Source organism: uncultured Sphingomonas sp. (assembly GCF_964250165.1).
GTDB lineage: Bacteria > Pseudomonadota > Alphaproteobacteria > Sphingomonadales > Sphingomonadaceae > Sphingomonas.
The window spans coordinates 1-51868 of record NZ_CAXUEK010000015.1 but is presented as its reverse complement, the minus strand read 5'-3'; the positions used below and the strand labels follow the sequence as shown (position 1 = coordinate 51868).

Here is a 51868-nt window from a genome sequence, read left to right as displayed (position 1 = left end):
CGCTGCCCTATGCCGCTAATCTGGAGAAGCAGGCGCTGATCACCGCCGACAAGGTGGCCGCGGCGGTGAAGCAGGTGTGCTACCGGGGCTGAGGATGACGGCTGCCGAGGGCGCAAGCGTGGGCAAGCGGCGGCCCGGCTCGCCGCGGCTCACGCCGCGTAAAGGTCGCAGGTCGACTTGTTCGCCGTCGTCACTGCAGGCGTCGGATTGAACAGCTGCGAGAAGTCGCGGCGGTCGCGGACGATGAACGAGGCGATGTAGTGGATGCGCGCGGGGCTCATGAAGAACGAGCCGAACAACGGCTGGGTCTGGTAGTTGATCTCCACGAACATCAGGGCCGAGCCGCTCGGCGCTGTAACCGCGGCCGCGCCCGTTCCGTCGGTCATCCCGCCGGGCAGGTCGTAACCCTTGTCGGCCGAGTTGGCCGTGCTACCGTCGGTCGCCGATACATTGGCCTTGTAATAGGAATCGTAGGCGGACCCGCTCTTGAGGCCGATGCAGCGCTGCCAGTGGATGCGCTGCACGGGTGCGGCATCGCTCGTCCCGTCAGGGTAGCTGCGCTGGACGTTCTCCAGGCTCGACAGCGTCACCCGGCCGCGCGTGGTGAGCTGCATGCTCTGCCCCTGGATGCGGATCGCCTGAAGCACGTCGTTGACGTCCACTTCGCGCAACTGCTGGATCGACAGCGAGCCCTGGATGCCGACGCGCGAGGCGTTGTCGGCCAGCGCCAGCGCGATCTGGCTGACCCGCAGGTTCATGTACGCGAGCCACGCCACCTCGGTGCCATAGGCGCCCAGGCCCAGCACGATCGGCAGCGTGAAGGCGAACTCCAGCAGCGCCAAGCCGCCGATGTCGCGTCGCAGCCGCCGGGCGCAGCGGCCGATCGAGCCGATCAGGTACATATCGTCTGATTCCCGATGACGTTCTGGGTGGCGTAGGGCTGGTTCTTGAGCAGGGTGGTCGCGGAGATGGTCTGGCGGGTTGACCAGCCGAGCAGCCCTGCGACCGGAAACAGGCGCGGATAGGTGACCCGGATGGTGTAAAGCGTGACCGCGCTCGCGCCGCCCTGGCCCGTGGTACCCGGATCGGCGTCCCACGTCCCGTTGCCGTTGACGTCGGTGAAGCACTCGCCGGGATCGCGGATGCCGTTGTTGTTGGTGTCGACGAACGGTTCCGGCTTTACCTCCGAGAAGGTGTCGTAGCTCTTGCGCGTCGAGCACCACACCACCCCGGTGGTCGTCCCGGTGCCGCAGTCGTTGTTGAAGTTGCGCATGAGCGGCGTCAGCCGCGCGACTACCTTCGCATCGAACGTGGCGGCGTTGGCGGCGCCGCCCTCAATGCCGGAGTCGCGGGCGGCCTTTTGCAGTTCACCGCTCAGGATCGACTGAGCGTAGACCTGGTAGAGGATGTCACCCAGACCCATGATCATCAGGAGCATGACCGGCGCGACGATGGCGAACTCGACCAGCGCCGCGCCACGGCGGTCGCGCCCAAGCCGCCCGATCATTGCGAGAGCCTCAGCATCGCGAGTTTCTGCGCGATGGACGCAAAGATCGTGCCCAGGCCGCTGCCGTCGGTCGTGTTGAGCGCCTGCGAGGCGTTGGTGGCGCAGGCTTGCAGCGGCGCCGACACGCTGGTGTCGATGGAGACCGTCCAGATGTCGATATTGTGCGCCTTGGCGGTGGCGCACGCCGCCAGGAAGCGGTTGTTGTGCAGCCCTATGTATTTGTAGCAGTTGGCGCTCGTGTTGGTGCACGTGCCGTCCGGATTCTTGCCGCCGCTGGGATCGCCGGTGCCGAAGGTCGTGCCGCTGACGCGTCGGTCATATCCTTCCTCCCCGTACATGCTGTAGGAGCTGGAGCTCGGCGCCATGTCACCGTCGGTGAGGAAGATGATGACCCGGTTGGGCGCATTGCGGCCGGCCCAGGCGGCGGTGTCGGTGGCCCAAGGGCCGGTCGGCGACAGCAGGCGCGCGCCCCAGATCATGCCGGTGTCGTGATAAGTGCCGCCGATCGGCACGAAGTCGGTCGCGTAGACCCAGTTGACGACGTCCGACCGCGACATCACGCCGAGCCGCTTGACCGGCTTGCCGCAGGCCATCGCGCCGGCCTTCTGGAGGTAATCCGCGTCGGAGGAGACGCGGTTGCCGGAGCCATCCACCGCCGTCGCGAACGGGTCCGACCCGTACATCAGCGACACGTAGCGGGAACCGTTCCAATACCCCTCGTCGCCGTTGGTATAGTCCGTCGCGCCGTTGTAGCCGCTGACGTTGCGTTCATATACCAGATCCTGCATCTGCGGAATCCAGCGCGTGGACCCGGTCGGCGTCACGTCGGGATCGATCTCGCTGGGCGGAGAGGTGGCGGAGAAGCTGGTCTGGCCGGGCGTATCGACCAGGGTTTCGATACAGCCCAGCCACCGCATCGTCTGCCCATGCACCTTCGTCGGATTGATGACCGTGTTGCCGTTGACCAGGGCGGTCACGTCGAAGGGCAGCTGCTTGTATTCCCACTGCGGCATCAGCGTCTTGGTGCGCGTGTAGCACTTGCTGTTGCTCCAGATGTTGGAGACCTCGGTCGCCGTTCCGGAGGAGCTGTTATAGGTCAGCGCGGTCGATGGCGTGCGCGTGGTGACGAAAGCCGTGCATTGCGTATTCGTCTTGCCGTTGGCGGAATCGCTATAGGTGCTCGTGTAGTCGGCGTAGACGTGCCTGGATTCATAGTTCGGCATGTCGCTCGTGGAGGAGCCGGACATCATCGCGTTCGGAATCACGTCCATCACCGCCTTGCCGGCGTTCACCGACGAGGTGTAGGTGACAAAGCCATAACGGACGTGCGTCGACGGATCGGCTGCGCTCGCAAAGGCGTCGTAGAAGCTCAGCACCGCCTTGCGCAGCGCCTCGATGCGCGATCCCGACTTCTCCGGAACGGAAAAGGCCGTGGTGCCCGCGTACCCGGCCAGGCTGTCGCTGCTGCTCGGACGGCTGTAGGAGCTCGTCCCCGCCGAGTTCACATAGCTGGTGCAGGTCGCGTCGCTGTCCTGCGGCAGGCACGACATGGAGCCGGTCGTGTCGAGCACGAAGATCACGTCGGTGTCGGCGACGTCGAAGCGCGCTTGGCAGGTGACGTTGAGCGGCACCGGCTGCGCGCCGAACATCTTCATGATCGTCATCGGCACGGTCGTCACCGCGGTGCCGGAAACCTGGCTGTCGCTGGTCTTGGCCGGCGTGAAGGCCGTGTTCGACGTGCTGAGCCAACCGGTCGCGAAATTATTGGTGAAGAAGGCGTTGGCCTGGGTCGTCGCGGTCGGGTCCAGGGTCGTGCCGGTGCCGGTCATGAACTTGCGGCCGGCGAGCACGCCGGCGTCGCAGGCCTGCTGCAGGCGCGCCTTGACCAGATACAGCCGCGACACGTCGATCGCCGAGCCGGCCAACGCCGCCATCGGCACCATCATCGCCGCCATGATGGCGATCGTGTTGCCACGCCGATCGCGCGCGAGCCGGCCGAGCCAGGTGGAAGGAAAGTCTGAACCCATGGTACGCAGCCGCCCCAAATGATCCGCCCACGCGAAACCGTTGCAGTCTGCATCGCTGCCCCCGACGAGGATAAGGACGGTTCAAGCGACATGGTTAAGATGGCGGAAACCACTGGCGATCCCGAGCGCGACCTGGCGCTGCACTATGCGCCGGCAGCGGCGCGCGCCGGACTGGCGGCGCTGTTCGCGCTCGACGCGCGGCTGGGCGCGATCGTGCGGACCACGACCGACGTCATGGTGGGACAGCTGCGGCTGACCTGGTGGTTCGAGGCGCTGGAGCGGCTGGACAGTGCCCCGCCGCCGGCCGAGCCGGTGCTGACCGCGCTCGCCGCCCACGTGCTGCCGGCCGGGGCGAGCGGGGCGGCGCTCGCCGGGATGGTGGCGGGATGGGAGGCGTTGCTGGACGGCGAGCGGCTGGATGAGCACGCGCTGGCGACGTTCGGGCGCGAGCGCGGCGGGCGGCTGTTCACGGCGGCGGCCGCGGTGCTGGGCGGCGATGATCCGCGCGTGGCGGGATTGGGCGAAGGCTGGGCGCTGGCCGATCTGGCGGCGCATTGGCGGGAGGGCGAGACACGCGCGACGGCGAGCCGACTGGCGCGGACGCGGCTGGCGGAGAGCTTCGGGCGCCCTTGGGCCGGGGAGCTGCGCGCACTGGGCGCGCTGGGGCTGCTCGCGAGGTCCGATCTGGCCGGCGGCCGCGCGGCGGCTCCGGGGCGGGTCGGGCGATTGCTGATGCATCGGCTGACCGGGCGCTGACGGTTGCGCGCGCGGGAAGGGGCGTTACCCTCCGTCTAAACCAAGGGAGCGCGGGGCGATGTGGCGGTATCTGGTGGGCGCGGCGGCGGCGTTGGCGCTGGCGGGCGCGGGGGTGGTGCTGTTCAGCGGCCATGCGACGCCGCGGGCATTGCTGCCCGCGGCCGCGATCGGAGCGGGCGGCGCCGCACCGGACGCGGCGCAGGCGCTGCCCGACGACGTGCCCGCCGCCTCCGCCAAGACGCGCGAGGAGCGCCGGTTCGGGCGCTACGACAAGGACCGGGACGGCAAGATCACGCGCGACGAGTATCTCGTCGCCCGGCACAAGGCGTTCGCCAAGCTGGACATCAACGGCGACGGGCGGCTCTCGTTCGAGGAATGGTCGGCCAAGGCGATCGGCAAGTTTGCGGGCGCCGACGCCGACAAGTCGGGCACGCTGACGGCGACGGAGTTCGCGACCACGGCGGTCAAGCGCAAGGCGAAAGCGAAGTGCCCACCGGCGCAGGCGCAGCCGGCCGGCAAGGACGACGATCAGGAGGGTTGACGCCGGCCCCGCTCAGGCGACCGCCGCGTGCGTCGTCTCGGCCTCCCGCGCCATCCAAGCCGCGAGGCCGGCGCGGGCGCGATCGGTGTAGAGCTGCTTGCGATCGGCCTTCTTCGTGCGGCCCTCGATCGGTGGGAACAGGCCGAAATTGACGTTCATCGGCTGATAGGTCGCCGCGACCGCCGCGCCGGTGAGGTGCCCGAGCAGCGCGCCGAGCGCGGTCTCGGGTGGCGGCGGCGCGAGCGGGCGTCCGGCCAGCTCGGCGGCGGCGAACCGGCCGGCGAGCAGTCCGATCGCGGCGCTCTCGACATAGCCCTCGCAGCCCGTGATCTGACCGGCGAAGCGGACACTCGGCCTTGTCTTCAATCTAAGTTCAGGGTCGAGCAGCTCGGGCGAGCGCAGGAAGGTGTTGCGGTGCAGTCCACCGAGCCGGGCGAACTCCGCCTGCTCCAGCCCGGGGATGGTGCGGAACACGCGCACCTGTTCGGCGTGCTTCAGCTTGGTCTGGAAGCCGACCATGTTCCAGAGCGTGCCGCTGGCGTTGTCCTGGCGGAGCTGGACGCAGGCATAAGGCCAGCGCCCGGTCTTCGGGTCGTCGAGCCCGACGCCCTTCATCGGCCCGAACCGCAGCGTCTCGACGCCGCGCTCGGCCATCACCTCGACCGGCATGCAGCCCTCGAAATAGGGGACGTTCTCCCATTCGCGATACTCCGTCTTCTCGCCCGCGAGCAGCGCGGCGTGGAAGGCGACATACTGCTCCTTCGTCATCGGACAGTTGATGTAATCGTCGCCGCCCTTGCCCCAGCGCGCGGCACGCCATGCCACCGTCATGTCGATCGATTCGTGATGGACGATGGGGGCGATGGCGTCGAAGAAGGCGAGCGAGTCGCGCCCGGTCTCCGCGCCGATCGCCTCGGCGAGCGCGGGCGCGGTGAGCGGGCCGGTGGCGATGATCGCCGGGCCTTCGGGCAGCGCGTCGATCCGTTCGCGCACGATGACGATATTGGGATGCGCGGCGAGCCTCTCCGTGACGCCGGCGGCGAAGCCGTCGCGATCGACCGCGAGCGCCGAGCCGGCGGGGACGCGGGCGCGATCGCCTTCGCGCAGGATCAGCGAGCCGAGCGCGCGCATCTCCTGGTGGAGCAGGCCGACGGCGTTGCTGTTCGCGTCGTCGGAGCGGAAGCTGTTGGAGCAGACGAGCTCGGCAAGACTCTCGGTCTGATGCGCGGGCGTGGTCTCGCCGGCGCCGCGCATCTCGGAGAGGCGCACGCGCCAGCCGGCCTCGGCGAGCTGCCAGGCAGCCTCCGAGCCGGCGAGGCCGCCGCCGATGACGTGGATGTCGTGGCGCTCAAGGGTCAAAATGGTCCGGTCCTCTCCTGCGCGCCGAGTATCGCAGTCGGCGTTTCGGCTCAGCCGGCGACGGGCAGCTTCACGTCGCCGTCCTCGTCGCGCTCCAGCGGCGAATAGGCGACGACCGCGTCCAGCGGCAGCGGGCCGTAGAGGTGCGGGAAATCCTCGCCGCCGCGCGACGGTTCCCAGCGGATCGCGTCGCCCAGAGCTTCGAGATCCACCTCGGCGACCTGCAATCCGTCCCGGCCGGCGAAGTGCCTGTCCACCGTCGCGGTCAATTGCGCGGCGGTCGAGAGATGGATGAAGCCGTCGCGCCGGTCGTCCGTCGAGCCGGCGAAGCTGCCGCCCTCCAGCTCGGCCAGCTCGGCGGCGGTGAGTATCTTGAAGGCGGCGAGGATCTTCGGGCTGGTGCTCATGCCTCGTCGCCCTCTTCGTCGACCTGCTCGTCCATGGTCTGCGGGCCGGTGCCGTCGTCGACGGTCAGCGCGTCGGCCGGCGGCGTGGCTTCGGCGATCGTGACCCCGGCGGCGTTTTCCGCTTCCTGCTCCTCGTCGATGCGCGCGGCGGAGACGACATGCTCGTCGTCCGCGACGTGGAACAGCCGCACGCCGGCCGAGCCGCGCCCGATCACGCGCGTGTCGCCCACCGACAGGCGGATCAGCTTGGCCTGATCGGTGACCAGCATGAGCTGCTCGCCGCTATGCGCGGGGAAGCTCGCCACCACCGGGCCGTTGCGATCTAGGTTGGAGATGTTGGTGATCCCCTGGCCGCCGCGGCCGGTGCGGCGATATTCATAGGCCGAGGAACGCTTGCCGTAGCCGTTGGCGCATACCGTCAGGATGAACTCCTCCGCCGCGCGGAACTGCTCGAACCGGTCGTCCGCCATGACGCGCGGCGGCGGTGGCGTCGCGTCGGCGCTGCGCTCCCGCCACGGCGCGTGGCGCAGATAATCCTCCCGCTCCTCCGGCGAGGCCTCGAACCCCTTGAGGACCGACAGCGAGATGACCTCGTCGCCGTCATTCAGCCGCGCTCCGCGCACGCCCGCCGAGGTGCGGCTCTGGAACTCGCGCACGGCGGTGGCGGCGAAGCGGATCGCACGACCTTCGCGGGTGGCGAGCAGGACGTCGTCCCCTTCCGCCATCAGCGACACGCCGATCAGCCGATCGCCCGCTTCTTCCTCGCCCTCATCCGTGGCGAACCGCATCGCGATCTTGCCGGCGCGGGGGATGTTGGTGAACGCATCCATCGCGTTGCGCCGCACCAGCCCGCGCGCGGTGGCGAACATGACGTGGAGCTTGCCCCACTCGGTCTCGTCCTCCGGCAGGGGCAGGACGGTGGAGATGGTCTCGCCGGACTCCAGCGGCAGCAGGTTGACCATCGGCCGCCCGCGCGTCGCCGGGCCACCCTCGGGCAGCCGCCAGACCTTGAGGCGATAGGCCTTGCCGGCCGTCGAGAAGAACAGGACGGGCGTATGCGTGGAGGTGACGAACAAGGAGGTGATCGCATCCTCGTCCTTGGTCGTCATCCCGGCGCGGCCCTTGCCGCCGCGGCGCTGAGCACGGAAGGCGTCGAGCGGGGTGCGCTTGATGTAGCCGCCGACCGTGACGGTCACGACCATATCCTCGCGCTCGATCAGGTCCTCGTCCTCGATCCCGTCCGCGGCGGCGGCGATCTCGGTGCGGCGCGGCGTCGCGAACTCGGCGCGCACGGCGACCAGCTCCTCGCGCAGCACCTCGTACAGGCGGGCGCGGTCGACCAGGATGCGGAGCAGCTCGGCGATCGAATCCGCCAGCTTCTTCAGCTCGTCGCCGATCTCCTCGCGGCCGAGCGCGGTGAGACGGTTGAGGCGCAGCTCCAGGATCGCGCGGGTCTGCGTGTCGGAGAGGCGATAGACGACGGCGTCGGCCTGCGGCTCGATCGCCTCGACCAGCGCGATATAGGGCCGGATCTCTTCGATCGGCCATTCGCGCGCCATCAGCCTTTCGCGCGCCGCCGCCGGGGAGGCGGCGCCGCGGATGATGCGCACCACCTCGTCCAGATTGGTGACGGCGATGACGAGCCCGAGCAGGATGTGGGCGCGCTCGCGGGCGCGGGCGAGCTCGAACTTGGCGCGGCGCGTGATGACCTGCTCGCGGAACTGCACGAACGCCTGGATGATGTCGCGCAGGTTGAGCAGCTCGGGCCGGCCGCCGCGGATCGCGAGCATGTTGGCGGGGAAGGAGCCCTGTGCGGGCGTATGCCGCCACAGCTGGTTGAGCACCACCTCCACCGTCGCGTCGCGCTTGAGGTCCATGACGATGCGCACGCCCTCGCGGTTCGATTCGTCGCGCATCTCGGCGACGCCCTCTACCCGCTTGTCCTTGACCGCCTCCGCGATCTTCTCGACGAGCGCGATCTTGCCCTGCTGATAGGGGATCTCGGTCAGCACGATCGAGCGGCGCCCCTCGCCATTCCTCGCGCCGCGACCCTCCTCGACGATGTGGCGCGAGCGGACGATGATCGAACCGCGGCCGGTCTGGTAGGCGGCGCGCGTGCCGGCGCGGCCGAGCACGATCGCGCCGGTCGGGAAGTCCGGCCCCGGCACGATCTGCATCAGCTCTTCGGGGGTGATCGCGCCATTGTCGAGATAGGCCAGGCAGGCGTCGATCACCTCGCCCAGATTGTGCGGCGGGATGTTGGTCGCCATGCCGACCGCGATGCCGCCGGCGCCGTTGACGAGCAGGTTGGGGAAGCGCGCCGGCAGCACCTGCGGCTCGCGCTCCGACGTGTCGTAATTGGGCTGGAAGTCGACCGTGTCCTTGTCGAGGTCCGCCAGCAGCGCGCCGGCCGCGCGGGCGAGCCGCGCCTCGGTGTAGCGCATCGCCGCCGGCGCATCCGGGTCCATCGAGCCGAAATTGCCCTGGCCGTCGATCAGCGGCAGCCGCATCGACCAGTCCTGCGCCATCCGCGCGAGTGCGTCGTAGATCGAGCTGTCGCCGTGCGGGTGGTATTTGCCCATCACGTCGCCGACCAGGCGGGCGGACTTGCGATAAGGGCGGCCGGCGACGAACCCGCTCTCCTGCGCCGAGTAGAGGATGCGGCGGTGCACCGGCTTCAGCCCGTCGCGCACGTCGGGCAGCGCGCGCGCGACGATGACGGACATGGCGTAGTCGAGATAGCTCGACCGCATCTCGTCGACGATCGAGATGGCGGCGATGTCGGAGGGTTCGGCGAGCGTCGTCGCGTCGGCCAATGCGGTGGGCTCTCGGGCTGTTGCGTGAAGCCCGTGCGACTAGCCTACCCCACCCGCGATGGCCACCCCCGCGCACAGGCGCGCGCGAGGGCGGCGGCGCGTCATTTCCTGTTCTTGCAGGCGGTCTTGTTGGCGTTGCCCTTCTTGGAGCAGTCGTAGGTGATCGTCTTGCCCGTCTTGGTGGTGTGCTGCGCCATGTTGGCGCCCATCGGCTTGGTGGTGGCGGTCTTCGTCGTCGTCGTGGTCTTGCCGGCGGCGGGCTTGGCCACGGTCCTGGTCGACGTGTTGGTCGTCGCGGCCGGCTGCGTCTGGGCAAGTGCGGGGCCGGCGACAAGCGCGGCGGCGGCGAGGGCGAGGGTGGCGAGTGTCATGAGCATCCTCCTGAACGGGCTCGCCTGAACGGCGGCCTTGGCGAAGCTTCGCCGCCGCGGGCTGACGTCGACGTGACGATCGGATGACAAGCCTGTCACGCACGGCGCGGGGTTGAACGTCGCCAGCGATGCCGTTAGAGCCGCCAGCCTTGCCGCCGCGACGACCAGGGGCGGCAATCCCAAGGTCGGGGAATAGCTCAGCCTGGTAGAGCACTGCCTTCGGGAGGCAGGGGCCGGAGGTTCGAATCCTCTTTCCCCGACCATTTGGCTGCCGGCACGACGGCAGCGGAGCTGTCAGGCTAAGCCGGCGGTGAATGCTGGAAACAAGTTCGGCATGACGATGTAGGCGGCACCCGCGTCACCCCCGTGCGGCCAGCATAGCGTCGATGCTGGTGAACTTCTCCCGCGGTGCCCCGGCCCGCGCCGCCGCCACCTCCGCCTCCTCGATCCGCCGCCAGTCGCGGAAGGTGACCACGTCGACGCCGCGCAGCGCCAGGAGCCGGTCGAGGCCGGGGCGGCCCTCCCTGCCGCTGTCGCCCCGCGTGTCGGCGGCGATGTGGTCGGCGAGGAGGAAGCCGTCCGGGCGATTGGTGCCGATCGTGCCGGTCGGGCCGCGGCGCGCCCAGCCGACGGCGTAGAGCCCCGGCGCGATCCGCCCCTCCACGTTGGCGAACCGGCCAAGCGTCGCGTCATAGGGCACCCCCTCGATCGGCGGGGTGCGGTAGCCGATGCAGCTGACGACGAGGCCGGCGGGGATGGTGTAGGTCTCGCCCGTGCGGTGGGCCTGACCGGCGGCATCGAGCGCGGTGCGCTCGACCACGACGCGCTCGACGCGGCCGTCTCCCTCGATCGTGATCGGCATGGCGTAGAAGTCGAAGGCGAGCCTGATCGGCTTGTCCGCCGTCGCGGCGGCGAAGGCGCGCAGGTGGGCGACCGATTTGCGCAGGCCGGGCTCCAGCGCGGCGTCGGCTGCGTGCGGGGGCAGGTCGGCGGGATCGACCTCGGGCGCGGCGCGGACGAGGTGGGCCAGCTCGCCCAGCTCCTTCGGCGTCATCGCGATCTCGTGCGGGCCGCGCCGCGCCAGGATCGTCACCCGTTCGTGCGCGCCGCGTCCGAGATGGTCGAGCGCATGGCCGACGATGTCGGAGCCGGCGAACTCCTGCCCCGTCTTGGCCAGGATGCGCGCCACGTCGAGCGCGACGTTGCCCGCGCCCACCACCACCGCCGGCCCGTGCAGCGGCGGCGTGAGCGCGGCGAAATCGGGGTGGCCGTTATACCAGCCGACGAATGCCGCCGAGCCGATCACGCCGGGCAGGTCGTCGCCCGGCACGCTCAGCGGCCGGTCGGCGGGCGCGCCGGTGGCCAGCACCACGGCGTCGTAGAGCGCGAGCAGCTCGGGGATGGTCACGTCCGTCCCGACCGTCACGTTGCCGACGAACCGGACATTCTCGCTCAGCGCCGTCGCCTCGTAGCGGCGCGCCACCGCCTTGATCGACTGGTGGTCCGGCGCGACGCCGGTGCGGATCAGGCCGTACGGGACGGGCAGGCGATCGACGATGTCGACGCGCACGGCCTCGCCGAACAGCTTCTGGCACGCCTCCGCGGTGTAATAGCCCGCCGGGCCCGACCCGATCACCGCGACGTGGCGCATCCCTGCTCTCCCATGCGGGGCAGCCTAGCCGCTTGGCGGCGCCGGGCAAGCGCGGCTACACGGCGTCGCGATGTCGCCCGTCGAATGGATCGCCACCGCGCTGGGTGTGCTGTGCGTGGCGCTGGGCGCGCGGCGCAGCGTCTGGACGTTCCCGACCGCGATCGGCTCGGTCAGCCTGTTCGGCTGGGTGGTGTGGCGGCAGCGGCTGTACAGCGACGCGGCGTTGCAGGGCTTCTTCGTCGTCGCCAACCTCTATGGCTGGGTCAACTGGCGGCGCTCGCGCGCGGCGGCCGGCCAGGTGCTGGTCAGGCGCATGACGAAGGTGGAATGGATGCGCTGGGGCGGGGCGGCGGTCGTCGCGACGGCGCTATGGGGCGGAACGATGAGCCGCTGGACCGACGCCGCCTATCCGTGGTGGGATGCAGGCACCGCCGTCGTGAGCATGGTCGCGCAGGTACTGATGGCCGAGCGCAAGGTGGAGAACTGGTGGCTGTGGGTGGCGGTGGACGCGGCGCTGATCCCGCTCTACCTCGCCAAGGGCCTCGTCATGTTCGCCGCGCTCTACGTCCTTTACCTCGCGCTCTCCGTCGCCGGCCTGATCGGCTGGCGCCGCGCGCTGCGCGACGCCGGGCCGGCCGCGCTGTGATCCCGCGCTCGATCTGCCTCCATGGCCCGGAGAGCACCGGCAAATCCACGATGGCGCCGCGCCTCGCCCAGCATTTCCACACCCGCTGCATCGCCGAATTCGGGCGCACCTATTGCGAGCAGTTCGGCACCGACCTAAGAATGGCCGACCTGATCATGATCGCCCACGCCCATGACGCCAAGACGCGGGCGGCGGTGGCGAGCGGGCCGCATCCGGTGATCCTGGATACCGATCCGCTGATGAGCGCGGTGTGGGCGGACATGCTGTTCGGCCGGCGCGATCCCTGGTTCCACCGATGGGACAACTACGCCGACCTCTACCTCCTGTTCGACATCGACCTGCCCTGGGAGGAGGACGGCACGCGGATGTTCGGGACGGAGGCGGAGCGGCAGCGCTTCTTCGAGCTGTCGAAGCGCGAACTGGAGCGGCGCGGCGTGCGCTGGGCGATCGTGCGCGGCGAGGGATCGCGACGCTTCCTCAATGCCCTGGCCGCGATCGAGTCGGCGTCGCGCTGAGCATTCTACTGCGTCGGGGCGAGGCGGGAGTTGAGCACCCAGCCGACATTGTCGTTCTCGTCCGCCACTTCCCACCACATCCCTTCCTTCTTGCCGGTGGGATAGACCGTCGCGCCCGGCGGCAAGGTGCGGACCAGCCTTCCAGAGGCCATCGCCGTCGCCCGCATCGCGACGGGTCCCTGCGCGGTGAAGGTCTTGCTCGGTGCCGCCTGTGCCGTGCCGGCGTCGCCGGGCGTGATCCCGCCCAGGTCGTTGACCAGCTTGGCATAGGCCTGGATGAAGGACAGGGTAACGATCCGGCCGAGATCGGTGTTGTCGTAGCCGCCGCCGACTCCGCCCGCGACCGCGAAGAAGCCGCCGCCCGCGATCGACAGGTTGTTCTTGGCCGCGTAGCCGTCCTCCGTGGCGATCGTCTCCGTCGTGCGGACGTTGGTGATCGAGAGGATGGTGTTCGCCTCCATCTTCTTGCTGCTGATGCCGCCGAGCAGGCCACCCAGGCGATGATTGATGAGGCCGCCCACCGCCGCGGCGCCACCGCCGCCGCTGACGCTGGCGTTGGCGCCCTGGATCTCGGCAACGAGGACGTAGTCGGCGGCCTTGATCTGGCCGAGGCCGACGTTGGAGCGGCGCTGCAGCCCGAGCGAGCCGCCGATCTCGCGCTCGCGGCTGGCGGCGTTGAGGCCGGTGCCGCGATCGACGAGATTGAAACAGCCCGACCGCGCGACCAGCACCTTGAGCAGCTTGGACGGCGGCGCGAGGCTGGCCTGCGTCCAGCTGTTGGGATCGTCGCCGTCCTCGATCGAGACGGTGCCGAGCTTGCGCGGGCAGCGCGGTACGTCGTTGGCGGTCGCCTCCTGCAGGCGCTGCCCGGACGAGGGCTTGGCGAGGCGCTGCGCGCCCGCGGGTGCGGCGACGATCGCGGCGAGCGCCGCGGACGTGACGAAACGGTTCATGGCATTTCCCCCCCTTGTTCGACGTGCCGCCGCCCTTTGGGCTTGGCGGCAGGGCGCGACCCCCGAGTCCGTCGTGGTCTAGCACCGGCCCGGTGGCTGGGCTAGGCGCGCGGGGGACATGTCCGCCGCCCTCGACCGCATCCGCAACTTCTCGATCATCGCCCATATCGATCATGGCAAGTCGACGCTCGCCGACCGGCTGATCCAGGCCACCGGCGGCCTGACCGACCGCGAGATGAGCGAGCAGGTGCTCGACAACATGGACATCGAGCGCGAGCGGGGCATCACCATCAAGGCGCAGACCGTGCGGCTCGCCTACACCGCGCGCGACGGCAAGGCCTATGAGCTGAACCTGATGGACACGCCGGGCCATGTCGACTTCGCCTATGAGGTGAGCCGCAGCCTGGCGGCGTGCGAGGGCGCGCTGCTGGTGGTGGACGCCGCGCAGGGGGTGGAGGCGCAGACGCTCGCCAACGTCTACCAGTCGATCGAGCACGACCACGAGATCGTGCCCGTCATCAACAAGATCGACCTGCCTGCCGCCGAGCCCGAAAAGGTGCGCAAGGAAATCGAGGACGTGATCGGGCTCGACGCATCCGAAGCGGTGCTCGCCAGCGCCAAGGCCGGCATCGGCATCGCCGACATCCTGGAGGCGATCGTCCGCAAGATCCCGCCTCCCAGGGGCGACGCGGCCGCACCGCTGAAGGCGATGCTGGTCGACAGCTGGTACGACCCGTATCTGGGCGTGGTCATCCTGGTCCGCGTGATCGACGGCGCGATGCGCAAGGGCCAGCAGATCAAGTTCATGCAGGCGGGGACGACGCATCTGGTCGACCGCGTCGGCTGCTTCCGGCCCAAGATCGAGCAGCTCGACGAGCTCGGCCCGGGCGAGATCGGCTTCATCACCGCGCAGATCAAGGACGTGGCGCAGGCCCGCGTCGGCGACACGCTGACCGACGCCAGGCGGCCCACGGCCCAGGCCCTGCCGGGGTTCAAGGAGGTGCAGCCCGTCGTCTTCTGCGGGCTGTTTCCGGTCGACGCCAACGATTTCGAGAAGCTGCGCGAATCGATCAGCAGGCTGCGCCTGAACGACGCCTCCTTCTCGTTCGAGATGGAGACCTCGGCCGCGCTCGGCTTCGGCTATCGCTGCGGGTTCCTCGGCCTGCTCCACCTGGAGATCATCCAGGAGCGGCTGACGCGCGAATATGATCTCGACCTCATCACCACCGCGCCCAGCGTCGTCTACGAGATCGAGCTGACGCACGGCGCGGGCCATCTCGAGCTGCACAATCCCGCCGACATGCCCGACCCGAGCCGCATCGCGAGCATCGCCGAGCCATGGATCGAGGCGACGATCTACGTCCCCGACGAGTATCTCGGCTCGATCCTGAAGCTCTGCCAGGACCGGCGCGGCATCCAGAAGAACCTGACCTATGTCGGCGGGCGGGCGCAGGCGACCTATGAGCTGCCGCTCAACGAGGTGGTGTTCGACTTCTACGATCGGCTGAAGAGCATCAGCCGCGGCTATGCGAGCTTCGACTATCACCAGATCGGCTATCGCGAGGGCGACCTCGTCAAGATGAGCGTGCTGGTCAACAACGAGCCGGTCGATGCGCTCGGCATGATCGTCCATCGCGGCACCGCCGAGAGCCGGGGCAGAGGGATGTGCGAGCGGCTGAAGGATCTGATTCCGCGTCACCTGTTCAAGATCCCGATCCAGGCGGCGATCGGCGGCAAGGTGATCGCGCGCGAGACGATCGCGGCGATGCGCAAGGACGTGACCGCCAAATGCTATGGCGGCGACATCAGCCGCAAGAAGAAGCTGCTCGACAAGCAGAAGGAGGGCAAGAAGCGGATGCGGGAATATGGCAACGTCCAGATCCCGCAGGAGGCGTTCATCGCGGCGCTGCGGATGGGCGACGAAGGCTAACGCGACGTCGCCGCAACTTGCTGGATTATTTACCTTCGCTGTCGTTCGCGGGCCCCTCGGGGAGCTTGACAGGCGGGCGGCGGCCGATAGCGTGGCGGGCGGTCGCGGCAAGGGGGCGCCGGCGATCGTGTTCGTAGCGCAAGGTGTTGCCCGATGCCGCCCATCGCCCCGTCCGGCCTTTCTCTCGCCCTCGGTCTGATCCTCGCGCCCGTCGCTGCCCGCGCGGAACTCGGCGGGCCGATGGCCACCATCGAAGCGGACCGGGGCCGGATGGCCGCGCGGGTGTCGCGACAGGCGGAGGGTGCGTTCACCCGCCACATCCTGACGCGCGCGAACGGCGGCGTCGTGCATGAGCTGACCAACGCGCAGGGGAGGGTGTTCGCGGTGACCTGGGCAGGGCCGGGCAAGCCCGATCTGCGCAGCCTGCTCGGCCCGTATTTCGCCGCGATGCAGCCGACCGGCGGGATCGGCCGGGCGATGCACGGTTTCCGCCGGCCGGTGCAGGTCGCGCGCGCCGACCTGCAGATCAGGCAGGAGGGGCATATGGGCTGGTTCCATGGCGCGGCGCTGGTCCCGTCGCTCGCCCCCGCGGACTTCTCCGCCGCCAGCCTGGCGATCGGCGAATGAGCCGCTTCCGCTGGATCGCCACGCTGGCCGCGGCGCTGACGCTGGCGGCGTGCGGTGGCGACGCGTCGAGCCCCGCGACCACCGCGTCAACGCCGACCGTCGTGCCGACCCCGACGCCGAGCCCGACGCCGACGCCGACCACCGTCGCCAATACCACGACCGTGACGCTGGACGCCGGTCCCGCCGCGCTCAACGTCGGCAGCGGCGCCTATTCGGCATTCAACGAACCCTATGTCACCGTCACGATCTGCGCGCCGGGATCTACGACCAATTGCCAGACGATCGACCATGTCATCCTGGACACGGGCTCGGTCGGCCTGCGGATCATCCAGCCGGTGCTGCGGGCGGCGCTGCTCGCGGCGCTGCCGGCGGAGACCGACGCCGGCGGCAACGCGGTCGGCGAGTGCTACCAATATGTGAACTCCTACGCCTTCGGATCGGTGCGCAAGGCCGATTTCTCGATCGCCGGCGAGAAGGTGGCGAACATGCCGTTTCAGACCATCGGCGACACCGGCCTGTTCGCGGCCGTCCCGGCCAGCTGCTCGGCGGGCGGCGGCGCGGCGATCACGACGGTGCAGGATTTCGGCGCCAACGCGATCATCGGCGTCGGCACGACCACCACCGATTGCGGGGCGATCTGCACGGTCAGCGGCGGCCAGGCGGCGGCGATCTATTATGATTGCCCGACGAGCGGCTGCGCGTCGATCATCGGCCGCGCCGCCAGCGCCGTGGCGCCGTTCGAGCAGCTGCCCAATCCCGTCGCCGCCTTTCCGACCGACAATAACGGCGTGATCCTGACGCTGCCGTCCGTGCCGCGCGCGGGCCTTCCCGGCCTGACCGGCACCGTCACCTTCGGCATCGGCACCCAGGCGGACAACGCCCTCACCGCCGCCAACGTGCTGCCCGTGACAGATTCGAGCAGCCGCCGGGGGCCGGGCGTGCTGACCGTCACCTATAACGGCAAGCAGCTGACGCAGAGCTTCCTCGATAGCGGCAGCGACGACTATTATTTCATCGATACCACGCTGCCGCCGTGCACGGACGCCGACTTCATCGCCTTCTACTGCCCCGCCAGTCCGCTGCCGCTGACGCCGGTGCTGACGGCGACCAACGGCGTGACGGCGAGCGGCGCGTTCACGCTCTACAGTCCGTTCGGCGTGGCGGCCGACGCGGTCGTCGCGCCCGGGCTGGGGCTCAATCCGACGCTGATCACGCCGCCCTTGCCCTTTGCCAACAGCTTCGATTTCGGCGTCCCGTTCTTCTTCGGCCGCACCGTCTACACCGCCATCGAGGGCCGCAGCGCGGGCGGGGTGCAGGGGCCGTATTTCGCCTTCTGACGGCCGCGAGCGGTTCAGCCGGGCAGCACCTCCTTCGCCAGCTGGCGCGCGGTCTCCAGCAGCAGATGAGCGGTCCGCCGGTCGCCCTTCACCATGGCCGAGGTGAAGTTCTTCATCTGCTCAAACGTGAGGTGGGGTGGGAAGGGCGCGACTTCCGGATCGGTGCGCACCTCGATCAGCGTCGGCCGGTCCGCGGCGAGCGCACGCTCCCAGGCGGCGCCGAGCTGGTCCGGGTCGTCGACGAAGATGCCGCCGAGCCCGATCAGCTCGGCGAACTTCGCATAGGGCACGTCCGGGATGTCCTGCGTCGTCGGGAAGCGCGGGTTGCCCTCCGTGACGCGCTGTTCCCACGTAACCTCGTTCAGGTCGCCGTTGTTGAACACGCAGACGACGAAGCGCGGATCGGCCCAGCCGCGCCAGTATTTCTGGACGGTGATGAGCTCGGCGAGGTTGTTCATCTGCATCGCGCCGTCGCCGACCAGCGCCACCACCGGACGGCGGGGGTGGGCGAACTTGGCGGCGATGGCATAAGGCACGGCCGCCCCCATCGACGCGAGGCCGCCCGACAGGCTGGCGCGCTGCCCGGCGCGCAGGCGATAGTCGCGCGCATACCAGTTGGCGCACGAGCCCGAGTCGCTGGTGACGATCGCATCGGCGGGCAGGCGCGGCGACATCTCCCAGACGACGCGCTGCGGGTTGACCGGGTTCGCGGCGGCCATGGCGCGCTCCTCCAGCGTCTGCCACCAGGCCGCGACGCCGCGCTCGATCCCCTCGCGCCAGGCCCGATCGTCCTGGCGGCGGAGCAGGGGGAGCAGCGCCTGCAGCGTCTCGGCCGCATCCCCGTGCAAATTGACCTCGACCGGATAGCGCAGCCCGAGCATCGCGGGATCGATGTCGATCTGCACCGCGCGGGCCTGTCCGTCGGGCGGCAGGAACTCCGCCCAGGGAAAGCCGGTGCCGACCATCAGCAGCGTGTCGCAGCCGACCATCAGGTCGGACGAGGGCTTGGTGCCGAGCAGCCCGATCGCGCCGGTGACGCCGGGCTGGTCGTCAGGCAGCGCGTCCTTGCCGAGCAGCGCCTTGGCGATCCCCGCGCCGAGCCGGTCGGCGACCTCGGTCACCTCGGCCGCGGCCCCCAGCGCGCCGGCGCCGATCAGGACCGCCACCTTCTGGCCGGCATTGAGGACCTCGGCGGCGCGGCGCAGGTCGTCCTGCTTCGGGATCACCGACGGGCGGCTATAGCCCGGGCCGGAGCGGGTGAAGCCGTGCTGGACCTTGGGCTCCTCATATGCCTCGTCCTGCACGTCCTTGGGCAGTACGATCGCGGTGGGCACGTTGCCGGCGATGGCGATGCGCAACGCGCGGTCCGTCAGGTGGCGGACCTGGGCTGGCGCGGTGGCTTCCTGAACATAGGCCGCGACATCGGCGAACAGGCGATCGAGGTTCAGCTCCTGCTGATAGCTCGCGCCGCGCACCGTCGACTCCGCCTGGCCGGCGATGGCGAGCACGGGTTGATGGTCCAGCTTGGCGTCGTAGAGGCCGGTGACGAGGTGGGTGGCGCCGGGGCCGCCGGTCGACAGGCAGACGCCGATCTCGCCGGTGAACTTGGCGTGCGCGACGGCCATGAAGGCGGCCATCTCCTCGTGCCGGACCTGGACGAACTCGATCCCTTCACCGGCCTGTTCCGCCCGCTGGAGCGCGCCGAGCACGCCGTTGATGCCGTCGCCCGAATAGCCGAAGATGCGGGTGACGCCCCAGGTCTTGAGGCGCTCGACGAAGAAGTCGCTGGTCAGCTTGCTCATGCCCGGCCAAGCGTTTGGCGGCGGCGGCCGTTCCCGGCTAAGTGGGCCGATGCGCCGGCTGCTGTTCCTGCTCGCCCTCCTGTCCTTTCCGGCGACCGCGGCGGCGCGGCACGGGCCGCTGGTGCTGGCCGCGGCGAGCCTGCAGGAGGCAATGACAGCCGAGGCGGACGCCTGGGCGGCGGCGGGCCACGCGCGGCCCGTGCTCTCCTTCGCCGCGAGCTCGGCGCTGGCGCGTCAGGCGCTGGCCGGCGCGCCGGCCGACCTGTTCGCGAGCGCCGACGAGGACTGGATGGATGCGCTCGCCAAGGCGGGGCTGCTGGTGCCGGGCACGCGCGCGGACCTGTGCGGCAATCGGCTGGTAGTCGTGGCGCCGGCGGGCTGGCGCGGGCGGGTGACGCGGGCCAGCCTCGGACGGACGCTGGCGGGCGGCCCGGTGGCGATGGCGGACCCGGATGCGGTACCGGCGGGAAAATATGGCCGCGCGGCGCTGACCGCGCTCGGCGCGTGGGGGGCGGTGGCGCCGCACGTCGTCAAGGCGGCGGACGTGCGCGCCGCGCTGGCGCTGGTCGCGCGCGGCGCGGCGCCGTTCGGGATCGTCTATGCGACGGACGCGCGCGCCGAGCCGGCGGTGCGGATCGCCGGCGTGTTCCCGGCGGCCAGCCACCCGCCGATCCGCTATCCGGTGGCGCGGCTGAAGGCATCGGCGAACCCGGACGCGGAGAGCTTCCGGCGCTTCCTGCTGTCGGCGCGGGGACGGGCGGTCTTGCTCCGCCATGGGTTCACGCAGCCGTGATCTGCGCCCCGCGTCACCCCGGCCTTGCGCCGGGTTCCCGCTGCCTTGGGCGGACGGCAACAGAAGCGGGATCCCGGCGCAAGGCCGGGGTGGCGATGCGCTCCTGCTGACCGCCGCCGAATGGGAGATCGTCCGCCTGACGCTGCTCGTCGGCGGGGTGGCGACGCTGCTGGTCGTGCCGATCGCCTTCGCGCTCGCCTGGCTGCTGGCGCGCCGCCGCTTTCCCGGGCGGCTGCTGCTCGACGGCGTCGTCCACCTGCCGCTGGTGGTGCCGCCGGTGGTGACGGGCTGGGTGCTGCTGCTGCTGTTCGCGCCGGCGGGGCCGCTGGGGCGGGTGCTCGCGGGGCTGGGCGTGACCGTCCTGTTCCGCTGGACCGGCGCGGCAATCGCGGCGGCGGTGATGGCGCTGCCGCTGGCGGTGCGGGCGATGCGGCTGTCGATCGAGGCGGTCGACCGGCGGCTGGAGGAGGCGGCGCGCACGCTCGGCGCGGGGCGCGGCCGCGTGTTCCGCACGATCACGCTGCCGCTCAGCCTGCCGGGCGTGTGGGCGGGCGCGGTGCTGGGCTTCGCGCGCGCGATCGGCGAGTTCGGCGCGACGATCACCTTCGTGTCCGACGTGCCGGGCGAGACGGAGACGCTGCCGCTCGCCATCTACGCGGCGCTCCAGCGGCCGGGCGGCGAGGCGACGGTGTGGCGGCTGGCCGCGGTGTCGGTGGCGCTCAGCCTGGTGGCGCTGCTCGGGTCCGAGCTGCTGGCGCGGCGCAGCGGGCGGGGCGTCCATGTCCTTTGACGTCGCTGTCGAGGGCCGGCGCGGCGAGGCGACCATCGCCGCGCGCTTCGCGACCGGGCCGGGGGTGACGGTGCTGCTGGGGCCGTCGGGTGTCGGCAAGACCAGCGTGCTGCACATGATCGCCGGGCTGGTGCGGCCGGAGCGCGGGCATGTGCGGGTCGGCGGGGCGACGCTGTTCGACGCGGCGGCGGGCGTGGATGCGCCCGTCGAGCGGCGGCGGGCCGGATACGTCTTCCAGGACACGCGGCTGTTCCCGCACCTGCGGGTGCGCGACAATATCCTCTACGGCGCGATGAGCGACGCTCGGTTGACGGAGACCGCTGCCATGCTCGACATCACGCCCCTGCTCGATCGCTGGCCGCGCACCCTGTCCGGCGGCGAAGCGCGGCGCGTCGCGATCGGCCGCGCGCTGCTGAGCGATCCGGCGTTCCTGCTGCTCGACGAGCCGCTGTCCTCGCTCGACCCGGCGCGGCAGGAGGACGGGCTGCGGCTGGTGGAGCGGCTCGCGGCGACGGGGCTGCCGGTGCTGATGGTCACGCACGACGAGCGCGACGCGGCGCGGCTGGGCGGGGCGGTGGTGCGGATGGGGTGACCGGCCCGCCTGCGTCAAAAGACGAGCGCCGACGCCTCGACGGTCAGGAACCCGATGGCGACGACGAACGAAGCTAGACCCGAGAGGGCTACGTTCAAGGATCCGCAAGTGCGCTTCAGCAGCGCAATCATGGGTGAGCCTCACCACCATGTGCACCAGATACCAGAGCCGCCGCATGGCCGTTCTCGATGGCGGTCACGTAAATAGCAGGTACGCGATGTCGATCGCCGACGCTGGGCAGCGCCGTCACGGGAGTAAATCCCGTGACGTCGAACGGGGCGGGCGAGCCGCCCCGCCGGCCGGCGCTACGGGTCCTGTCGCAGCTACGCTGCGACAGGCGCGCTTAACGCTTGGAGAACTGGAAGCTGCGGCGGGCCTTGGCGCGGCCGTACTTCTTGCGCTCCACCGTGCGGCTGTCGCGGGTCAGGAAGCCCGCGGCCTTCACCGGCGCGCGCAGCGTCGGCTCGTATTTGGTGATCGCCTGGCTGATGCCGTGCTTGACCGCGCCGGCCTGGCCGGAGAGACCGCCACCCTTGACGGTGCAGATCACGTCGTACTGGCCCTCGCGCTCGGTGACACCGAACACCTGGTTGATGACGAGGCGCAGCGTCGGACGCGCGAAATAGACGCCCTGGTCGCGGCCGTTGATCGTGATCTTGCCGCTGCCGGGCTTGAGCCACACGCGCGCGACCGCGTCCTTGCGGCGGCCGGTGGCATAGGCGCGGCCCTGCTTGTCGATCTCCTGCTCGCGCAGCGGCGCGCGCTGGACCGGCGCGTCGATCTGGCCGACGGGATCGGCGGCGTCCGCGCGCTCGTCGGACTGGGTGACCGCAACCTCGCGCTGCTGCTGGAGCGCGGCGCTGAGATCGGAGAGGGACTGACGATCGTCGGACATCAGGCGGTCACCTTGTTCTTCCGGCTCATGCCGGCGATGTCGAGGGGCTGGGGGTCCTGCGCGCTATGCGGGTGCTCCGTGCCCGCGAAGATGCGCAGGTTGCGCATCTGCTGCCGGCCGAGCGGCCCGCGGGGGATCATGCGCTCGACGGCCTTTTCCAGCACGCGCTCGGGAAAGCGGCCCTCCAGGACCTTGGCCGCGGTGATCTCCTTGATCCCGCCCGCATAGCCGGTGTGCTTGTAATAGACCTTCTTCTGCGCCTTGTTGGACGTGAAGCGGATCTTGTCGGCGTTGATGACGACGACGTTGTCGCCACAATCGACATGCGGGGTGAAGCTGGTCTTGTGCTTGCCGCGCAGAACGTTCGCGATCACCACGGCGGCGCGGCCGACGACCAGGCCGTCGGCATCGACCAGATGCCACTTCTTCTCCACCTCGGCCGGCTTGACCGACTGGGTGGTCTTCATCAGCGCCTTCATGGGCTGGGACCTCTCGTGAAACGACATGCGCCGCCCCCGGCGGGAGCGGCGTTACGGAGCGGCTAATGACGACGGCGGCCGCGCAAGTCAAGCATTTGCGCCGCTTTGCCGGCGGGTATCCCGCTACCGCAGGCTGATGGTCGACGGTTTGACGTGTCCGATCGCGTGCGCGGCGGCGACGGCGGCGATCAGCAGCAGCGCCGCATTGAGCTGGTGCCAGACCGCGATCTCGATCCGCACGCCCGAGAGCAGCGTCGCGATGCCGAGCGCGATCTGGAGGGTGACAAGTCCGGCGACCGCCAGCCCCGCCCGGCTGCGTGCCCGGGCCGCGCGCCAGGCGAGCGTCAGCAGCCCGGCCGCGGCGACGAACGCCAGCCAGCGGTGGACGAACTGCACCACGATCGGGTTGTTGACCATCTCCCCCGAGCCGGCGCCGGCGGGCAGCCCGCCGGCGGGGAACAGCGTGTCGCCCATCAGCGGCCAGCTGTTGAAGGCGTGCCCCGCATCGAGCCCCGCGGTCAGCGCGCCATAGCCGAGCTGCGCGAACAGCAGCGTCAGCGCGACCAGCGCCAGCGGGGTGAAGCGGGACGACGGCGCGAACGGCCGGCGCTGCAGCTGGACGAGGTCCAGCGCGGTCCAGACGATGCCGCCGAGGATGACCAGCGCGGTCAGCAGGTGGACCATCAGCCGGATGTGGCTGACGTCGGTGCGCACCGACAGGCCCGAGGCGACCATCCACCAGCCGATCGTGCCCTGCAGACCGCCGAGCGCGAGCAGTGCGACGAGCCGCGGCTTGTAGCCCGCCGGAATCTGCCGCCGGACCCAGAACCAGACGAGCGGCGCGGCGAAGGCGAGGCCGATGACGCGGCCGAGCAGCCGGTGCAGATACTCCCAGAAGAAGATCGCCTGGAAGCCGGCGAGCGTCATGCCGCGGTTGAACGCCTGGTATTCGGGGATGCGCTTGTAGAGGTCGAAGGCGTGCTCCCACGCCGCACGGGTCAGCGGCGGGACGACCCCGGTGATCGGCTTCCACTCGGTGATCGACAGCCCCGATTCGGTCAGCCGCGTGATGCCGCCGACGACCACCATCGCGACGATCAGCCCGGCGACCGCGAACAGCCAGCGGGCGACCAGGAGCGGTCGCGCGCGCGTCATGAACTGGGGGCTGGGCTGAAGCATTGCCCGCAGATAGGCGCTCCGGCGCGCCCCGCCAACCGGCGTCAGCGCAGCGCGTCGAGCCAGTCGAGGATGGCGCTCTCCAGCGCGATGCGGTGGTCGGACCAGCCATGGTCGGTGGCGGCGTGGAGCGTGGCGACGCGGCTATTGCCCTCCCGCCGCACCGTCGCGACCAGCGCGTCCGCGGCGGGCGCGAGTCCGTCGTCGCTGGTGAGCACAAGGAGCGGCGTGCGCGCGAGCCCGGGGGCGGCCGTGCCCAGCCGCATCGCCGGGCCGTTCGCGATCGCCTCGTCGGCCATGGTGGCGGGCGTGGTCGCCAGGGTCTCGGCGTTGTCCGCCATGAACGCCGTCACCTCGGCGCGCGGCTGCCCGGCGAACATGCCGAGGTCGGCGGCGGAGATCGCGATCGCACCGGCGAGCGCGTGATCGCGCGCGGCGGTGAGCAGCGTCGCCCAGCCGCCCATGCTATGCCCCGCCAGCACGATGCGCGCGGGATCGGCGCCGAGCCGCGCCGCCTGGGCGGGATCGCGCAGGAAGGCGAGCACGGCGGCGCTGTCCGCCAGCACGTGCGCGAAGCTGAACCGGCCGGGGCTGCCCCACGACCCGCGATAGTTGAAGGTCACCGCGATCCAGCCGGCGCGCCGCGCCGCCTGGGCGAGGTCGAGGTTCTTTTCGTTGCCCGGCAGCCCGTGGAGCAGCACGAGCACGGGATGGAGCCCGGCGCCCGCTGGCCGATAGGCGACGCCGTTGATCGCCACGCCGCCCGACGGGATATGGAGCACCTGCATGCTGGCGGGATGCGCCTTGTCGACCGGCGGGTCGCTCGCGATCGCGCGGTTCTGCGCGGCGGCGGGGGAGGAGAGGAGGGCGACGGCAAGGAGCAGGAAGCGCATCACCGACAGCCTAGCAGGTTCGCGACCCGTGCCAACCGCTGCCCGCGTCCTTGAGATCGGGGCCGGGTCGGCCTAGACTCGGCCCATGGCCACCCACTCGCATGACCACCACGAGCCCGAAGGCGCAGCGCTGACGGTGGCGGCGCGGGCGACGCTGGAAAAGGCGGGCGAGCAGTGGACCGCGATGCGCGCCAGCGTGTTCGAGGCGCTGGCCGGCTTCGCCAATCCGGCGAGCGCCTATGACATTGCGGAGGCCGTATCCGGACGCGAGGGGCGCCGCGTCGCCGCCAACACCGTCTACCGCATCCTCGACCTGTTCGTCGGCGCCAACCTGGCGCGCCGGGTGGAGAGCGCGAACGCCTATGTCGTCAATGCCCACCCCGACTGCCTGCACGACTGTATCTTCCTGGTCTGCGACGGCTGCGGCAGGACCGTGCATCTCGATGACGACAAGCTCGCGCGCGGCGTCCGCGGCGCGGCGCAGGCGGCGGGCTTCTCCCCCGAACGCCCCGTGATCGAGGTCCGCGGCAAATGCGCCGCCTGCGAGTGAGCTGACCTGGGCGGCGGCGGAGGGCTCGAGACGACCTCCGTTGGTGATACCGAGCTCAATCGAGCAGCCCGAGCGCGAGCAAAAGCAACCCGTTCACCTGCTTAAGGACGGTCGTATCGGCCGCGCCAATCCTGTCGCGACAGCGTGCTCGCGGGATGGCCGTGACCTTGTCGATCATCACCAGCGAGTCGGCTGCCAGGCCGTTGGCGACGTCTGCGATGATCTTGACTCGGGTCGGACCAGCCGTGCTCAGATCGCTGGTCAGCGGGCAGAGCAGGACGCTGCCCAGCTTGGCGAGCCTGTCCGACTGGACGATCAGGCACGGACGCGGTTTGCCGTAATTTCCCGCCAGCGCCGCCGTGACCAGGTCGCCCCGTTTCAATCCGGCGCCGCCCAGACCTCGGCAGCTGCCAGCTCGCAGAAGATCAGGACGTCGCGCTCGTCCTCGGCGGCGTTGATCCGCTCGATCTGCGCGTCGAGTTCTCGTTGGAAATGGGGGGCGCCGATATCCGGCACCCAGAACCGCAGTTCACGCAGCCCGGCTGCCTTCTTACGGGCGCGATAGGCCTTGAACTTGTCCCGGCGAGGCGGCGCGTTCATGGTCGAGAAGGTAGCGCGCAACCAGTGAAAGGTCCAGTCCGTGCCATCCAAACTGCGTATCGACCAGCTTCTCGTCGCGCGCGGGCTCGCCGAGAGCCGGGCACGGGCGCAGGCGCTGGTGATGGCGGGGCTGGTGTTCGCGGGCGAGCGCAAGGTCGCCAAGCCCGGCGAGCAGATCGCCGACGATGCCGCCCTGGCGGTGCGCGGGCGGGATCATCCCTGGGTGTCGCGCGGCGGCGTCAAGCTGGCGCACGGGCTCGACCATTTCGGCTGGGACGTGACGGGCGCGGTCGCGATCGACGTCGGCAGCTCGACCGGCGGCTTTACCGACGTGCTGCTCAGCCGCGGCGCCGCCCGCGTCCATGCGGTCGACAGCGGCACCAACCAGCTGGCCTGGAAACTGCGGCAGGACCCGCGCGTGCAGGTCCACGAGCAGACCAGCGCGCGCATCCTGACGGCCGCACACATCCCCGAGCCGATCGACCTCCTCGTCTGCGATGCGAGCTTCATCGGGCTGGCCAAGGTGCTGGAACGGCCACTGACCTTCGCGCGCGCGCCGGCGCGGTTGCTCGCGCTGGTGAAGCCGCAGTTCGAGGCCGGGCGCGAGGAGATCGGCAAGGGCGGCGTGGTGCGCGACGAGGCGGTGCGACGGCGGACGTGCGCGGCGGCCGCGGCCTGGGTGGAAACGCAGGGCTGGCGCGCGCTGGGCGTCACCCAGAGCCCGATCACCGGGCCCGAGGGCAATGTCGAGTATCTGCTCGCCGCCACGCTCGGTTGATTGCGCGATCCGCATCGGGCAGGAACCACCACGCTTGGGTCGCAAGGGAGCGGATGTGGGCGGACTCGCGTCGAGGGGGCAGTTGCGCTGGTCGTTCGGGCGCTGGGCGGCGGTCACCGTGCCGCTGGTGCTGCTGATCGGGTTCGCGTCCGGCCGGTTGGTGCCGGCAGGCAGCGACAATCCCTGGTACGTCGCGCTCGCCAAGCCGCCGCTGACCCCGCCCGACTGGCTGTTCCCGGTCGCGTGGACGATCATCTACGTCCTGCTCGGGCTGGCGGCGGCAACGGTGCTGAATGCGCGCGGCGCGCGCGGTCGCCGGCCGGCGGTCGCGCTGTTCGTGATCGAGGTCGTGGCGCTGGCGCTGTGGCAGCCCCTGTTCTTCGGTGCTCATCGGATCGCGGCGGCGCTGGGGCTGATCGGCTTCATCCTGGCCTGGGGCATCGCGACGACGATCCTGTTCGGTCGCGTGCGGACCGGCGCGGCGTGGCTGATGGTCCCGCTGCTCGTCTGGGTGAGCTTCGCCGGCGTGCTGGCCTGGCGCATCGGCCAGCTGAACCCGGCCGCTGCTCGGGTTGCGCCCGGCCCGCGCACGTCCCAGATGTTGTAGACATCGAACGAGGTTGGACATGCAGGCCGAAAACCGGGTCATCAGCGATATCGTCCGGGTGCTGAACGGCGCCGCGGGCACCTTGGCCGGCATGGGCCGCGAGGCGGAGGCGAACGCCCGGACCCGCGCGCGCGAGTGGATCGGCGGCCTGGACCTCGTCACCCGTGACGAGTTCGACGCGGTGAAGGCGATGGCCGTCGCCGCGCGCGAGGAGGCCGATGCGCTCCGCGCGCGGCTGGAGGCGCTGGAAGGGCGGCACACCGTCCCCGCGGACGTGGCCTGATCTTTTCCACAGCTTTCTCCACAAGGTTGTTCGCCTGGGTTGTGGCGGGGCGTCCGGCTCGGCAGAACCCTGGGGGTGGAGGACGACCATGCTGAGTGGCCACGATCACGAGGCGGAGAGCGCCGCGCCCATTGACATGCTGGAGGCCTATTACGCGGCCCATGGCTGGGAGCATGAGCGCCACGACGACGAGATCGTCGCGACCGCCCCCGGCAGCTGGACCAGCTACGAGTTGCGCGGGTTGTGGCGGGAGCATGACAGCGTCCTCCAGTTCCTCGCCTTTCCCGACATCAAGGCGCCCGACGACCGTCGCGCCCTGCTCTACGAGGCGATGGGGCTCGTCAACGAGCAGCTCTGGATCGGCCATTTCGAGCTGTGGTCGTCAACCGGCGTGCTGCTCTACCGCCACGCCACGATGATCGACTCCGAGGAGGAGGGCGCGATGTCGCTCGCCCAGGCCGAGCTGCTGGTGGAGAGCGCGATCGAGGAATGCGAGCGCTTCTACCCGGTGTTCCAGTTCGTGCTGTGGGGGGGCAAATCGCCCAAGGAGGCGCTCGCCGCGGCGCTGGTCGACACGCAGGGAGAGGCGTGACCGCCTCATCAGGTGATCTGGGCGAGGCCGCCGGCCGGCTGCTGCTGGTCGGCGCGGGCACCATGGGCGGCGCGATGCTGCACCGCTGGCTGGCGAGCGGGCTCGATCCGGCGCAGGTGACCGTCGTGAGCCCGAGCGGGCGGGCGATGCCGGACGGGGTGCGCGTCCTTGCCGCGGTTCCCGATCCCGTGACGGACTTCGACACGATCCTGTTGGGGTTCAAGCCCCATCAGCTGGAGCAGGCGGCGCGCGGGCCGCTCGCCGGCGCGGCGCCGCGACTGCTGGTGTCGATCCTGGCCGGCGTCGAGCTGGCGACGCTGGCCGCGCGCTTTCCCGCCCCGGCGATCGTGCGCGCGATGCCCAACCTGCCGGTCGCGATCGGCAAGGGCGTGGTGGCGCTGCACGGGACCGGCGAGACGGCGCGCGCCGAGACGATCATGGCGCCGCTCGGGCTGGTCGAGTGGATCGCGGACGAGGCGCTGTTCGACGTCGTCACCGCGCTGGCGGGCAGCGGACCCGGCTTCCTCTACCGCTGGATCGACGCGATGGCGGCGGCGGGCGCGGCGCTGGGCCTGCCTGCCGATCAGGCCGCGCGGCTGGCGCTGGCGACGGTGGAAGGTTCGGCGCTGCTCGCGGCGCAGGCGGACGCGAGCCCGGCCGTGCTCGCCGACCGCGTCGCCAGCCCGAAGGGCTCGACCCGCGAGGGGCTGAACGTGCTCGACCATGACGGCGCCCTGGTCGCACTGCTGACGGAAACGCTGCGCGCCGCGGCGCGGCGCAATGCGGCCATCGCGGCGGCGGCGCGTGCCGATTGACCGGCGGGCGTCAGCTCCCCAGCGCCGCGATCGCGCTGCGGTCCTCTTCCGGCACCAGGCCTTCCAGCACCGCCCAGAAGCCCGACACGGCGTGCTGGCCCGCGCGCGCATAGGCGTCGGCGATGCGGCGGCGCGCCTGCTCGAACAACGCGCTTTCGAGGCTCTCGCCCTGATCGGTCAACCGCAGCAGCCGCTGCCGGCGGTCGCGCTCGCCGGTGCGGGCCTCCACCAGCTGGCGCTCGCACAGGTCGTTCAGCACCCGGCCGAGCGACTGCTTGGTGATCGCCAGCAGCGACAGCAGCTCGCTGACGGTCAGGTCCGGCTTGCGGCCGATGAAATAGAGCGCACGGTGATGCGCCCGCCCCAGCCCCTGCCGCGACAGGTCGCGGTCGATCGAGCGGGTAAGATGGCTGTAGCCGAAATACAGCAGCTCCAGCCCGCGGCGCAGCTCGGGCTCGCGGAGGAACAGCGGGGAGGCGGAAGGTGCTGCGGCAGCCATGTTGACCCGTCTAGCCAGCGGTCCTAGTCCCCGGCAACCCCTGTTTCGCAAGGATTCCAGCCATGCACGCCCCCGTCGCGCCGCCCTTCCGGTTCGAGCCGCACGGCTCGCCCGTGACGGCCGATCTGCGCGCGGAGCAGCTGGTCGAGCCGGGCTTCGGCCGCGTCTTCACCGATCACATGGCGGTGGTCGAATATAGCGACGCGCGCGGCTGGCACGACGCGCGGGTGACGGCGCGCGCGGCGCTCACGGTCGATCCGGCCTGCGCGGTGCTGCATTATGCGCAGGAGATCTTCGAAGGGCTCAAGGCCTATCCCCAGGCCGACGGCGGCACGGCGCTGTTCCGGCCGGACGCGAACGCGCGCCGGTTCCAGAGCTCGGCGCGACGCCTGGCGATGCCCGAGCTGCCCGAGCGCCTGTTCGTCGCCTCGCTGGAGGCGCTGGTCGCCGCCGATCGCGACTGGATGCCGTCCTCGCCGGAGGGGGCGATCTACCTGCGGCCGTTCATGATCGCCAGCCAGGCGTTCCTGGGCGTGCGGCCGTCCGCCGACTATCTCTACATGGTGATCGCGTCGGCGGTGGGGCCCTATTGGAAGGGGGGCGCGCGCGGGGTGTCGCTGTGGGTCAGCCACGATTACACCCGGGCGGGGGCCGGCGGCACCGGCGCCGCGAAATGCGGTGGCAACTACGCGACCTCGCTGGTCGCGCAGCAGGAAGCGATCCGGCGCGGTCACGACCAGGTGGTGTTCCTCGACGCGGCCGAGCGGCGCTGGGTGGAGGAGCTGGGCGGCATGAACATCTTCTTCGTCCATCGCGACGGATCGCTGCAGACGCCGCCGCTGACCGGCACCATCCTGCCCGGCATCACGCGGGACTCGCTGATCCGGCTGGCGCGCGACGAGGAGCTGACCGTGCGCGAGGAGCCCTATGCGATCGACCGGTGGCGCGCCGACGCCGAGAGCGGCGCGCTGGCGGAGGCGTTCGCCTGCGGCACGGCGGCGGTGCTGACCCCGATCGGCCGCGTCGCCGGGCCGGATTATGCCTTCACGATCGGCGACGGCGAGACCGGGCCGGTGACCGCGCGGCTGCTGGCGCGCTTGTCGGCCATCCAGCGCGGCGACGCGCCGGACCCGCACGGCTGGCGGCACCCGCTCTAAAGGCTTCCGTCGCGGGCCGCCGCACGATAGGACGCGCCCGCGCCGGTGGGGCGTCGCCAAGCGGTAAGGCAACGGTTTTTGGTACCGTCATACGCAGGTTCGAATCCTGCCGCCCCAGCCAACTCGCCGGAATTTGCAGAAACTCACCCATCTACTGGAAGGTGCGCCGGCAGAACGCTTTCACGTCAGAGGCGCTTAGCGCGAACCACTCGCCATTCGCCCGCTTTGCCGCGAACCGGCGATGCCAATATGCCTCGATTCCAGAAGGGTCATCTGTGCGGATCGAGTGAACGAGTGTCACCGCCTCGGGAAGGGCAATTTTGACCTCACGAAATCTGCGCTCGATATCCTCACTGCGGCCCACCTTGAAATGGTTGCCCGACTTGAGGAGGTAGACAAGTCCTTCCTTAGCCGCACGTTTATGACCCTCGGGTGCCGCAGGCGGCTGATGAAGGACAGCTTGCAAGTCTGCCCAATCGCTTTGCCGCCTTGACAGTTTGAGTAGCGCCTCATTCAGGTTTGAATTGCTTGGAAAGTGGTTCGCGACGGTAGAGTGGCTGGGAAATGTTGGGTCGAGCCGACGTTGCATCTTGATCTCGCTTCGTGTTGGAAGCCGTCCAAGGCTCCGCGTCAACATGGCCAACTCCAGAAGCATTCGTTCAGTGTCGAGCTTCTGATTCCAGCTATTCGCTGGAAGGCCGGCTTCCTCAAGCGCGTCGCTCCAACGCAGCCAGTGAACGCCGCGCCACTTCGCGGGGGTGATCCCGGTGGCGTTCGCAAAGGCGGCTTGCCCCGGCGCTGCACCGATCTCGAGACCAATTCGCCTTATTTCCGAGAGAATAAAGCTCTTCAAGGCTGCTCCTCAATTCGATTGGCTACGCCAGATGCCCACAACCGAGCCTCGAATGACTCCGATCGTTTTGTTGGTGGATCGTCAAGGTCGCGCCTGATTTCCCAAACAAGTCTCGACCAGAGCACGTCGTGCCGTTTGCGGGAGCGCCGCTGGTTTGACTCGGCGATTTCGTCGCAGAACAGGTGAAGAGCTGCCAGTACGTCGTTCGATGCGATCAGGTGCAAATTGTTCACGGCCGTTGCGAACCGGATTTTGGCATCGGGAGGTGCTACTTCGCCGACAATACCACTACCGGCTCCGATGAACTCCTCATAGTAGGCGAGCTTCTTGCTCCGCCACTCGGCAGCCCGTTCCTTGTGCTTGGTGAGCAGAATCGTTGCGGCCGAGGCTGCAATTAGGGCAACGGCTGGAATCAGGACCGTCCACATGACGCCAACGTGCATCATTTAAGCTCTTCAAGCCAACCCGCGGTCAAACGAATCTTGATCGCCGGCACGCGTTGCGCCAATCTCGAACTCGCACCCGCGCCAGAACGCGAAACGCCCGGAGCGTCTGTTGCGCCCCGGGCGTCCTGCGTGACGATTGCTCGTCAGCCCCCGACTGGATCGCGCCGCGCCCGCGCGCCTCTGGAAGAGGCGGGGCGTCGGAGCGGTTGCTCCCCGAACCACGGCCATTGCCTGTGCTCGATGCGGATCCAATAAGTCGGGGCTGACGGTTTGTCACCGGCCGTCAAAGGCTTGTTCCGCGAATCCGCCGCCACTGTGTCGAATCCGTCACAGGGCCGGGGTCGGTTGCGCGCGAACCGCCCGCGCCCTACAGCCCCGGCGCTCATGCTGCTCTCCTCCTATGAACGGATGATCGCCCGGCGCTATCTGCTGCCGGGCAAGGGCGAGCGCTTCATCGTGCTGGTCGCGGGGCTCAGCCTCGGCGCGGTGATGCTGGGCGTGGCGGCGCTGGTAATCGTGCTCAGCGTGATGAACGGGTTCCGCGCCGAGCTGTTCGACAAGATCGTCGGCCTGAACGGCCATGCCGTGATCCAGGGCGTCGGCGGCCGGCTGCCGGACTGGCGCGAGATCGCCGCGGCGGCGCGCAGGACGCCCGGCGTCACCAGCGCGGTGCCGCTGGTCGAGCAGCCGCTCGCCGCCACCTATAACGGCCGCGCGGAGGCGGTGCTGGTGCGGGGGATGCGCGTCGCCGATATCCGCGCCAACCCGTCGATCCGCAGCAAGCTGTACGGCGATCTGGCCAGCATCACCCCGGGCTCGGGCCGCATCGCGATCGGCTCGCGGCTGGCGGAGTCGCTCGGCGCGACGGTGGGCTCGCAGATCTCGCTGTTCAGCCCGCAGGGCCAGTCGTCCGTGTTCGGGACGATGCCGCGGATCGTCAGCTACACGGTCGGCGCGATCTTCGAGATCGGCGTCTATGATTACGACAAGGCGTTCGTCATCATGCCGATCGAGGACGCGCAGCAGCTCCTGCTGATGGGCGATGACGCGGGAATGATCGAGCTGCAGACCGATGACCCCGACCGGGTCGGCGCGATCCTGGCGCCGCTCGTGCCCAAGCTGGGCGGCGAAGCGATCATCTCCGACTGGCGTTCGATGAACGCGAGCCTGTTCGACGCGCTGGCGATCGAGCGGGTGATGATGTTCATCGTGGTCGGCATCATCATGCTGGTGGCGGCGTTCAACATCGCCTCGGCGCTGATCATGCTGGCCCGCTCCAAGACGCGCGACATCGCCATCCTGCGCACCATGGGCGCCAGCCGCGGGGCGATCCTGCGCGTGTTCGTGGTGGTGGGCACCAGCATCGGCGTGCTCGGCACGGTCGCCGGGCTGATCCTGAGCGCGCTGTTCCACTATAACCGCCAGGCGGTTGTGAACTTCGTCGGGTTCGTGACCGGGCAGAATCTGTGGGACCCGTCGATCCGCTATCTCACCGAGCTGCCGTCCAAGCCCAATCCGCTGGAGGTGACGGTGGTGGTGGTGATGGCGCTCCTGTTCAGCTTTCTCGCGACGCTCTACCCGGCGTGGAAGGCGGCGAGCACCGATCCCGTCCAGGTGCTCCGCTATGAGTAACCCGGTATTGGAGACGCGCGGCCTGTCCCGCGACTTCGTGCAGGGCAGCGAGACGGTCCACGTGCTGCGCGGCGTCGATCTCGCGGTCGGCCCGGGCGAGATCGTCGCGCTGCTCGGGCCGTCGGGATCGGGCAAGTCGACGCTGCTCCAGGCGGTCGGGCTGCTCGAGGGCGGCTTCGGCGGCGCGATCCGCATCGTCGGAGCCGAGGCGGCGCAGCTCAGCGCGAGGGAGCGCACGGCGATGCGCCGCGACCGGCTGGGCTTCGTCTACCAGTTCCACCACCTGCTGCCCGATTTCACCGCACTGGAGAATGTGGCCATGCCGCAGCTGATCCACGGCGCCGCGCCCGCGGCCGCCACCACGCGCGCGACCGATCTGCTGAGCGCGCTCGGCCTCGGCCATCGGCTCGCCCACCGGCCCGCCGCGCTGTCGGGCGGCGAGCAGCAGCGCGTCGCCGTCGCGCGCGCGCTCGCCAACCGGCCCGCGCTGGTCCTCGCCGACGAGCCGACCGGCAATCTCGACGAGGCGACCGCCAACGTGGTGTTCTCCGAACTCCTCCGTCTGGTCCGCGAAGAAGGCTCGGCGGCGCTGATCGCCACGCACAACGAGCGGCTGGCCGCCAGGATGGACCGGGTCGTCCGGCTGCACGAGGGGCAGCTGCAGTGAACCCCTGGCGCGACCAGCCGACGCTGGTGGGGGACCATGTCCGCCTGCGCCCGCTCGCGCCGGAGGACCGGGACGCGCTCGTCGCCGCGGCGGCGGACGGGGCGCAGACCGAGCTGTTCTACACCAATGTCACCACCTTCGCCGATCCGGACGCCGCGATGGCCGCGATCTTCCGCGAGCGCGATCATGGCCGCGCGATGCCGTTCGCGGTCGAGACGCCGGACGGCCGCGTCGTCGGGCTGACGCGCTACATGCGGATGAACGAGGGCCATCGCCGGCTGGAGATCGGCGGCACCTTCTACGCCGCCGCCGTCCAGCGCACCGGCGTCAACACCGAGGCCAAGCTGCTGCTGCTCGGCCACGCGTTCGCGGTGATGGGCTGCAACGTCGTCCAGCTCCGCACCGACTGGTTCAACACCCGCTCGCAGGCGGCGATCGAGCGCCTCGGCGCCAAGCGCGACGGGGTGTTGCGCAACCACCAGCTGACGGATGGGCGGCTGCGCGACATCGTGGTCTATTCGATCATCGCGCCCGAATGGCCGGGGGTGGAGCGCAACCTGGGCTTCCGCCTCGCCCGCGCCGCCCGGCGCTGAGATCGGCGCGGTCGCGGCGGTTGACGCGGCGCGCAACGGCTTCATCTAGTCGCGCAGGTCGAGAGAAGGAGACGGGCATGACCGCAATCACCGATATGGAGGTCCGCGCGGCGGATGGCGGCCCGGCGAGCCTCGACACCTGGCGCGGCAAGGTGCTGCTGATCGTCAACACCGCGTCCAGATGCGGCTTCACGCCCCAATATGAAGGGCTGGAGGATCTGCACCGCCGCTATGGCGAACGCGGGTTCGAGGTGCTGGCCTTCCCCTGCAACCAGTTCGGCGCGCAGGAGCCGGGCAACGCGGCCGACATCGCCAATTTCTGCTCGACCACCTACGACGTGACGTTCCCCGTCTTCGCCAAGATCGACGTGAACGGCCCGCGCGCCGATCCGCTGTTCGAGCGGCTCAAGGCCGAAGCGCCGGGCGTGCTCGGCTCCAAGGCGGTGAAGTGGAACTTCACCAAGTTCCTGGTCGACCGGGATGGCCGGACGGTGCGCCGCTACGCGCCCACCACCAAGCCGGAGGACATCGTCGCCGATATCGAGGCGCTGCTGTAGGCCCGAAACAGTTTCCCCGAATCGGGCGGAGGCGGCATGGTCGGTGGATGCACGCCGGCTTTGTCCCTTTGCGGATCTTCTCCTGTTACACGATGCTGGACGGCGCCATCGAGCCCAAGGCGATCGCCGAGCGCGCGGCGCGGCTCGGCTTTCCCGCCGCGGCGCTGACCGATCGCAACGGGCTCTATGCGGCGATGGCCTTCTCCGAGGCCGCGCGGAAGAAGGGGGTGCAGCCGATCATCGGCGCGATGCTGGCGGTGGCGCGGCCCGACATGCCCGAAGGCACGGCGCCGGTGCTCGACTGGCTGGCGCTCTACGCGCAGGACGAGGCGGGCTATGACGCGCTTTGCGGGCTGGTGAGCGAGGCGCATCTCGATCGCCCGATCGATCAGCCGCCGCACGTCGGCATGACGAGGCTAGGGGGGCGGACGGCCGGGCTGCTGGCGCTGACGGCGGGCGGGGAGGGGGCGCTGGCGCGCCTCTTCGCCGAGGATCAGCCGGCCCGCGCGCTCGCTTATGCGGACCGGCTGCAGGCGCTGTTCGGCGATCGGCTGTATGTCGAACTCGCCCGGCGCGGTGATCCGGTCGAGGCGGCGGCCGAGGCGGCGTTGATCGATCTCGCCTATGATCGCGACCTGCCGCTGGTCGCCACCAACCCCAGCTGCTTCGCCGAGGCCGCGTTCGGCGACGCGCACGACGCCATGCTGTGCATCGCCAGCTCCTCCTATGTCGAAAGCGAGGACCGCGTCCGCTCGTCGCCCGAGGCCTGGATCAAGCCCGCGGACGCGATGGCGGCGCTGTTCGCCGACCTGCCCGAGGCGATCGCCAACACGCTGGTCGTGGCGCAACGCTGCGCCGTCGCCGCGCCCTCGCGCAAGCCGATGCTGCCGAGCCTCGCCGGCGACCGCGAGGGCGAGGCGGCGATGCTGCGCGACATGGCGCAGCGGGGGCTAAGGGCCCGCCTGGACCGGATCGCGGCGCTTCGATCCCCCTCCCGCTTGCGGGAGGGGCTAGGGGAGGGTTTATTCGAGGTCACAGGTTCGGTGACATCCCCTCCCCCGATCCCCCCCGCAAGCGGGAGGGGAGAAGATGGGGACTGGAGCCAGCCCTATCGCGAGCGGCTCGCCTTCGAGCTGGACGTCATCATCCAGATGGGGTTCGCCGGCTATTTCCTGATCGTCGCAGACTTCATCCAATGGGCCAAGGCGCAGGACATCCCGGTCGGCCCGGGCCGCGGCTCGGGCGCGGGGTCGGTGGTCGCCTGGGCGCTGACCATCACCGATCTCGACCCGCTCCAGCTCGGCCTGCTGTTCGAGCGGTTCCTCAACCCCGAGCGCGTGTCGATGCCCGATTTCGACATCGACTTCTGCGAAACCCGGCGCGGCGAGGTGATCCGCTACGTCCAGGAGAAATACGGCCGCGACCAGGTCGCGCAGATCATCACCTTCGGCAAGCTGAAGGCGCGCGCCGTGCTCAAGGACACCGGCCGCGTGCTGCAGATGAGCTACGGCCAGGTCGATCGCCTCGCCAAGCTGGTCCCCAATCATCCCACCGATCCCTGGACGCTGGAGCGCGCGCTGGCGGGCGTGCCCGAGCTCCGGCGCGAATACGCCAACGACAATGACGTGCGCCGCCTGATCGACCTCGCGCGCCAGCTGGAGGGGCTGCCGCGCCACTCCTCCACCCACGCCGCGGGCGTCGTGATCAGCGATCGTCCGCTGGCGCAGCTGGTGCCGCTCTATCGCGATCCCCGCTCGGACATGCCGGTCACCCAGTTCGACCTGAAATATGTCGAGGGCGCCGGGCTGGTGAAGTTCGACTTCCTCGGCCTCAAGACGCTGTCGGTGCTCAAGAAGGCGGTCGAGATGCTCGCCGCGCGCGGCGTCACGGTCAGTCTCGATACCCTGTCCTGGGACGACGAGGCGACCTACCGGCTACTCCAGTCGGGCGCGACCGTGGGGGTCTTCCAGGTCGAGTCGGAGGGGATGCGGCGCACGCTGTCGGCCGTCAAACCGACCGTGTTCGAGGACATCATTGCGCTCGGCGCGCTGTATCGCCCGGGGCCGATGGACAATATCCCGATGTTCGGGCGACGCAAGAACGGGCAGGAGCCGATCGCCTATCCGCACCCGCTGCTGGAGCCGATCCTGCACGAGACCTACGGGATCTTCGTCTATCAGGAGCAGGTGATGCAGGCCGCGCAGGTGCTCGCCGGCTATTCGCTCGGCGGCGCCGACCTGCTCCGCCGTGCGATGGGCAAGAAGATCAAGGCGGAGATGGACGCCCAGCGCGCCACCTTCGTCGAGGGCTGCGCGACGCACAACGGCATCCCGGCCGCCAAGGCGAACGAGCTGTTCGACCTGATCGACAAGTTCGCGGGCTACGGCTTCAACAAGAGCCACGCCGCCGCCTATGCGCTGCTGACCTATCAGACCGCCTGGCTGAAGGCGCATCACCCGGCCGAGTTCTTCGCCGCCTCGATGTGCTACGACATGGCGCTGACCGACAAGCTGGGCATCTTCGTCGAGGATGCGCGCCGCGCCGGCGTCACGGTGCTGCCGCCCGACGTGAACCGCAGCGCGGCGGACTTCTCGGTGGAACTTCTTCCCTCTCCTTTTCAGGGGAGAGGGCGGCCGAGCGAAGCGCGGTCGGGCGAGGGGCAGTCTGGCGAGCCCCTCTCCCTTCCGCCGACTTCGTCGGCTCCCTCCCTCTCCCCTGAAGGGGAGAGGGAAACCCTCGCCGTCCGGTACGCGCTCGGCGCGCTCAAGTCGGTGGGCGAGGCGGCGATGGAGCGGCTGATCGCCGAGCGCGAAAGCGCCGGGCCGTTCGCCAGCCTCGACGATCTCGCGCACCGCGTCGATCCGCGCCTGCTCAACAAGCGCCAGCTGGAGACGCTCGCGGCCGCCGGCGCGTTCGACAGTCTCGATCCGAACCGCGCCGGCGCCTTCGCGGTTGCCGAGACGATGCTGGCGATCGCGGCGCGCACGCACGAGAACCGCGCCAGCGGGCAGGGCGGCCTGTTCGGCGGCGACATGCCCGCGGGCGACACGATCAAGCTGCCGCAATCGGCGCGCTGGAGCCTGTCCGAGCGGATGGAGCAGGAAAAGGAAGCGTTCGGCTTCTATTTCTCCGCGCACCCGGTCGATCGCCACGCGCACCTCGCGCGGATGCACGGGGCGCGCGCCTATGCCCGGCTGGGCGAGCTGCCGATCCCCGATGACGGCACGCGCACCGGCGCGACCATGGCGCTGCTGGTCGAGGAGACCCGCTGGCGCACGTCGGCGCGCGGCAAGCGCTATCTGATGGCGACCTGTTCGGACGCGACCGGACAGTTCGTCGCCACCTGCTTCGACGATGCAGTGGCGCGCGATCTGGAGCAGGCGGCGGCGGCCGGCGGCTGCGGGCTGACGACGGTGGAGCTCGACCGGCGGCCCGGCGAGGAGACGCCGCGGGTCACCGTCCGGCGCATCCAGCCGTTCGAGACGCTCGCCGCCAGCGCGCGCTTCGCCGTCGAGCTGACCGTCACCGACCCGAGCGCCTTTCCCGCACTCGCCGCGCTGCTCGCGGACCACCGCGGCGCGCGCGGCGAGGTCCGTGCCCGCGTCCCCGCGCCGGGCGGCAACGCGCTGATCCTGCTCGGCCGCGACTTCCTGCTCGACGCCGAGCTTGCGGGCCGGCTGGAGGCATTGCACGGTGTCGCGGCCGTCGAGTTCAAGCCTGCAGAACCCAATTTGCGGCTCGTCGGCTAGCGAGGAGAGGGCGATGCTGGGCGGGATGCAGGACTGGGAGCTGCGCGTGCCGCGGCTGATCGATCATGCCGCGCGCGAGCATGGGCGGCGCGAGATCGTCAGCCGCTGGGCGGACGGGACGCAGAGCCGCAGCGACTGGGCCGGCATCGCGCGCGACGCCAAGAAGCTGGCGCAGGCGCTGGAGCGGATGGGTTGTCGCCCCGGCGACCGCATCGCCACGCTGGCCATGAACCACGCCCACCACCTCGCCGCCTGGTATGGCGCGATCGGCATGGGCGGGGTGATCCACACCATCAACCCGCGCCTGTTCGACGATCAGCTCGTCTACATCGCCAACCATGCCGAAGACCGCGTGCTGCTCTACGACCGGCAGTTTCAGCCGATCGTCGACCGCCTGCGCGAGCGCTGGACGACGATCGAGCACTATGTCGTCATGGACGGCGACGGCCCGGACGGCTTCCGCGCCACCGTCGACGCCGAGGACGGCGCCTATGCCTGGGTCGAGGGCGCCGAACGCGAGCCGTGCATGCTCTGCTACACCAGCGGCACCACGGGCCATCCGAAGGGCGTGCTCTACACCCACCGCTCCAGCGTCATCCACGCGCTCGCCGGCGTGGCGACCTGGCTGCTCAATTTCAGCCCGCGCGCGGTGGTGCTGCCGGTGGTGCCGATGTTCCACGCGGCCGCCTGGGGGATGCCCTTCGCCGGCGCGATCGCCGGCGCCAAGTTCGTGTTTTCGGCGGTCAACGACGCGGCCGTGCTCTGCGACCTGATGAACCGCGAGCGCGTCACCCATTCCGCCGGCGTCCCCACCGTCTGGCTGGCGATGTTCGCGCACATGGACGCGACGGGCGAGGCGCCGCGCTATCTGGAGCAGGCGACGATCGGCGGCTCGGCGGCGCCGCGCGCGATGATCGAGCGGATCATGGGCATGGGCGTCGAGGTCAAGCATCTGTGGGGCATGACCGAGACGTCGCCGATCGGCACCGCCGGCACCGCGCCGCCCGGCTGGGACGTGATGACGCAGGGCGAACGCCTCGACCTGATCGGCCGCCAGGGCTCGATCCCCTTCGGCATCGAGCTGCGCGTAATCGGCGACGACGGATCCGAGCAGCCGCGCGACGGCAGCAGCTCGGGCCGGCTGCAGGTCCGCGGGCCGTGGGTGGTCGAGCGCTATTTCAAGGCGGATGCGTCGGCGGTCGATGCCGACAACTGGTTCGACACCGGCGACGTCGCCCTGCTCCATCCCGACGGCACGATGCAGATCACCGATCGGGCCAAGGACGTCATCAAGTCCGGCGGCGAGTGGATCAGCTCGGTCGAGCTGGAGAACGCCGCGGTGGGTTGCCTCGGCGTGGCGGAGGCGGCGGCAATCGGCGTCCACCATCCCAGATGGGACGAGCGCCCGATCCTGCTGGTCGTCCGCAAGCCCGGCAGCGGCGTGACCGCGGCGGACATCCACGCTCACCTGGCGGCGCATGTCGCCAAATGGTGGCTGCCCGACGCGGTCCTGTTCGTCGACGAACTGCCGCACACCGCGACGGGCAAGCTGCTCAAGACGGAGTTGCGGGAGCGGTACAAGGATTTCAGGCTCGAGGCGGCCTGACGGAACGATGTTCCGTCATCCCCGCCTTGTGGCGGGATCCGCCGGAGCGTGAGCCGCAAGCCCGAACACGGCGTATCGCGCCTGATGCGAGCGTGGATGCCGGCACAGGGCCGGCACGACGCTCATTCCGGGTTTTCCTCGCGCTCCTTCGTCTCGTCCGGAGCAGGCGCATGGTCGCCATAGCCTGCCCCCGACTCGACCGCCGGCTCCTCGCCGGTGCGGTCGAGCTTGTCCGCCTCGCGCCGATCGTCGCCCGCGTTCAACGGTCGGCCTTCTCGCCGGCGGCGCGCAGATCGAGGAACTTGCGCGTCACCGCCGGAATGCTCTCCAGGATGAGCTGTGCGGTCCGCTGCTCTTCGCCCAGCGACTGTTCGAGCGCCGCCTTCGCCCGCGAGAAGCCGCCGATGTCCACCAATGCCAGCAGCCCCGTATAAGCGGCGATCTCGAAATTCTCGAAGGCGTGGTTCGCGAACGAGTTCTTGATGATTTCGTCAGGCGCGACGGTGTGCGCCAGCGCCGCCAGGTTGCCGGATAGGGTAAGCGCCGCGTCCTTCAGCGCCGACGGCTTGGCATCGAAGCCGTCGAGGATTTCCTCGATCCGGGCGATCTGCCCTTCGGTCTCGCCGCGGTGCCGCCGCAGGAGATCGGCCACCTCAGGATAGTGGGTGAGCCGGTCCAGCTGACGGTCGATGAGCGCCAGCGCCTGGTGCTCGACGCCGTGCGCGTCCTTGAGGCCGGTGATGAACAGGTCCTGCGTCTGATCGGGAGCAAGCGTCGCCATGGATAATTCCTTTCGTGCCCACAACCGGTTGCGCGCGACTTGGCTCCCGTTCACCCGAACAAATCTCCCTGGGGCCCGCGCGGAGGCCGGAACAGGTCGGAGCGGAGCGTGATGCGCGCCTGGTTGAGCCCGTGCTTGCGGCAGGCGATATGGAAGCGCGTGCGCAGCAGCTCCGCCCAGGGGCCGCTGCCCTGCATCCGCGTGAAGAAGTCCGGATCGTTGTCGCGGCCCCCGCGCAGGGAGCGGATCGTCGCCATCACCTTGGCGGCGCGCTCGGGAAAGTGCGCATCGAGCCAGGCGCGGAACAGCGGCGCGACCTCGTGAGGCAGCCGCACCGGGATGAAGAACGCCGCCTTCGCGCCCGCCTGCGCCGCCCGCTCGATCAGGTGCTCCAGCTCATGGTCGGTGATCGCCGGGATGACGGGCGCGATCGAGACGTAGACCGGTACGCCCGCGTCGGCGAGCCGCCGCACCGCGGCCAGCCGCCGCTCGGGCGAGGGCGCGCGGGGCTCCACCGTCATCGCCACCCTGGAGTCGAGCGAGGTGACGGACACGCACACCGCCGCCAGCCCCTTCGCCGCCATCGGGGCGAGCAGGTCCAGGTCGCGCACGACGCGATCGGACTTGGTGGTGATGGTGAGCGGATGATCGCATTCGGCCAGCACCTCCACGATCTGCCGGGTGATCCGCCACTCGGCCTCGATCGGCTGATAGGGATCGGTGTTGGTGCCGAGCGCCATCGGCCGCGCCTGATAGCCGCGCTTGCCCAGCTCGGCGCGGAGCAGCGCCGCCGCGTCCGGCTTGGCGAACAGCCGGCTCTCGAAATCGAGCCCCGGCGACAGATCGTGAAAGGCGTGGGTCGGTCGCGCGAAGCAGTAGATGCAGCCATGCTCGCAGCCGCGATACGGGTTGATCGAGCGATCGAACGGCACGTCGGGCGAGGCGTTGCGGCTGATGATCGTCTTCGGGTGCTCGATCGTCACCGTGGTGCGGAGCGGCTGCGGCTCGCCGTCGATCAGGTCACGCCCGTCGAGCCAGTCCCCGTCCGCTTCGGTCGCGGGCAGGCCGAACCGTGCGCTCTCCTGGTTCAGCGTCGCGCCGCGGATTGCCCTCGCTTTCGGCATGGCGCCGTTCTACGCGGGTGAGTGGAACATAGCAAGAACTCAAGGAGTGACGATGGCGCGCAACACCTATATCGAGCTGCCGGTCGCCGACGCTGGCCGGGCGAAGGCCTTTTACGCTGCAGCGTTCGGCTGGATGTTCACCGACTTCGGCCCGACCTATGCGTCGACGCTGGACGGCGCGGGCGACGTGGGGCTGCAGGCGGACGCGCCGGAGCGGACGGCGGCGTTGTTGCCGGTGTTCGCGGTCGACGACCTCGAGGCGACGCTGGCGGCGGTCGAGGCGGCGGGCGGGGTGGTGACGCGGCCGATCTTCGCCTTTCCGGGCGGCCGCCGCTTCCACTTCCGCGACCCGGACGGGCACGAGCTCGCGGCGATGCGGCCGGATTAGGCGCGGCCGATCAACGCCTTCATCAGCGTGGTTGCGATCGGCTTGTCGAAGCGGCAGCCGATCAGGCCGGACTGTCGCCAGATCACCGTCGCGGCGACGGGCGGACCGTCCTCCAGACCGAGCCGGACATGATCGCCGACGCCGTCCACGCCGTCGCCGCCGAGCCGGCAGCCGAAGGTCGACAGCTCGACGAGCGCCGCCGCGAGCTGCGGGCCGCCGCCGGCACAGGCCAGCTCGACCGACAGGCGCGTGATGGCCTTGCGGGGTGCGCGCCGGCCGGCATTCGTCATCTCGGCATAGCGAGCAGCCATCGATTCCTCCCGGCGCGTCCGTCGATGGACAGCAAGCGGTCTGGCACCTGCATGTCCGATGAACAAGCCACGTCAAGCCGCCGGCAACAGGCATGATGCCTGAATCGCGCGGTGGGCCGTGATCTCGGCTGGCCCGCGCGGCGGCGCGGCGGCGCACCGCGCCGGCGGGGAGGAGCAACAGGCGCCGCTCGCGCCCCAATCGCCGCCCGGTCGCGGGCAAAGGCGCGGCGACCTTGCGGACGTGCGATCGGTAGGTCTGCCGCATCGCCAGCCCCCCGCCACCAGCGCCGGCGCAACGCCGGGCCGCGCACCGACGCGGCACCGGATGCTGTGGCCGGCTATCGCTCCGTCAATCGCGGCATCAGCTCCACGAAATTGCAGGGGCGATGACGGCTGTCGAGCTGGTCGCGCAGGATGCCGTCCCACCCGTCCTTCACCGCGCCGGTCGAGCCGGGCAGCGCGAACAGATAGGTGCCGCGCGCCACCGCGGCGCAGGCGCGCGACTGGACGGTGGAGGTGCCGATCGTCCGAAAACTGAGCCAGCGGAACAGCTCGCCGAAACCGGGGATCATCTTCTCCGCGACCTGCTCGATCGCCTCGGGCGTGACGTCGCGCCCGGTCACGCCGGTGCCGCCCGTCGTGATGACGCAGTCGACGGCGGGATCGTCGATCCAGCCGTGCAGCCGCGCGACGATGGCGCCGGCGTCGTCGCGCTCGATGGCGCGATCCGCCAGCACGTGCCCCGCCTCGGCCAGCCGCGCGACCAGCGTGTCGCCCGACCGGTCCTCGGCCGGCCCGCGCGTGTCGGAGACGGTGAGCACCGCGATGCGGACGGGCAGGAAGGGCAGGGTGGGGTCGATCGGCAAATTATGTCCTTCGTCACACCGGCCTCGAATCGGGCCCACGGCATATCCGCCCGACGCGGGGTCGACCCCGGCCCGACCGAATGCTAGTCGGTCCCCGATCGCTCGCCGGCGATGCTCGCCTGCGCCTGCCCCGGCGGGCGCGCCGTGAGCCGCACCGCCGTCGCGCCCGGCAGGCCGGGGAAGCGCGGCCACAGGCCCTGCGCGAGCGCCGCCCGGCTGGCCGACGCCGGCTTGCCGCCCTGCGCCTCGTACATCCAGTAATTGCGCAGCACCGTGGTGACGTAGCCGCGCGTCTCCCAATAGGGGATGCTCTCGATATAGAGCAGCGGATCGCCGCCGTCGCGGATCAGCGCGTTCCACGCCGCCACCGGCTTCGGCCCGGCATTGTAGGCGGCGATCACCTTGGGCAGCAGCCCGCCGGTGACGTCGCCCATGTCGCGCAGCCGCTCCAGCTGGCGCTGGCCGAGCTCGATATTGGTGGAGGGTTTGGCCAACAGGCCCCTGTCGACGCCCGTCAATCCGTGCTCGCGGGCATAGTCGGTCGCGACCGCCGGCATGATCTGCATCAGCCCATAGGCGCCGGCCGGGCTCGTCACCCGCGTGCGGAACTGCGATTCCTGCAGGGCGTGGGCATAGACCAGGGCCTTGTCGACGCGCCAGCCGCGGTCGGGCGACCAGCTCGGCGTCGGGTAGCGCGCCTCGGCGACGGTGACGCCGGCCGGGCAGTTGTGCGACAGCCAGACCTGCGTGCCCGGCAGGTCGAGCGCCGCCGCGACGCGGGCGAGCGCGGCGAACTCGCTGGGCGTGCCGATCCGCGCCTGCTGGCGCAGGACGCGGTCGGCAAGGTCGGTCTCGCCGACCTCCGCCAGCGCCGCCGCGACGCGTACGTTGGGCCGCTGGCTGAGCGTCGCCCAGTCGGCGGTGACGGGCGCCGTGACCGGCCGCACCACCAGTCGCATCCCCAGCGCCTGGCGCGCCAGCTCGCCGTAGAAGCTCTCGCCGAACTGCGCCGCCGCCTTCAGCTGCGCCTCGACGCGATCGGGCCGCCCGCCGGCCATCGCCGCGCGCGCCGCCCAGTAGAGCGCGGCGGCACGCAGGTCGACATCGGCGGCGCGGCCCGCGACGCCCTCGAACGCCTGGCCGGCGGACGCCCAGTCTCCCTGCCGCCACGCCGCGAGCGCATCGACCCAGCGCCCCTGCACCGCCCAGTCGCCGACGCCTTCGCCGGCCAGCAGGCCCATGCGCCGCGCGTTGGCGTCGTCGCCGGCGAGGAAGTACATCCAGCTGATCCGCTGCCGCCACTCGGTCAGCGCGTCCTCCGCGAGCCCAGGCGCGGCGACGAGCAGCGCTTCGGCCGATGCGCCGTCGTCCGCCTTGACGAAGGGCTGCATGGCGATGGCGAGATCGGCCGCGGCCTGGTCGCTGCGGATGCTCTTCGCGCGCACCCGCAGCGGCGCGCCGTCCTGCCAGATCAGTGCCTGCGTCGCGGGCAGCGGCGGCAGGTCGGTCGCGCCGCGCGTCCGGGCCAGCCGCTGCAGGTCCGGCGCCTCGGGCAGCTCGGGCGCCTGGACGAGCACCTCGAGCAGCGGCGCCAGCTCGACCCTGGGCGAGCCCCTGGCGGTGTAGAGCTCGGCCCGGGCGATCGCGTGGAGCGGCCCCGGCGTCATCGCGGCGAGGCCGATCTGAGCATCCTGCCAACGGCCGTCGCGGATCGCCTGGAACACGGCGGCATAGGCGTCACGCTGGGCGGGTTCGAGCTGCGCGGGCAGGCGCGCGCGCCCCGCGTCGACGGGCGCCGCGACGGCCGGCTCGGCGGCATGAGCGGGGAGGGGAACCGCGGCCGCCAGCAGCGTGAGCGCCAGGGTCCGCGTCATCGGGCGAGGCCTCGCATGAGCAGTTGCAGGTCCTTCCAGGCGTCTGCCTTGCAAGCGGGCTGCTGCAGGAGCAGCCGGGGATGGTGCGTGGCCACCGCTCCCGTCTTTCCGCGCCGGTGGTCGACCGACTGTAGACCGCCCCGCGCCCGCGCGCCGTCGGCGCCCAGGATGGCGCGCGCGGCGGCATTGCCCATCAGCAGCAGCCGCTGCGGCGCGACCAGCGCGACATGGTGGCGCGCGACCTCGCCCAGCTGCCCCTCCAGCTCCGCCGGCATCCGGCCCGCCAGCGGCCGGCGGGCACAGACCGACGCGAGGTGGACCCTGTCGCGCGACAGCCCGACCGCGGCCAGCATCCGGTCGAACAGCCGCCCCGCCGCGCCCGCCAGCAGCGTGCCGGCGGCGTCGTCCTCGCGGTCCGGGCAGTCGGTCAGCACCATCACCGCGGCGTCCGCCGGCCCGCTCGCCGCGATCGCCACGCCGCGCCAGCCGGCATCGGGCGCGCCGTCGCCCATGCGCCAGGCGAGGAAGACGGGCAGATCGTCCGGCAGCGCCGCGCCTGCCGCGACGGGAACGGGCGCGACGGGCGCGATGGGCACCGGCACGGGCGCGGCCAGCCAGTCGTGCGGCGCCTCTTCGACCAGCAGGTCGACGCCGGCGTCGTGCCACCAGGCGAGCGTGCTCGCCGCGGTCGCCCGCCAGTCTCCCGGAACCTCCGCGCCCATGACCTGCGTCACTGCCCACCGGTTGACGCGGGCGTCAACTTGGCGGATCGGCTCGGTCCGTCAAAGCGTTGCGGGAACGCGCCCGGCCGGGAGATGGAAGTGAGCGCCAATGTGAATCAGCGCGAGTCGATGCCCTATGACGTGGTGATCGTCGGCGCCGGGCCGGCGGGCCTCACCGCGGCGATCCGCCTCAAGCAGCTGGCCGAGCAGGCCGGCGCGGAGCTCAGCGTCTGCGTGCTGGAGAAGGGCTCGGAGGTCGGCGCGCACATCCTGTCGGGCGCGGTGATCGACCCGCGCGCGATGGACGAGCTGATCCCCGACTGGCGCGACACCGATTGTCCGATGGCGGAGACGCCCGTCACCGAGAACCTCCACTGGGTCCTGACCAAGGGGCGCAAGTTCACCCTGCCGCATCTCTGGACGCCGCCCTTCCTCCACAACGAGGGCACCTATACCTGCAGCCTCGGCAGTCTCTGCCGCTGGCTCGCGGGCCGCGCCGAGGCATTGGGCGTCGAGATCTTCCCGGGCTTCGCCGCCGCCGAGATCCTGTTCGACGATGACGGGCGCGTGAAGGGGGTGGCGACGGGCGACATGGGCGTGGCGCGCGACGGCACCCACAAGCCGGATTATCAGCCCGGCCTGGAGCTGCACGCCAAATACACTTTCTTCGCGGAAGGCGCGCGTGGGCACCTGACCAAGGAGGTGATCCGCACCTTCGATCTCGCGCGCGACAGCCAGCCGCAGGTCTATGGCCTCGGCATCAAGGAGCTGTGGGACATCGCGCCCGAGAAGCACCAGCAGGGCCGCGTCATCCATACCCAGGGCTGGCCGCTCAGCGAGACGGCGGGCTCGAACGGCGGCGGCTGGATCTACCACCAGGCGAACGGCCAGATCTCGATCGGCTTCGTCACCTGGCTCAGCTACACCAACCCGTACCTGTCGCCCTTCCAGGAGATGCAGCGCTGGAAGACGCACCCGGCGCTGCGCGAGCTGCTCGAAGGCGGCAAGCGCGTTTCCTACGGCGCGCGCGCGATCAACGATGGCGGGCTGCAGTCCATCCCGAAGCTGGTCTTCCCCGGCGGCGCGCTGATCGGCTGTTCGGCGGGCTTCCTCAACGTGCCGCGGATCAAGGGCACGCACGGCGCGCAGGAATCTGCGATGATGGCCGCGGACGCCGCCTTCGCGGCGATCCAGGCGGGCCGCGCGAGCGACGAGCTGGTCGCCTATCCCGAAGCGTTCGAGACCTCGTGGCTGAAGCAGGAGCTGTCGATCGTCCGCAACGCGCAGCCCGCGCTGGTCAAGTTCGGCGACTTCGCCGGTTCCGGCATCGCCGGGGTGACGATGTGGCTGGAGCATTTCGGCGTGAAGCTGCCCTTCACGATGAAGCACCATGCCGACCACGACACGCTGTGGCGCAAGGACATGGTGAAGCCGATCGACTACCCCAAGGCCGACGGCGTGCTCACCTTCGACCGGCTGTCGAGCGTGTTCCTGTCCAACACCAACCATGAGGAGGACCAGCCCGTCCACCTCACCCTGCGAGACCCGGAAATCCCGATCAGCTACGACCTGCCGCTGTACGACGAGCCGGCGCAGCGCTATTGCCCCGCCGGCGTCTACGAGGTGGTGGGCGAGGACACGGGCGACCCGCGCTTCGTCATCAACGCCCAGAACTGCGTCCACTGCAAGACCTGCGACATCAAGGATCCGCTGCAGAACATCAATTGGGTCGTGCCGGAGGGGGGCGGCGGCCCGAACTATCCGAACATGTGACGCGCAGCGCGGCAGTCGGCGACGACCGGCTGACTCGCGCAAGCGCGGCCGGGCTCGGCTCTAGCCGAGCTTCGACGTCACGGGATTTACTCCCGTGACGGCGCGCCCGTAGAGCGCATGCCGTGACCATCACCGAACCCGCCCCCGCCAAGATCAACCTGGCGCTGCACATCCGCCGCAAGCGCCCGGACGGCTATCACGACCTCGAAACCCTGTTCGCCTTCGCCCGCGACGGGGACACGGTGACGATAGCCAAAGCTGACGAACCGAGCCTGACCATTACCGGCCCGTTCGCGTCTTCGTTGTCGGTCGGCGACGACAATCTGGTCAACGCAGCGGTGGCATTCTTTCGAACATCATTCATGGTCCATGGGCACCAGGCGGTCGTGCTCGAGAAACGGCTGCCAATTGCTTCCGGCATCGGCGGCGGATCAGCGGATGCCGCTGCAACGTTGCGCGCGCTTGCCCGCATGTATCGCAGGCCGCTGGATCACCCGATCCTGATGCAGTGCGCCGCCGCCCTCGGCGCCGACGTTCCCGCCTGCCTGCTCGGCCGCACCGCCTTCGCCACCGGTCGCGGCGACGAACTTACCGCGCTGCCCCCGCTCGGCGACCTGCCGCTGCTGCTGGTCAACCCCGGCGTCCCGCTCTCGACCGCCGCCATGTTCGCCGCCTGGGACGGCATCGACCGCGGCCCCGTCGCCACCGACGGCGCGCCGCTCGACCGGGCGAGGCAGGGCCGCAACGACTTCACCGCCACCGCGATCTCCGCCGCGCCGGCAGTCGGCGACGTGCTCAGGCTGCTGGCGGGAGCGCCCGGCTGCACTTTCGCCCGCCTGTCCGGCTCGGGCGCGACCTGCTTCGGCATCTTCGCGGACGTCGCGACCCGCGACGCTGCCGCGGCGCGGGCGCGCGCGAGAGGCTGGTGGGTGCTGGCGACCGCCGTCGTTTAGCGCCGCCATGCCGGCCTCGCACCGGTCCAGCCCCCGTGCCAACGTGCGATCGGCATGAGCTTCACTTCGGCGCGAGCGTGCTGCCGGGCTTCCACGCCGGCCGGCGGTCCTGATCGGCCACCCGCGCCACCAGCGCGAAGAAGAAGCGGTTGAAGTCCGCCGCCGCTTTCCAGTCGATGCGCTGGGCCAGATCGTCCTGCGGCTTGTGATACCCCGTCCGATACCATTGCCGGTAGATGCGCTCGCTCTGGGTCCCCGGCCGATAGCCGAACACGAAGTTCACCGCCGGTACCCCCGCCTTCAGGAAGTTCCAATGATCGGAGCGGCGCAGCAGCCCGCGCTCGGGCTCCGGATCGTTCTGCACCTGGACGCCCATCGCGGCCGCCACCGCGCGCGCATCGTCGCCCAGCGTCGTGTCGTCGAGCGCGTGGACGGTCAGCAGCGTCAGCGGGAAGATCGGCCGCAGCTGGTCGAGGTTGATGTCGGCGGCGATCCGGCCGAGCGGCACCGGCGGGTGCGCCACCAGCCAGGCCGAACCGAGCAGGCCCTTCTCCTCGCCCGTCACCGCGGCGAAGATCACCGGCCGGCGAAAGCCCCGCCCGGCCCGCCGCTCCGCCAGCCGGATCAGCAGCGCGACATAGGCCGCATCGTCCAGCGTGCCGTTGTAGAGCCCGTCGCCGTTCACCGGCTCGCCACGGCCATAGCCGTCCAGATGCGCGGTGAGCACGATCGCCTGGTCCGCCAGCGCCGGATCGGTCCCGGGCAGCAGCGCCAGGATGTTGGGCGAGGCGAGCGAGCGCTCGGCGAAGGCGAACCGGGCCGTCAGCCGTGCGGGCGGATCGAACGCGGGCAGCGGCCGCCCGGCGCTGCCGTCCGCGATCAGCCGCGCGGCATCCTGCCCGCTCCCGGCGATCAGCGCGCCGAGTGCGTCGGCATTGAGCGTCAGCTGCGGCAGCCCGCCCGCCGGCGCGGGCTGCGTCGCCAGCCGGACGCTACGCGCATAGGCGAACGGCCAGCGCGGCGGCTCGACGGTGAAGCCCGGGTCGGCGATCGCGATCATCCCCGCTGCGCCCCCGGCCCGCAATGCCGCCGCCCGATCGGCGTCGCCCGGCAGCCCGGGCTTGCGGGTCGCGTGACAGATCACCAGCCGGCCGCGCACGTCCCCCAGCGCCGCCGCCCCGCAATAGCCGCGATAAGCGAGCGGCGCGTCCAGCCTCGCGGGCAGCCCGACGGGGTTGACCGTGTAATCGTGCAGGAAGGCCAGCGGGCTCGCGCCGACGCGCAGGTCCGCCGCCGTCACCGCGCGCTCCGCCATCGGCACGGTCTGGAACCAGCCGCCCGCCGCGCCCAGCGGCGTGAGCCCGGCGGCCGCGAACCGCGCCGCGACGACGCGCGCCGCCCGGTCATAGCCCGGCGAGCCCGTGTCCCGCCCCTCCATCGCGTCGTTCGACAGCGTGGCGGTGGTCGCCCACCACGCCCGCGTCTCGGCGTCGCGCGGCCCCGACGCGGCCAGCGAGAGGGCGAGCGCGATCGGCGCGGCGAGCTTCATGGGCGCTTTCTCCTGGCGGAACGGGATGATGCGGGCAGGGATCGCCGATGCCAATCGAAAACATCTGTTCCGCTCTTGTTCGCGCGGAACATAGCTGGTACGGATCACGGACGCGGCGTTGAACCGCGCGCGCAGATGTCCTAGCGATGGAGCTCCCGATGGCCGCCAATCTGAAAGTGATCGACACCGGCATGGCAACCGCGAATGCTGACCGTCAGAAGGCGCTTGACGCCGCGCTCGCGCAGATCGACCGCGCCTTCGGCAAGGGCTCGGCGATGCGGCTGGGGTCCAAACAGTCGATGGAGGTCGAGACGATCTCGACCGGCTCGCTCGGGCTCGATATCGCACTCGGCGTCGGCGGGCTGCCGCGCGGCCGCGTCATCGAGGTCTATGGGCCGGAAAGCTCGGGCAAGACCACGCTCGCGCTTCACGTCATCGCCGAGGCGCAGAAGGGCGGCGGCACCGCCGCGTTCGTCGATGCCGAGCACGCGCTCGATCCGGTCTACGCCAAGAAGCTGGGCGTCAACATCGACGAGCTGATCGTTTCGCAACCCGACACCGGCGAGCAGGCGCTGGAGATCGTCGACACGCTGGTCCGCTCCAACGCGATCGACGTGCTGGTGGTCGATTCGGTCGCGGCGCTGGTGCCGCGCGCGGAGATCGAGGGCGAGATGGGCGAC

54 protein-coding genes and 2 tRNA genes are annotated in these 51868 nt (G+C 70.4%); 29 read left to right on the top strand and 27 right to left on the bottom strand.

What is annotated here, in order from left to right; translation table 11 throughout:
• Positions 1 to 149: 149 nt before the first annotated feature.
• From ACFE64_RS05225 to ACFE64_RS05215, 3 genes are read right to left on the bottom strand one after another with little or no spacing between them, the layout of a single operon-like run.
• On the bottom strand, positions 150 to 902 hold the full coding sequence (locus ACFE64_RS05225; RefSeq protein WP_375391399.1) for a TadE/TadG family type IV pilus assembly protein: 753 nt from the start codon (positions 900 to 902) through the stop codon (positions 150 to 152).
• The gene (locus ACFE64_RS05220) at positions 893 to 1507 is read right to left on the bottom strand and encodes a TadE/TadG family type IV pilus assembly protein (protein WP_375391398.1); all 615 of its coding nucleotides are present in this window, start codon (positions 1505 to 1507) and stop codon (positions 893 to 895) included. Before ACFE64_RS05220 ends, ACFE64_RS05225 begins: the two co-directional genes overlap by 10 nt.
• Positions 1504 to 3534, bottom strand: coding sequence for a pilus assembly protein TadG-related protein (locus ACFE64_RS05215; RefSeq protein ID WP_375391397.1), 2031 nt, complete (start codon positions 3532 to 3534; stop codon positions 1504 to 1506). Before ACFE64_RS05215 ends, ACFE64_RS05220 begins: the two co-directional genes overlap by 4 nt.
• 99 nt (positions 3535 to 3633) lie before the next feature.
• Between ACFE64_RS05215 and ACFE64_RS05210 the strand changes: the two genes are divergently transcribed.
• The gene (locus tag ACFE64_RS05210; RefSeq protein WP_375391396.1) at positions 3634 to 4290 is read left to right on the top strand and encodes a squalene/phytoene synthase family protein; all 657 of its coding nucleotides are present in this window, start codon (positions 3634 to 3636) and stop codon (positions 4288 to 4290) included.
• Positions 4291 to 4348: 58 nt separating this feature from the next.
• Positions 4349 to 4831: a histidine kinase gene (locus ACFE64_RS05205; protein WP_375391395.1), complete on the top strand. Its 483-nt coding sequence runs from the start codon at positions 4349 to 4351 to the stop codon at positions 4829 to 4831.
• A 12-nt stretch (positions 4832 to 4843) separates the two neighbouring features.
• Here the strand turns inward: ACFE64_RS05205 and trmFO are convergent, their stop codons facing one another.
• From trmFO to ACFE64_RS05185, 4 genes are all read right to left on the bottom strand, one after another.
• Positions 4844 to 6190, bottom strand: coding sequence for a methylenetetrahydrofolate--tRNA-(uracil(54)-C(5))-methyltransferase (FADH(2)-oxidizing) TrmFO (gene trmFO / locus ACFE64_RS05200; protein ID WP_375391394.1), 1347 nt, complete (start codon positions 6188 to 6190; stop codon positions 4844 to 4846).
• Between the two features lie 50 nt (positions 6191 to 6240).
• Positions 6241 to 6597: a DUF952 domain-containing protein gene (locus ACFE64_RS05195; RefSeq protein ID WP_375391393.1), complete on the bottom strand. Its 357-nt coding sequence runs from the start codon at positions 6595 to 6597 to the stop codon at positions 6241 to 6243.
• Positions 6594 to 9413, bottom strand: a complete 2820-nt coding sequence (gene gyrA, locus ACFE64_RS05190; protein ID WP_375391392.1) for a DNA gyrase subunit A — start codon at positions 9411 to 9413, stop codon at positions 6594 to 6596. Before gyrA ends, ACFE64_RS05195 begins: the two co-directional genes overlap by 4 nt.
• A gap of 101 nt (positions 9414 to 9514) precedes the next feature.
• Positions 9515 to 9784 (bottom strand): hypothetical protein, encoded by a 270-nt coding sequence (locus ACFE64_RS05185; protein ID WP_375391391.1) that lies wholly within the window; start codon positions 9782 to 9784, stop codon positions 9515 to 9517.
• A gap of 186 nt (positions 9785 to 9970) precedes the next feature.
• Between ACFE64_RS05185 and ACFE64_RS05180 the strand changes: the two genes are divergently transcribed.
• Positions 9971 to 10047, top strand: a tRNA-Pro gene (locus ACFE64_RS05180).
• A 95-nt stretch (positions 10048 to 10142) separates the two neighbouring features.
• Here ACFE64_RS05180 and ACFE64_RS05175 read toward each other — a convergent pair.
• The gene (locus ACFE64_RS05175) at positions 10143 to 11435 is read right to left on the bottom strand and encodes an FAD-dependent oxidoreductase (RefSeq protein ID WP_375391390.1); all 1293 of its coding nucleotides are present in this window, start codon (positions 11433 to 11435) and stop codon (positions 10143 to 10145) included.
• 70 nt (positions 11436 to 11505) lie between these two features.
• On the opposite strand from ACFE64_RS05175, the gene pnuC reads away from it, so the two are divergent.
• Both pnuC and ACFE64_RS05165 read left to right on the top strand, forming a co-directional pair.
• Complete coding sequence (pnuC, locus tag ACFE64_RS05170; protein ID WP_375391389.1) at positions 11506 to 12081, top strand: nicotinamide riboside transporter PnuC; 576 nt, start codon at positions 11506 to 11508, stop codon at positions 12079 to 12081.
• The gene (locus ACFE64_RS05165; protein WP_375391388.1) at positions 12078 to 12596 is read left to right on the top strand and encodes an AAA family ATPase; all 519 of its coding nucleotides are present in this window, start codon (positions 12078 to 12080) and stop codon (positions 12594 to 12596) included. Before pnuC ends, ACFE64_RS05165 begins: the two co-directional genes overlap by 4 nt.
• 5 nt (positions 12597 to 12601) lie before the next feature.
• Here the strand turns inward: ACFE64_RS05165 and ACFE64_RS05160 are convergent, their stop codons facing one another.
• Positions 12602 to 13549, bottom strand: a complete 948-nt coding sequence (locus ACFE64_RS05160) for a CsgG/HfaB family protein (RefSeq protein WP_375391387.1) — start codon at positions 13547 to 13549, stop codon at positions 12602 to 12604.
• Positions 13550 to 13667: 118 nt separating this feature from the next.
• Here ACFE64_RS05160 and lepA point away from each other — a divergent pair, with 118 nt between their 5' ends.
• The 3 genes from lepA (at position 13668) to ACFE64_RS05145 (ending at position 17443) form a co-directional block, all read left to right on the top strand.
• On the top strand, positions 13668 to 15479 hold the full coding sequence (gene lepA, locus ACFE64_RS05155) for a translation elongation factor 4 (protein ID WP_375391386.1): 1812 nt from the start codon (positions 13668 to 13670) through the stop codon (positions 15477 to 15479).
• 153 nt (positions 15480 to 15632) lie between these two features.
• Positions 15633 to 16106: a DUF2844 domain-containing protein gene (locus ACFE64_RS05150; protein ID WP_375391385.1), complete on the top strand. Its 474-nt coding sequence runs from the start codon at positions 15633 to 15635 to the stop codon at positions 16104 to 16106.
• On the top strand, positions 16103 to 17443 hold the full coding sequence (locus tag ACFE64_RS05145; protein ID WP_375391384.1) for a DUF3443 family protein: 1341 nt from the start codon (positions 16103 to 16105) through the stop codon (positions 17441 to 17443). The genes ACFE64_RS05150 and ACFE64_RS05145 overlap by 4 nt, the downstream gene beginning before the upstream one ends.
• Before the next feature lie 14 nt (positions 17444 to 17457).
• On the opposite strand, the gene ACFE64_RS05140 is transcribed toward ACFE64_RS05145, so the two are convergent.
• The gene (locus tag ACFE64_RS05140; RefSeq protein ID WP_375391383.1) at positions 17458 to 19245 is read right to left on the bottom strand and encodes a thiamine pyrophosphate-requiring protein; all 1788 of its coding nucleotides are present in this window, start codon (positions 19243 to 19245) and stop codon (positions 17458 to 17460) included.
• Positions 19246 to 19294: 49 nt separating this feature from the next.
• Between ACFE64_RS05140 and modA the strand changes: the two genes are divergently transcribed.
• From modA to ACFE64_RS05125, 3 genes are all read left to right on the top strand, one after another.
• Complete coding sequence (gene modA, locus ACFE64_RS05135; protein ID WP_375391382.1) at positions 19295 to 20038, top strand: molybdate ABC transporter substrate-binding protein; 744 nt, start codon at positions 19295 to 19297, stop codon at positions 20036 to 20038.
• 103 nt (positions 20039 to 20141) lie between these two features.
• Positions 20142 to 20828 carry a molybdate ABC transporter permease subunit gene (gene modB, locus ACFE64_RS05130; protein ID WP_375391401.1) on the top strand — a complete coding sequence of 229 codons (687 nt, stop codon included), beginning with the start codon at positions 20142 to 20144 and terminating at the stop codon, positions 20826 to 20828.
• Positions 20818 to 21420 carry an ATP-binding cassette domain-containing protein gene (locus tag ACFE64_RS05125; RefSeq protein WP_375391381.1) on the top strand — a complete coding sequence of 201 codons (603 nt, stop codon included), beginning with the start codon at positions 20818 to 20820 and terminating at the stop codon, positions 21418 to 21420. Before modB ends, ACFE64_RS05125 begins: the two co-directional genes overlap by 11 nt.
• Positions 21421 to 21763: 343 nt before the next feature.
• On the opposite strand, the gene rpsI is transcribed toward ACFE64_RS05125, so the two are convergent.
• The 4 genes from rpsI to ACFE64_RS05105 form a co-directional block, all read right to left on the bottom strand.
• Positions 21764 to 22315: a 30S ribosomal protein S9 gene (gene rpsI / locus ACFE64_RS05120; protein WP_375391380.1), complete on the bottom strand. Its 552-nt coding sequence runs from the start codon at positions 22313 to 22315 to the stop codon at positions 21764 to 21766.
• The gene (gene rplM / locus ACFE64_RS05115; RefSeq protein WP_375391379.1) at positions 22315 to 22794 is read right to left on the bottom strand and encodes a 50S ribosomal protein L13; all 480 of its coding nucleotides are present in this window, start codon (positions 22792 to 22794) and stop codon (positions 22315 to 22317) included. Before rplM ends, rpsI begins: the two co-directional genes overlap by 1 nt.
• A gap of 123 nt (positions 22795 to 22917) precedes the next feature.
• Positions 22918 to 23973, bottom strand: coding sequence for a COX15/CtaA family protein (locus ACFE64_RS05110; protein WP_375391378.1), 1056 nt, complete (start codon positions 23971 to 23973; stop codon positions 22918 to 22920).
• 41 nt (positions 23974 to 24014) lie between these two features.
• On the bottom strand, positions 24015 to 24863 hold the full coding sequence (locus ACFE64_RS05105; protein WP_375391377.1) for an alpha/beta hydrolase family protein: 849 nt from the start codon (positions 24861 to 24863) through the stop codon (positions 24015 to 24017).
• Positions 24864 to 24948: 85 nt separating this feature from the next.
• Here ACFE64_RS05105 and ACFE64_RS05100 point away from each other — a divergent pair, with 85 nt between their 5' ends.
• Positions 24949 to 25413, top strand: a complete 465-nt coding sequence (locus ACFE64_RS05100) for a Fur family transcriptional regulator (RefSeq protein ID WP_375391376.1) — start codon at positions 24949 to 24951, stop codon at positions 25411 to 25413.
• 55 nt (positions 25414 to 25468) lie between these two features.
• On the opposite strand, the gene ACFE64_RS05095 is transcribed toward ACFE64_RS05100, so the two are convergent.
• Positions 25469 to 25795, bottom strand: a complete 327-nt coding sequence (locus ACFE64_RS05095) for a type II toxin-antitoxin system PemK/MazF family toxin (protein WP_375391375.1) — start codon at positions 25793 to 25795, stop codon at positions 25469 to 25471.
• Positions 25792 to 26013, bottom strand: coding sequence for an antitoxin MazE-like protein (locus ACFE64_RS05090; RefSeq protein ID WP_375391374.1), 222 nt, complete (start codon positions 26011 to 26013; stop codon positions 25792 to 25794). The genes ACFE64_RS05095 and ACFE64_RS05090 overlap by 4 nt, the downstream gene beginning before the upstream one ends.
• 40 nt (positions 26014 to 26053) lie before the next feature.
• Here ACFE64_RS05090 and ACFE64_RS05085 point away from each other — a divergent pair, with 40 nt between their 5' ends.
• From ACFE64_RS05085 to ACFE64_RS05065, 5 genes are all read left to right on the top strand, one after another.
• A complete protein-coding gene (locus ACFE64_RS05085) occupies positions 26054 to 26791 on the top strand; it encodes a TlyA family RNA methyltransferase (RefSeq protein WP_375391373.1) in 738 nt (245 codons plus the stop codon).
• A 55-nt stretch (positions 26792 to 26846) separates the two neighbouring features.
• Entirely contained in the window at positions 26847 to 27398 is a 552-nt protein-coding gene (locus ACFE64_RS05080; RefSeq protein WP_375391372.1) for a TspO/MBR family protein, read from the top strand.
• 19 nt (positions 27399 to 27417) lie between these two features.
• Complete coding sequence (locus ACFE64_RS05075) at positions 27418 to 27681, top strand: accessory factor UbiK family protein (protein WP_375391371.1); 264 nt, start codon at positions 27418 to 27420, stop codon at positions 27679 to 27681.
• A gap of 88 nt (positions 27682 to 27769) precedes the next feature.
• On the top strand, positions 27770 to 28273 hold the full coding sequence (locus tag ACFE64_RS05070) for a YbjN domain-containing protein (protein WP_375391370.1): 504 nt from the start codon (positions 27770 to 27772) through the stop codon (positions 28271 to 28273).
• Positions 28270 to 29088 (top strand): pyrroline-5-carboxylate reductase family protein, encoded by an 819-nt coding sequence (locus ACFE64_RS05065; RefSeq protein ID WP_375391369.1) that lies wholly within the window; start codon positions 28270 to 28272, stop codon positions 29086 to 29088. Before ACFE64_RS05070 ends, ACFE64_RS05065 begins: the two co-directional genes overlap by 4 nt.
• Positions 29089 to 29098: 10 nt before the next feature.
• Here ACFE64_RS05065 and ACFE64_RS05060 read toward each other — a convergent pair whose 3' ends face one another.
• Positions 29099 to 29587, bottom strand: a complete 489-nt coding sequence (locus ACFE64_RS05060) for a MarR family winged helix-turn-helix transcriptional regulator (RefSeq protein ID WP_375391368.1) — start codon at positions 29585 to 29587, stop codon at positions 29099 to 29101.
• 62 nt (positions 29588 to 29649) lie between these two features.
• On the opposite strand from ACFE64_RS05060, the gene ACFE64_RS05055 reads away from it, so the two are divergent.
• Together ACFE64_RS05055 and ACFE64_RS05050 are read left to right on the top strand one after the other, a co-directional pair.
• Complete coding sequence (locus ACFE64_RS05055; protein ID WP_375391367.1) at positions 29650 to 30744, top strand: branched-chain amino acid aminotransferase; 1095 nt, start codon at positions 29650 to 29652, stop codon at positions 30742 to 30744.
• 46 nt (positions 30745 to 30790) lie between these two features.
• Positions 30791 to 30865: transfer RNA gene (locus ACFE64_RS05050), tRNA-Gln, on the top strand.
• A gap of 30 nt (positions 30866 to 30895) precedes the next feature.
• On the opposite strand, the gene ACFE64_RS05045 is transcribed toward ACFE64_RS05050, so the two are convergent.
• Both ACFE64_RS05045 and ACFE64_RS05040 read right to left on the bottom strand, forming a co-directional pair.
• Positions 30896 to 31597, bottom strand: coding sequence for a GIY-YIG nuclease family protein (locus ACFE64_RS05045; RefSeq protein ID WP_375391366.1), 702 nt, complete (start codon positions 31595 to 31597; stop codon positions 30896 to 30898).
• The gene (locus tag ACFE64_RS05040; RefSeq protein WP_375391365.1) at positions 31594 to 32043 is read right to left on the bottom strand and encodes a hypothetical protein; all 450 of its coding nucleotides are present in this window, start codon (positions 32041 to 32043) and stop codon (positions 31594 to 31596) included. Before ACFE64_RS05040 ends, ACFE64_RS05045 begins: the two co-directional genes overlap by 4 nt.
• A 384-nt stretch (positions 32044 to 32427) precedes the next feature.
• Between ACFE64_RS05040 and ACFE64_RS05035 the strand changes: the two genes are divergently transcribed.
• From ACFE64_RS05035 to ACFE64_RS05010, 6 genes are all read left to right on the top strand, one after another.
• Positions 32428 to 33675: a lipoprotein-releasing ABC transporter permease subunit gene (locus ACFE64_RS05035; protein WP_375391364.1), complete on the top strand. Its 1248-nt coding sequence runs from the start codon at positions 32428 to 32430 to the stop codon at positions 33673 to 33675.
• On the top strand, positions 33668 to 34342 hold the full coding sequence (locus ACFE64_RS05030; RefSeq protein ID WP_375391363.1) for an ABC transporter ATP-binding protein: 675 nt from the start codon (positions 33668 to 33670) through the stop codon (positions 34340 to 34342). Before ACFE64_RS05035 ends, ACFE64_RS05030 begins: the two co-directional genes overlap by 8 nt.
• Entirely contained in the window at positions 34339 to 34935 is a 597-nt protein-coding gene (locus ACFE64_RS05025; RefSeq protein WP_375391362.1) for a GNAT family N-acetyltransferase, read from the top strand. Before ACFE64_RS05030 ends, ACFE64_RS05025 begins: the two co-directional genes overlap by 4 nt.
• A gap of 77 nt (positions 34936 to 35012) precedes the next feature.
• Positions 35013 to 35492 (top strand): glutathione peroxidase, encoded by a 480-nt coding sequence (locus tag ACFE64_RS05020; protein WP_375391361.1) that lies wholly within the window; start codon positions 35013 to 35015, stop codon positions 35490 to 35492.
• Between the two features lie 47 nt (positions 35493 to 35539).
• The gene (dnaE, locus tag ACFE64_RS05015; protein ID WP_375391360.1) at positions 35540 to 39241 is read left to right on the top strand and encodes a DNA polymerase III subunit alpha; all 3702 of its coding nucleotides are present in this window, start codon (positions 35540 to 35542) and stop codon (positions 39239 to 39241) included.
• Positions 39242 to 39254: 13 nt separating this feature from the next.
• Positions 39255 to 40847: a long-chain fatty acid--CoA ligase gene (locus ACFE64_RS05010; RefSeq protein ID WP_375391359.1), complete on the top strand. Its 1593-nt coding sequence runs from the start codon at positions 39255 to 39257 to the stop codon at positions 40845 to 40847.
• A 122-nt stretch (positions 40848 to 40969) separates the two neighbouring features.
• Here the strand turns inward: ACFE64_RS05010 and ACFE64_RS05005 are convergent, their stop codons facing one another.
• The 3 genes from ACFE64_RS05005 to ACFE64_RS04995 are packed head-to-tail and all read right to left on the bottom strand — an operon-like array spanning position 40970 to position 42752.
• Entirely contained in the window at positions 40970 to 41110 is a 141-nt protein-coding gene (locus ACFE64_RS05005; RefSeq protein ID WP_375391358.1) for a hypothetical protein, read from the bottom strand.
• Positions 41107 to 41628, bottom strand: coding sequence for a ferritin-like domain-containing protein (locus ACFE64_RS05000; protein WP_375391357.1), 522 nt, complete (start codon positions 41626 to 41628; stop codon positions 41107 to 41109). The genes ACFE64_RS05005 and ACFE64_RS05000 overlap by 4 nt, the downstream gene beginning before the upstream one ends.
• Positions 41629 to 41678: 50 nt before the next feature.
• Entirely contained in the window at positions 41679 to 42752 is a 1074-nt protein-coding gene (locus ACFE64_RS04995) for a PA0069 family radical SAM protein (protein WP_375391356.1), read from the bottom strand.
• 52 nt (positions 42753 to 42804) lie between these two features.
• Here ACFE64_RS04995 and ACFE64_RS04990 point away from each other — a divergent pair, with 52 nt between their 5' ends.
• The gene (locus ACFE64_RS04990; protein WP_375391355.1) at positions 42805 to 43140 is read left to right on the top strand and encodes a VOC family protein; all 336 of its coding nucleotides are present in this window, start codon (positions 42805 to 42807) and stop codon (positions 43138 to 43140) included.
• Here the strand turns inward: ACFE64_RS04990 and ACFE64_RS04985 are convergent.
• From ACFE64_RS04985 to ACFE64_RS04970, 4 genes are all read right to left on the bottom strand, one after another.
• Positions 43137 to 43451, bottom strand: coding sequence for a PilZ domain-containing protein (locus ACFE64_RS04985; protein ID WP_375391354.1), 315 nt, complete (start codon positions 43449 to 43451; stop codon positions 43137 to 43139). The genes ACFE64_RS04990 and ACFE64_RS04985 overlap by 4 nt on opposite strands.
• 338 nt (positions 43452 to 43789) lie before the next feature.
• Positions 43790 to 44317: a molybdenum cofactor biosynthesis protein B gene (gene moaB / locus ACFE64_RS04980; protein WP_375391353.1), complete on the bottom strand. Its 528-nt coding sequence runs from the start codon at positions 44315 to 44317 to the stop codon at positions 43790 to 43792.
• An 83-nt stretch (positions 44318 to 44400) separates the two neighbouring features.
• Entirely contained in the window at positions 44401 to 46191 is a 1791-nt protein-coding gene (locus tag ACFE64_RS04975; RefSeq protein WP_375391352.1) for a transglycosylase SLT domain-containing protein, read from the bottom strand.
• Positions 46188 to 46925 (bottom strand): uracil-DNA glycosylase family protein, encoded by a 738-nt coding sequence (locus tag ACFE64_RS04970; protein WP_375391351.1) that lies wholly within the window; start codon positions 46923 to 46925, stop codon positions 46188 to 46190. The genes ACFE64_RS04975 and ACFE64_RS04970 overlap by 4 nt, the downstream gene beginning before the upstream one ends.
• Before the next feature lie 117 nt (positions 46926 to 47042).
• Here ACFE64_RS04970 and ACFE64_RS04965 point away from each other — a divergent pair, with 117 nt between their 5' ends.
• Together ACFE64_RS04965 and ACFE64_RS04960 are read left to right on the top strand one after the other, a co-directional pair.
• Positions 47043 to 48686 (top strand): electron transfer flavoprotein-ubiquinone oxidoreductase, encoded by a 1644-nt coding sequence (locus ACFE64_RS04965; RefSeq protein ID WP_375391400.1) that lies wholly within the window; start codon positions 47043 to 47045, stop codon positions 48684 to 48686.
• A 122-nt stretch (positions 48687 to 48808) separates the two neighbouring features.
• Positions 48809 to 49639 (top strand): 4-(cytidine 5'-diphospho)-2-C-methyl-D-erythritol kinase, encoded by an 831-nt coding sequence (locus ACFE64_RS04960; RefSeq protein ID WP_375391350.1) that lies wholly within the window; start codon positions 48809 to 48811, stop codon positions 49637 to 49639.
• Between the two features lie 61 nt (positions 49640 to 49700).
• Here ACFE64_RS04960 and ACFE64_RS04955 read toward each other — a convergent pair whose 3' ends face one another.
• A complete protein-coding gene (locus ACFE64_RS04955) occupies positions 49701 to 51188 on the bottom strand; it encodes a M28 family peptidase (RefSeq protein WP_375391349.1) in 1488 nt (495 codons plus the stop codon).
• Positions 51189 to 51346: 158 nt separating this feature from the next.
• Between ACFE64_RS04955 and ACFE64_RS04950 the strand changes: the two genes are divergently transcribed.
• On the top strand, positions 51347 to 51868 hold a 522-nt coding region (locus ACFE64_RS04950; RefSeq protein WP_375391348.1), incomplete at its 3' end, for an ATPase domain-containing protein.

What these genes read in the sequence shown, in the direction of transcription:
- ACFE64_RS05225 (WP_375391399.1), bottom strand. Translation starts at nt 902, where the DNA reads ATGTACCTGATCGGCTCGATCGGCCGCTGCGCCCGGCGGCTGCGACGC.
- ACFE64_RS05220 (WP_375391398.1), bottom strand. Translation starts at nt 1,507, where the DNA reads ATGATCGGGCGGCTTGGGCGCGACCGCCGTGGCGCGGCGCTGGTCGAG.
- ACFE64_RS05215 (WP_375391397.1), bottom strand. Translation starts at nt 3,534, where the DNA reads ATGGGTTCAGACTTTCCTTCCACCTGGCTCGGCCGGCTCGCGCGCGAT.
- ACFE64_RS05210 (WP_375391396.1), top strand. Translation starts at nt 3,634, where the DNA reads ATGGCGGAAACCACTGGCGATCCCGAGCGCGACCTGGCGCTGCACTAT.
- ACFE64_RS05205 (WP_375391395.1), top strand. Translation starts at nt 4,349, where the DNA reads ATGTGGCGGTATCTGGTGGGCGCGGCGGCGGCGTTGGCGCTGGCGGGC.
- ACFE64_RS05195 (WP_375391393.1), bottom strand. Translation starts at nt 6,597, where the DNA reads ATGAGCACCAGCCCGAAGATCCTCGCCGCCTTCAAGATACTCACCGCC.
- ACFE64_RS05185 (WP_375391391.1), bottom strand. Translation starts at nt 9,784, where the DNA reads ATGACACTCGCCACCCTCGCCCTCGCCGCCGCCGCGCTTGTCGCCGGC.
- ACFE64_RS05175 (WP_375391390.1), bottom strand. Translation starts at nt 11,435, where the DNA reads ATGCGCCACGTCGCGGTGATCGGGTCGGGCCCGGCGGGCTATTACACC.
- pnuC (WP_375391389.1), top strand. Translation starts at nt 11,506, where the DNA reads ATGTCGCCCGTCGAATGGATCGCCACCGCGCTGGGTGTGCTGTGCGTG.
- ACFE64_RS05160 (WP_375391387.1), bottom strand. Translation starts at nt 13,549, where the DNA reads ATGAACCGTTTCGTCACGTCCGCGGCGCTCGCCGCGATCGTCGCCGCA.
- lepA (WP_375391386.1), top strand. Translation starts at nt 13,668, where the DNA reads ATGTCCGCCGCCCTCGACCGCATCCGCAACTTCTCGATCATCGCCCAT.
- ACFE64_RS05150 (WP_375391385.1), top strand. Translation starts at nt 15,633, where the DNA reads ATGCCGCCCATCGCCCCGTCCGGCCTTTCTCTCGCCCTCGGTCTGATC.
- ACFE64_RS05145 (WP_375391384.1), top strand. Translation starts at nt 16,103, where the DNA reads ATGAGCCGCTTCCGCTGGATCGCCACGCTGGCCGCGGCGCTGACGCTG.
- ACFE64_RS05140 (WP_375391383.1), bottom strand. Translation starts at nt 19,245, where the DNA reads ATGAGCAAGCTGACCAGCGACTTCTTCGTCGAGCGCCTCAAGACCTGG.
- modA (WP_375391382.1), top strand. Translation starts at nt 19,295, where the DNA reads ATGCGCCGGCTGCTGTTCCTGCTCGCCCTCCTGTCCTTTCCGGCGACC.
- ACFE64_RS05125 (WP_375391381.1), top strand. Translation starts at nt 20,818, where the DNA reads ATGTCCTTTGACGTCGCTGTCGAGGGCCGGCGCGGCGAGGCGACCATC.
- rpsI (WP_375391380.1), bottom strand. Translation starts at nt 22,315, where the DNA reads ATGTCCGACGATCGTCAGTCCCTCTCCGATCTCAGCGCCGCGCTCCAG.
- rplM (WP_375391379.1), bottom strand. Translation starts at nt 22,794, where the DNA reads ATGAAGGCGCTGATGAAGACCACCCAGTCGGTCAAGCCGGCCGAGGTG.
- ACFE64_RS05110 (WP_375391378.1), bottom strand. Translation starts at nt 23,973, where the DNA reads ATGCTTCAGCCCAGCCCCCAGTTCATGACGCGCGCGCGACCGCTCCTG.
- ACFE64_RS05105 (WP_375391377.1), bottom strand. Translation starts at nt 24,863, where the DNA reads ATGCGCTTCCTGCTCCTTGCCGTCGCCCTCCTCTCCTCCCCCGCCGCC.
- ACFE64_RS05100 (WP_375391376.1), top strand. Translation starts at nt 24,949, where the DNA reads ATGGCCACCCACTCGCATGACCACCACGAGCCCGAAGGCGCAGCGCTG.
- ACFE64_RS05090 (WP_375391374.1), bottom strand. Translation starts at nt 26,013, where the DNA reads ATGAACGCGCCGCCTCGCCGGGACAAGTTCAAGGCCTATCGCGCCCGT.
- ACFE64_RS05075 (WP_375391371.1), top strand. Translation starts at nt 27,418, where the DNA reads ATGCAGGCCGAAAACCGGGTCATCAGCGATATCGTCCGGGTGCTGAAC.
- ACFE64_RS05070 (WP_375391370.1), top strand. Translation starts at nt 27,770, where the DNA reads ATGCTGAGTGGCCACGATCACGAGGCGGAGAGCGCCGCGCCCATTGAC.
- ACFE64_RS05060 (WP_375391368.1), bottom strand. Translation starts at nt 29,587, where the DNA reads ATGGCTGCCGCAGCACCTTCCGCCTCCCCGCTGTTCCTCCGCGAGCCC.
- ACFE64_RS05055 (WP_375391367.1), top strand. Translation starts at nt 29,650, where the DNA reads ATGCACGCCCCCGTCGCGCCGCCCTTCCGGTTCGAGCCGCACGGCTCG.
- ACFE64_RS05040 (WP_375391365.1), bottom strand. Translation starts at nt 32,043, where the DNA reads ATGATGCACGTTGGCGTCATGTGGACGGTCCTGATTCCAGCCGTTGCC.
- ACFE64_RS05035 (WP_375391364.1), top strand. Translation starts at nt 32,428, where the DNA reads ATGCTGCTCTCCTCCTATGAACGGATGATCGCCCGGCGCTATCTGCTG.
- ACFE64_RS05030 (WP_375391363.1), top strand. Translation starts at nt 33,668, where the DNA reads ATGAGTAACCCGGTATTGGAGACGCGCGGCCTGTCCCGCGACTTCGTG.
- ACFE64_RS05020 (WP_375391361.1), top strand. Translation starts at nt 35,013, where the DNA reads ATGACCGCAATCACCGATATGGAGGTCCGCGCGGCGGATGGCGGCCCG.
- dnaE (WP_375391360.1), top strand. Translation starts at nt 35,540, where the DNA reads ATGCACGCCGGCTTTGTCCCTTTGCGGATCTTCTCCTGTTACACGATG.
- ACFE64_RS05010 (WP_375391359.1), top strand. Translation starts at nt 39,255, where the DNA reads ATGCTGGGCGGGATGCAGGACTGGGAGCTGCGCGTGCCGCGGCTGATC.
- ACFE64_RS05000 (WP_375391357.1), bottom strand. Translation starts at nt 41,628, where the DNA reads ATGGCGACGCTTGCTCCCGATCAGACGCAGGACCTGTTCATCACCGGC.
- ACFE64_RS04995 (WP_375391356.1), bottom strand. Translation starts at nt 42,752, where the DNA reads ATGCCGAAAGCGAGGGCAATCCGCGGCGCGACGCTGAACCAGGAGAGC.
- ACFE64_RS04990 (WP_375391355.1), top strand. Translation starts at nt 42,805, where the DNA reads ATGGCGCGCAACACCTATATCGAGCTGCCGGTCGCCGACGCTGGCCGG.
- ACFE64_RS04985 (WP_375391354.1), bottom strand. Translation starts at nt 43,451, where the DNA reads ATGGCTGCTCGCTATGCCGAGATGACGAATGCCGGCCGGCGCGCACCC.
- ACFE64_RS04975 (WP_375391352.1), bottom strand. Translation starts at nt 46,191, where the DNA reads ATGACGCGGACCCTGGCGCTCACGCTGCTGGCGGCCGCGGTTCCCCTC.
- ACFE64_RS04965 (WP_375391400.1), top strand. Translation starts at nt 47,043, where the DNA reads ATGCCCTATGACGTGGTGATCGTCGGCGCCGGGCCGGCGGGCCTCACC.
- ACFE64_RS04955 (WP_375391349.1), bottom strand. Translation starts at nt 51,188, where the DNA reads ATGAAGCTCGCCGCGCCGATCGCGCTCGCCCTCTCGCTGGCCGCGTCG.